The 54763-nt window shown below is 68.8% G+C and carries 54 protein-coding genes, 1 tRNA gene and 1 rRNA gene (1 of these 56 cut by a window edge); 25 read left to right on the top strand and 31 right to left on the bottom strand.

What is annotated here, in order from left to right:
• The 4 genes from ACGTNG_RS09440 to prfB form a co-directional block, all read right to left on the bottom strand.
• Nucleotides 1–672: the start of an MFS transporter gene (locus ACGTNG_RS09440; RefSeq protein ID WP_394576770.1), read on the bottom strand. The gene continues 723 nt to the left of window position 1, outside the view; only the first 672 of its 1395 coding nucleotides appear in the window; its start codon is at nt 670–672; its stop codon lies beyond the left edge, outside the window.
• A gap of 94 nt (nt 673–766) precedes the next feature.
• Nucleotides 767–1153 carry a hypothetical protein gene (locus tag ACGTNG_RS09435; RefSeq protein WP_394576769.1) on the bottom strand — a complete coding sequence of 129 codons (387 nt, stop codon included), beginning with the start codon at nt 1151–1153 and terminating at the stop codon, nt 767–769.
• Nucleotides 1154–1451: 298 nt separating this feature from the next.
• A complete protein-coding gene (lysS, locus tag ACGTNG_RS09430) occupies nt 1452–2990 on the bottom strand; it encodes a lysine--tRNA ligase (protein WP_394576768.1) in 1539 nt (512 codons plus the stop codon).
• A gap of 109 nt (nt 2991–3099) precedes the next feature.
• A protein-coding gene (prfB, locus tag ACGTNG_RS09425) for a peptide chain release factor 2 (protein WP_394577257.1) occupies nt 3100–4195 on the bottom strand; the annotation gives its coding sequence in 2 pieces (ribosomal slippage) (nt 3100–4122 and nt 4124–4195; 1095 coding nt in all).
• A 244-nt stretch (nt 4196–4439) separates the two neighbouring features.
• On the opposite strand from prfB, the gene ACGTNG_RS09420 reads away from it, so the two are divergent.
• The 4 genes from ACGTNG_RS09420 (at nt 4440) to ACGTNG_RS09405 (ending at nt 9514) form a co-directional block, all read left to right on the top strand.
• Nucleotides 4440–6017 carry a peptide ABC transporter substrate-binding protein gene (locus ACGTNG_RS09420; protein WP_394576767.1) on the top strand — a complete coding sequence of 526 codons (1578 nt, stop codon included), beginning with the start codon at nt 4440–4442 and terminating at the stop codon, nt 6015–6017.
• Between the two features lie 63 nt (nt 6018–6080).
• Nucleotides 6081–7007 carry an oligopeptide ABC transporter permease OppB gene (gene oppB / locus ACGTNG_RS09415; RefSeq protein WP_394576766.1) on the top strand — a complete coding sequence of 309 codons (927 nt, stop codon included), beginning with the start codon at nt 6081–6083 and terminating at the stop codon, nt 7005–7007.
• Nucleotides 6997–7881, top strand: coding sequence for an ABC transporter permease subunit (locus tag ACGTNG_RS09410; RefSeq protein WP_394576765.1), 885 nt, complete (start codon nt 6997–6999; stop codon nt 7879–7881). Before oppB ends, ACGTNG_RS09410 begins: the two co-directional genes overlap by 11 nt.
• Nucleotides 7882–7900: 19 nt before the next feature.
• On the top strand, nt 7901–9514 hold the full coding sequence (locus ACGTNG_RS09405) for an ABC transporter ATP-binding protein (RefSeq protein ID WP_394576764.1): 1614 nt from the start codon (nt 7901–7903) through the stop codon (nt 9512–9514).
• Nucleotides 9515–9596: 82 nt separating this feature from the next.
• Here ACGTNG_RS09405 and ACGTNG_RS09400 read toward each other — a convergent pair whose 3' ends face one another.
• Complete coding sequence (locus ACGTNG_RS09400; protein ID WP_394576763.1) at nt 9597–10988, bottom strand: OmpP1/FadL family transporter; 1392 nt, start codon at nt 10986–10988, stop codon at nt 9597–9599.
• 269 nt (nt 10989–11257) lie between these two features.
• Between ACGTNG_RS09400 and ACGTNG_RS09395 the strand changes: the two genes are divergently transcribed.
• From ACGTNG_RS09395 to ACGTNG_RS09385, 3 genes are all read left to right on the top strand, one after another.
• Nucleotides 11258–11701 (top strand): MerR family transcriptional regulator, encoded by a 444-nt coding sequence (locus tag ACGTNG_RS09395; protein ID WP_394576762.1) that lies wholly within the window; start codon nt 11258–11260, stop codon nt 11699–11701.
• 248 nt (nt 11702–11949) lie between these two features.
• The gene (locus tag ACGTNG_RS09390) at nt 11950–14532 is read left to right on the top strand and encodes a heavy metal translocating P-type ATPase (protein WP_394577256.1); all 2583 of its coding nucleotides are present in this window, start codon (nt 11950–11952) and stop codon (nt 14530–14532) included.
• Between the two features lie 115 nt (nt 14533–14647).
• Nucleotides 14648–15067, top strand: coding sequence for a VOC family protein (locus ACGTNG_RS09385; RefSeq protein ID WP_394576761.1), 420 nt, complete (start codon nt 14648–14650; stop codon nt 15065–15067).
• A gap of 126 nt (nt 15068–15193) precedes the next feature.
• On the opposite strand, the gene ACGTNG_RS09380 is transcribed toward ACGTNG_RS09385, so the two are convergent.
• From ACGTNG_RS09380 to ffh, 11 genes are all read right to left on the bottom strand, one after another.
• Nucleotides 15194–15811 (bottom strand): YitT family protein, encoded by a 618-nt coding sequence (locus ACGTNG_RS09380; protein WP_394576760.1) that lies wholly within the window; start codon nt 15809–15811, stop codon nt 15194–15196.
• 14 nt (nt 15812–15825) lie between these two features.
• Nucleotides 15826–17619 carry a single-stranded-DNA-specific exonuclease RecJ gene (locus ACGTNG_RS09375; protein ID WP_394577254.1) on the bottom strand — a complete coding sequence of 598 codons (1794 nt, stop codon included), beginning with the start codon at nt 17617–17619 and terminating at the stop codon, nt 15826–15828.
• 260 nt (nt 17620–17879) lie between these two features.
• Nucleotides 17880–19268, bottom strand: a complete 1389-nt coding sequence (thrC, locus tag ACGTNG_RS09370) for a threonine synthase (protein WP_394576759.1) — start codon at nt 19266–19268, stop codon at nt 17880–17882.
• 3 nt (nt 19269–19271) lie between these two features.
• On the bottom strand, nt 19272–20588 hold the full coding sequence (locus ACGTNG_RS09365) for a homoserine dehydrogenase (protein WP_394576758.1): 1317 nt from the start codon (nt 20586–20588) through the stop codon (nt 19272–19274).
• A gap of 96 nt (nt 20589–20684) precedes the next feature.
• On the bottom strand, nt 20685–21425 hold the full coding sequence (locus ACGTNG_RS09360) for a DsbC family protein (RefSeq protein WP_394576757.1): 741 nt from the start codon (nt 21423–21425) through the stop codon (nt 20685–20687).
• Nucleotides 21426–21428: 3 nt separating this feature from the next.
• On the bottom strand, nt 21429–22331 hold the full coding sequence (xerD, locus tag ACGTNG_RS09355; RefSeq protein WP_394576756.1) for a site-specific tyrosine recombinase XerD: 903 nt from the start codon (nt 22329–22331) through the stop codon (nt 21429–21431).
• 118 nt (nt 22332–22449) lie between these two features.
• The gene (gene rplS, locus ACGTNG_RS09350; protein ID WP_108447385.1) at nt 22450–22806 is read right to left on the bottom strand and encodes a 50S ribosomal protein L19; all 357 of its coding nucleotides are present in this window, start codon (nt 22804–22806) and stop codon (nt 22450–22452) included.
• A gap of 166 nt (nt 22807–22972) precedes the next feature.
• Nucleotides 22973–23746, bottom strand: coding sequence for a tRNA (guanosine(37)-N1)-methyltransferase TrmD (trmD, locus tag ACGTNG_RS09345; protein WP_394577253.1), 774 nt, complete (start codon nt 23744–23746; stop codon nt 22973–22975).
• A 26-nt stretch (nt 23747–23772) separates the two neighbouring features.
• Nucleotides 23773–24321: a ribosome maturation factor RimM gene (rimM, locus tag ACGTNG_RS09340; protein ID WP_394576755.1), complete on the bottom strand. Its 549-nt coding sequence runs from the start codon at nt 24319–24321 to the stop codon at nt 23773–23775.
• A gap of 37 nt (nt 24322–24358) precedes the next feature.
• Nucleotides 24359–24607 carry a 30S ribosomal protein S16 gene (rpsP, locus tag ACGTNG_RS09335; RefSeq protein WP_071944078.1) on the bottom strand — a complete coding sequence of 83 codons (249 nt, stop codon included), beginning with the start codon at nt 24605–24607 and terminating at the stop codon, nt 24359–24361.
• Between the two features lie 227 nt (nt 24608–24834).
• A complete protein-coding gene (gene ffh, locus ACGTNG_RS09330) occupies nt 24835–26235 on the bottom strand; it encodes a signal recognition particle protein (protein ID WP_394576754.1) in 1401 nt (466 codons plus the stop codon).
• Nucleotides 26236–26458: 223 nt separating this feature from the next.
• On the opposite strand from ffh, the gene ACGTNG_RS09325 reads away from it, so the two are divergent.
• The gene (locus ACGTNG_RS09325; protein ID WP_394576753.1) at nt 26459–27259 is read left to right on the top strand and encodes a cytochrome C assembly family protein; all 801 of its coding nucleotides are present in this window, start codon (nt 26459–26461) and stop codon (nt 27257–27259) included.
• A 75-nt stretch (nt 27260–27334) separates the two neighbouring features.
• Nucleotides 27335–28618, top strand: a complete 1284-nt coding sequence (locus tag ACGTNG_RS09320) for an HlyC/CorC family transporter (protein ID WP_394576752.1) — start codon at nt 27335–27337, stop codon at nt 28616–28618.
• 6 nt (nt 28619–28624) lie between these two features.
• On the opposite strand, the gene ACGTNG_RS09315 is transcribed toward ACGTNG_RS09320, so the two are convergent.
• On the bottom strand, nt 28625–29407 hold the full coding sequence (locus ACGTNG_RS09315) for a 1-acyl-sn-glycerol-3-phosphate acyltransferase (RefSeq protein WP_394576751.1): 783 nt from the start codon (nt 29405–29407) through the stop codon (nt 28625–28627).
• Nucleotides 29407–30024: a TetR/AcrR family transcriptional regulator gene (locus tag ACGTNG_RS09310; RefSeq protein ID WP_394576750.1), complete on the bottom strand. Its 618-nt coding sequence runs from the start codon at nt 30022–30024 to the stop codon at nt 29407–29409. Before ACGTNG_RS09310 ends, ACGTNG_RS09315 begins: the two co-directional genes overlap by 1 nt.
• 188 nt (nt 30025–30212) lie before the next feature.
• On the opposite strand from ACGTNG_RS09310, the gene ACGTNG_RS09305 reads away from it, so the two are divergent.
• Together ACGTNG_RS09305 and ACGTNG_RS09300 are read left to right on the top strand one after the other, a co-directional pair.
• Complete coding sequence (locus ACGTNG_RS09305; protein ID WP_394576749.1) at nt 30213–30899, top strand: SOS response-associated peptidase; 687 nt, start codon at nt 30213–30215, stop codon at nt 30897–30899.
• On the top strand, nt 30899–33736 hold the full coding sequence (locus ACGTNG_RS09300; protein WP_394576748.1) for an insulinase family protein: 2838 nt from the start codon (nt 30899–30901) through the stop codon (nt 33734–33736). The genes ACGTNG_RS09305 and ACGTNG_RS09300 overlap by 1 nt, the downstream gene beginning before the upstream one ends.
• Nucleotides 33737–33814: 78 nt before the next feature.
• On the opposite strand, the gene sbcB is transcribed toward ACGTNG_RS09300, so the two are convergent.
• The 4 genes from sbcB to minC all read right to left on the bottom strand — a co-directional run bounded on the left by sbcB (nt 33815) and on the right by minC (nt 37363).
• Nucleotides 33815–35305 (bottom strand): exodeoxyribonuclease I, encoded by a 1491-nt coding sequence (gene sbcB, locus ACGTNG_RS09295; RefSeq protein WP_394576747.1) that lies wholly within the window; start codon nt 35303–35305, stop codon nt 33815–33817.
• A gap of 146 nt (nt 35306–35451) precedes the next feature.
• Nucleotides 35452–35703, bottom strand: coding sequence for a cell division topological specificity factor MinE (gene minE / locus ACGTNG_RS09290; protein WP_071944062.1), 252 nt, complete (start codon nt 35701–35703; stop codon nt 35452–35454).
• Nucleotides 35700–36518 carry a septum site-determining protein MinD gene (gene minD / locus ACGTNG_RS09285; RefSeq protein WP_394576746.1) on the bottom strand — a complete coding sequence of 273 codons (819 nt, stop codon included), beginning with the start codon at nt 36516–36518 and terminating at the stop codon, nt 35700–35702. The genes minE and minD overlap by 4 nt, the downstream gene beginning before the upstream one ends.
• Nucleotides 36519–36589: 71 nt before the next feature.
• Nucleotides 36590–37363 (bottom strand): septum site-determining protein MinC, encoded by a 774-nt coding sequence (gene minC, locus ACGTNG_RS09280; RefSeq protein ID WP_394576745.1) that lies wholly within the window; start codon nt 37361–37363, stop codon nt 36590–36592.
• Between the two features lie 255 nt (nt 37364–37618).
• Here minC and ACGTNG_RS09275 point away from each other — a divergent pair, with 255 nt between their 5' ends.
• Nucleotides 37619–40399, top strand: a complete 2781-nt coding sequence (locus tag ACGTNG_RS09275) for a DUF349 domain-containing protein (RefSeq protein WP_394576744.1) — start codon at nt 37619–37621, stop codon at nt 40397–40399.
• Nucleotides 40400–40515: 116 nt separating this feature from the next.
• On the opposite strand, the gene phbB is transcribed toward ACGTNG_RS09275, so the two are convergent.
• The gene (phbB, locus tag ACGTNG_RS09270; RefSeq protein ID WP_394576743.1) at nt 40516–41262 is read right to left on the bottom strand and encodes an acetoacetyl-CoA reductase; all 747 of its coding nucleotides are present in this window, start codon (nt 41260–41262) and stop codon (nt 40516–40518) included.
• A gap of 195 nt (nt 41263–41457) precedes the next feature.
• Between phbB and ACGTNG_RS09265 the strand changes: the two genes are divergently transcribed.
• Both ACGTNG_RS09265 and ACGTNG_RS09260 read left to right on the top strand, forming a co-directional pair.
• A tRNA-Met gene (locus tag ACGTNG_RS09265) sits at nt 41458–41534 on the top strand.
• A 201-nt stretch (nt 41535–41735) separates the two neighbouring features.
• The gene (locus ACGTNG_RS09260) at nt 41736–42254 is read left to right on the top strand and encodes an HdeD family acid-resistance protein (RefSeq protein WP_394577252.1); all 519 of its coding nucleotides are present in this window, start codon (nt 41736–41738) and stop codon (nt 42252–42254) included.
• A 147-nt stretch (nt 42255–42401) separates the two neighbouring features.
• On the opposite strand, the gene ACGTNG_RS09255 is transcribed toward ACGTNG_RS09260, so the two are convergent.
• A complete protein-coding gene (locus tag ACGTNG_RS09255; RefSeq protein ID WP_394576742.1) occupies nt 42402–43631 on the bottom strand; it encodes a ligand-gated ion channel in 1230 nt (409 codons plus the stop codon).
• 40 nt (nt 43632–43671) lie between these two features.
• Between ACGTNG_RS09255 and ACGTNG_RS09250 the strand changes: the two genes are divergently transcribed.
• On the top strand, nt 43672–44607 hold the full coding sequence (locus ACGTNG_RS09250) for a co-chaperone YbbN (RefSeq protein WP_394576741.1): 936 nt from the start codon (nt 43672–43674) through the stop codon (nt 44605–44607).
• A gap of 88 nt (nt 44608–44695) precedes the next feature.
• Here the strand turns inward: ACGTNG_RS09250 and ACGTNG_RS09245 are convergent, their stop codons facing one another.
• The gene (locus tag ACGTNG_RS09245) at nt 44696–45874 is read right to left on the bottom strand and encodes a MalY/PatB family protein (protein WP_394576740.1); all 1179 of its coding nucleotides are present in this window, start codon (nt 45872–45874) and stop codon (nt 44696–44698) included.
• Between the two features lie 43 nt (nt 45875–45917).
• Between ACGTNG_RS09245 and ACGTNG_RS09240 the strand changes: the two genes are divergently transcribed.
• On the top strand, nt 45918–46349 hold the full coding sequence (locus ACGTNG_RS09240) for a hypothetical protein (protein ID WP_394576739.1): 432 nt from the start codon (nt 45918–45920) through the stop codon (nt 46347–46349).
• Between the two features lie 13 nt (nt 46350–46362).
• Here ACGTNG_RS09240 and ACGTNG_RS09235 read toward each other — a convergent pair whose 3' ends face one another.
• Nucleotides 46363–46704: a hypothetical protein gene (locus ACGTNG_RS09235; protein WP_394576738.1), complete on the bottom strand. Its 342-nt coding sequence runs from the start codon at nt 46702–46704 to the stop codon at nt 46363–46365.
• A gap of 54 nt (nt 46705–46758) precedes the next feature.
• Between ACGTNG_RS09235 and ACGTNG_RS09230 the strand changes: the two genes are divergently transcribed.
• The 7 genes from ACGTNG_RS09230 (at nt 46759) to ACGTNG_RS09200 (ending at nt 50282) form a co-directional block, all read left to right on the top strand.
• Nucleotides 46759–47583: a hypothetical protein gene (locus ACGTNG_RS09230; protein WP_394576737.1), complete on the top strand. Its 825-nt coding sequence runs from the start codon at nt 46759–46761 to the stop codon at nt 47581–47583.
• 58 nt (nt 47584–47641) lie between these two features.
• Complete coding sequence (locus ACGTNG_RS09225; protein WP_394576736.1) at nt 47642–48049, top strand: acyl-CoA thioesterase; 408 nt, start codon at nt 47642–47644, stop codon at nt 48047–48049.
• A complete protein-coding gene (gene ybaK, locus ACGTNG_RS09220; protein ID WP_394576735.1) occupies nt 48046–48516 on the top strand; it encodes a Cys-tRNA(Pro) deacylase in 471 nt (156 codons plus the stop codon). The genes ACGTNG_RS09225 and ybaK overlap by 4 nt, the downstream gene beginning before the upstream one ends.
• Before the next feature lie 73 nt (nt 48517–48589).
• On the top strand, nt 48590–48919 hold the full coding sequence (locus ACGTNG_RS09215) for a hypothetical protein (protein ID WP_394576734.1): 330 nt from the start codon (nt 48590–48592) through the stop codon (nt 48917–48919).
• Nucleotides 48888–49409: a DUF501 domain-containing protein gene (locus ACGTNG_RS09210; protein ID WP_394576733.1), complete on the top strand. Its 522-nt coding sequence runs from the start codon at nt 48888–48890 to the stop codon at nt 49407–49409. Before ACGTNG_RS09215 ends, ACGTNG_RS09210 begins: the two co-directional genes overlap by 32 nt.
• Before the next feature lie 79 nt (nt 49410–49488).
• A complete protein-coding gene (locus ACGTNG_RS09205) occupies nt 49489–49611 on the top strand; it encodes a hypothetical protein (RefSeq protein WP_394576732.1) in 123 nt (40 codons plus the stop codon).
• Between the two features lie 116 nt (nt 49612–49727).
• The gene (locus tag ACGTNG_RS09200; protein ID WP_394576731.1) at nt 49728–50282 is read left to right on the top strand and encodes an LOG family protein; all 555 of its coding nucleotides are present in this window, start codon (nt 49728–49730) and stop codon (nt 50280–50282) included.
• A 124-nt stretch (nt 50283–50406) separates the two neighbouring features.
• Here ACGTNG_RS09200 and ACGTNG_RS09195 read toward each other — a convergent pair whose 3' ends face one another.
• Both ACGTNG_RS09195 and ACGTNG_RS09190 read right to left on the bottom strand, forming a co-directional pair.
• Nucleotides 50407–50907: a hypothetical protein gene (locus tag ACGTNG_RS09195; protein ID WP_394576730.1), complete on the bottom strand. Its 501-nt coding sequence runs from the start codon at nt 50905–50907 to the stop codon at nt 50407–50409.
• A gap of 49 nt (nt 50908–50956) precedes the next feature.
• Nucleotides 50957–51517 (bottom strand): tetratricopeptide repeat protein, encoded by a 561-nt coding sequence (locus tag ACGTNG_RS09190; protein ID WP_394576729.1) that lies wholly within the window; start codon nt 51515–51517, stop codon nt 50957–50959.
• Between the two features lie 297 nt (nt 51518–51814).
• Between ACGTNG_RS09190 and yaaA the strand changes: the two genes are divergently transcribed.
• The gene (gene yaaA / locus ACGTNG_RS09185) at nt 51815–52594 is read left to right on the top strand and encodes a peroxide stress protein YaaA (RefSeq protein ID WP_394576728.1); all 780 of its coding nucleotides are present in this window, start codon (nt 51815–51817) and stop codon (nt 52592–52594) included.
• 18 nt (nt 52595–52612) lie between these two features.
• On the opposite strand, the gene ACGTNG_RS09180 is transcribed toward yaaA, so the two are convergent.
• A complete protein-coding gene (locus ACGTNG_RS09180) occupies nt 52613–53188 on the bottom strand; it encodes an isochorismatase family protein (protein ID WP_394576727.1) in 576 nt (191 codons plus the stop codon).
• A 121-nt stretch (nt 53189–53309) separates the two neighbouring features.
• Here ACGTNG_RS09180 and ACGTNG_RS09175 point away from each other — a divergent pair, with 121 nt between their 5' ends.
• Nucleotides 53310–54116 (top strand): Tim44 domain-containing protein, encoded by an 807-nt coding sequence (locus tag ACGTNG_RS09175; protein WP_394576726.1) that lies wholly within the window; start codon nt 53310–53312, stop codon nt 54114–54116.
• A gap of 74 nt (nt 54117–54190) precedes the next feature.
• Here ACGTNG_RS09175 and ACGTNG_RS09170 read toward each other — a convergent pair whose 3' ends face one another.
• Nucleotides 54191–54391, bottom strand: a complete 201-nt coding sequence (locus ACGTNG_RS09170; protein WP_394576725.1) for a hypothetical protein — start codon at nt 54389–54391, stop codon at nt 54191–54193.
• Between the two features lie 294 nt (nt 54392–54685).
• Nucleotides 54686–54763, bottom strand: a 5S ribosomal RNA gene (rrf, locus tag ACGTNG_RS18120); the annotation flags it as partial.

Here is a 54763-nt window from a genome sequence, read left to right as displayed (position 1 = left end):
GCCCAGGAAGAGCCCGGCCATCATGGCCACCGCGAACAGCGCCCCGCGCCAGTCGAAGTCCTCCCGGCGACCCGGCTCACGCGGCAGGGCCCGCCAGGCCAGGCTGGCGGCGCAGAGCCCCAGCGGCACGTGCAGGGCGAAGAGCCACGGCCAGTGAGCCACCGAGAGCACCAGCCCGCCGATCGTCGGCCCCGCCGCATAACCGCCGGCCACCACTAGGGCGGAGAGCCCCAGGGCGCTGCCGAGCAGCCGCGAGGGGAATATCGAGCGATAGAGCGACGGCCCAATGGAGAGCGTCGCCGCCGCGCCGAGCCCCTGCAGGCCGCGGAACAGCAGCAGGGTCGTGAGGTCGCGGGACAGGGCGCTGCCGAGTGCGGCCAGGGTGAAGAGCGCCACCCCGGCGGTGTAGAGGCGATAGCGCCCGACCCGTTCGCTGAGCGCGGCGAAGACCAGCAGGAAGGCGGCACAGACCACCTGGAAGAGGTTGGTGACCCACACCACCCGGGAGGGCGAGGCCGCGAGGTCGGCGGCGATGGTGGGCAGGGCGATGTTGACCATGGTGGTGTCCACCACCGCCATCAGGGTCCCGAGGATCAGGGCCAGCACCGCCAGGCGCCGCTCCGGGCCCGGCAGGCCGTCGTCGCCGGGACGGGTCGCGAAGAGTCGACTCATCCTGTTTCCGTCGCTAGGAGTTCCATAAAACGAAAACCGGCCGAAGCCGGTTTCTCGAGGCCGCCGTCATCAATATGACGGCTCGACCGACGCCTCAGTCCTGGTCGGTCTCCAGCAGCAGGGCGTCGTCGACCTCGGAGATCTCCAGCGCCGCCTCGTTGTCCAGGTCGATGGCCAGGTAGCTGTGCTCGACCTGCAGGAAGCGCTGGAAGAGCGCCCAGTCCAGGGCCTCGGGCCACTGGCGCTCGTCCTCTTCCCAGGCGCGCAGCTCGGTCTCGAGGATCTCGAGGAAGCGCTCGCGTACGAAGCCCTCCAAAGCCTCGGGTGTGTCCATCTCCGGGATCAGGTAGACGGTGCTTTCGCGTTCGACGTCGGCCAGGGTCAGGTCGTCCCCGTCCATGGTGGGTTCGAGCGCATTGATCCAGTCCACGAAGTGCCGGGTCGGCCTGACGCTCAGGGCGGAGCGGTTGAGCAGTTTCATCACGGTCTCCTCGACGTCGAAACGACGGTCATTATGGGCGCTTGGGGCGCCCCTTACCAACACTTCCGGTCAGCGACCTACTCGAGCCAGGCTGGTCCGGAGGCAGGTCTACGAGGAGGCGCTGCAAACCCTTCCCTGGGCGCTACCGACGCCCTGCGTCGCTCTCGCGTCCTGCTCCGCTTGCAGGGCCGGTGCTGGCCATCCATGGCCAGCCCGTTCGAAGCCATGCTTCTCACCCCTGGCGTAGGACCTCCTCTTCGACCTACCTCCGTCCCCGTTCAACTCAACGCCTCGCCCGTTAATCGACTTCCGGACGCATGGCGGGGAACAGCAGGACGTCGCGGATCGAGGCGCTGTCGGTGAACAGCATCACCAGCCGATCGATGCCGATGCCCTCGCCGGCGGTCGGCGGCAGGCCGATTTCCAGGGCGCGCACGTAGTCGGCGTCGTAGTACATCGCCTCCAGGTCGCCGGCCTCCTTCTCCGCGGCCTGGGCGGCGAAGCGCTCGGCCTGGTCCTCGGCGTCGTTGAGCTCCGAGAAGCCGTTGGCGATTTCGCGGCCGCCGACGAAGAACTCGAAGCGCTCGGTGACGAAGGGGTCGCTGTCCTTGCGGCGCGCCAGCGGGCTCACCTCGGTGGGGTACTCGGTGATGAAGGTCGGCTGCTGGAGGCGGTGCTCGACGGTCTTCTCGAAGATCTCGATCTGGATCTTGCCCAGCCCCCAGCCGTCCTTGACGTCGATGTCCAGGCGCTCGGCGATCTGGCGGGCGGCCGCCTCGTCGGCCAGGGCCTCGGCGTGGATGTCCGGATTGAACTCGAGGATGGCGTCGAACACGGTGATGCGGCGCAGCGGCTGGCCGAAGTCGTACTCGAAGGTCTCCAGCACCTCGCCCTCGGCGTTGCGCACGGTGTTGACCACCGTGGTGGTCCCCAGCACCTTCCGGGCCACGCTGCGCAGCATCTCCTCGGTGAGGTCCATCAGGTCATGATGATTGGCATGGGCCTGGTAGAACTCGATCATCGTGAACTCGGGGTTGTGCCGGGTCGACAGCCCCTCGTTGCGGAAGTTGCGGTTGATCTCGAAGACCTTCTCGAAGCCCCCCACCACCAGGCGCTTGAGGTAGAGCTCCGGGGCGATGCGCAGGTACATGTCGATGTCCAGCGCGTTGTGGTGGGTGACGAAGGGCCGGGCCGTGGCGCCGCCGGGGATCGGCTGCAGCATCGGCGTCTCGACCTCCATGAAGCCACGATCCTCGAAGAAGCGGCGCATGGCGCTGATCACCCCGGCGCGGGCCTCGAAGACCCGGCGCGAATCGGGGTTCACGATCAGGTCGACGTAGCGCTGGCGATAGCGCGCCTCCAGGTCGGTCAGGCCGTGGAACTTGTCGGGCAGCGGGCGCAGGCTCTTGGTGAGCAGCTTGGCCTCGACCATCATCACGTAGAGATCGCCCTTGCCCGACTTGTGCACCGGACCGCGGGCGGCCACGATGTCGCCGATGTCCCAGCCCTTGACGTCCTCGAGCACCTCGGCCGGCAGCCCCTTCTTGTCGACGTAGAGCTGGATCGTGCCGGAGGGGTCCTGGATGACCAGGAAGGGCCCGCGCTTGCGCATGATGCGCCCGGCCACGGCGGCCTGGCGACCCAGGGTCTCCAGCTCGGCCTTGTCCTGGTCGCCGAGCTCGGCGTCGAGCTCGGCCGCCAGGCTGTCGCGGCGGAAATCGTTGGGGAAGGCGCTCGCGCCGGTGTCGGCGGCCAGTGCGCGGCGCGCGGCCAGCTTGGCACGGCGCTCGGCGATCAGGCGGTTCTCGTCGTTCTGCGGGGAGTCCGGGTGGGCCATGTCGCTACCTGTGGCGTCGCGGCCTCACCAGAGGCCGCTACGGTGAAAAAGAGTGGTCGTCGCACCGCGCACCGCACGAGCATCGCCCGGTGCGCGGCAGGGCAAGGGCTCAGAGCCCCTGTTTCAGGCTGGCTTCGATGAACTGATCCAGATCGCCGTCCAGCACCTTGTCGCAGCTGCTCGACTGCACGCCGGTGCGCAGGTCCTTGATGCGCTGGTCGTCCAGCACGTAGGAGCGGATCTGGCTGCCCCAGCCGATGTCGGCCTTGGAGTCCTCGGCCTCCTGCTTGGCCGCATTGCGCTTCTGCATCTCGTGTTCCCACAGCTTCGCCTTGAGCTGCTTCATGGCGAAGTCGCGGTTGGCGTGCTGGCTGCGCTGGCTCTGGCAGGCCACCACGATGCCGGTGGGCTCGTGGGTGATGCGCACGGCGGAGTCGGTGGTGTTGACGTGCTGACCGCCGGCGCCGCTGGAGCGGTAGGTGTCGGTGCGCAGGTCCGAGGGATTGATCTCGACCTCGAAGCTGTCGTCCACCTCCGGGGAGAGGAACACCGAGGCGAACGAGGTGTGGCGGCGACCGCCGGAGTCGAAGGGACTCTTGCGCACCAGGCGGTGCACCCCGGTCTCGGTGCGCAGCCAGCCGAAGGCGTAATCGCCCTGGATATGCACCGAGGCCGACTTGATGCCCGCCACGTCGCCGGCCGAGACCTCGATGATCTCCGCCTTGAAGCCGTGATGCTCGGCCCAGCGCAGGTACATGCGCAGCAGGATATTGGCCCAGTCCTGGGCCTCGGTGCCGCCGGAGCCCGCCTGGATGTCGAGGTAGGCGTTGTTCTCGTCCATCTCGCCGGAGAACATGCGCCGGAACTCGAGCTTGGCGAGGCTCGCCTGCAGGCCGTCAAGCTCCTTCTGGACCTCGGCGACGGTGCCCTCGTCCTCCTCCATCTCGGCCAGCTCCAGCAGGTCCCGGCTATCGCCCAGGCCCTGGTCGAGTTCGTCGATGGTGGCGACGATGGTCTCCAGCGTCGCCCGCTCCTTGCCGAGCTTCTGGGCGTAGTCGGGGTCGCTCCAGACGTTGGGGTCCTCGAGCTCGCGGGTGACTTCCTCTAGCCGATCCTTCTTCTCGGCATAGTCAAAGATACCCCCTCAGGACGTCTGTCCGCTCAGACAGGTCCTTGATGAGGTTGTGGATGGCATTGGTTTCCAGCATGGGCTCGCTCGCCTGAATCTGCAGTGGAAAGACGGCCGCCACGGCGGCGCGGAAAAGGGGGCTATTGTAGCGAAACCGGGCCGCAGCGACCATCCTCCCGGGCCCTCGACACGAGGCGGTATCGAATTCATGGATGAGATCATGCGCAATTTCGAATAGACCGCGACCGCCGGCTTGGACATGGTGAGGCCATGGCCCAAACGGCCGGAACTCCACACAATCACAAGCAACGGAGTGCATCATGATCACGCCCCGCCTCGCCGCCGGCTCTCTGCTGCTGGCCGCCACCTGCCTCGCCCTGCCCGCCAGCGCCGAGACCCTGCGCCTCGCCATCATGGGCGAGCCCGCCTCCCTGGATCCGCACAAGATCAGCGGCACCTGGGAGAACGACGTGGTCGGCGACCTCTTCGAGGGGCTGGTCACCGAGGCCGCCGATGGCGCACGCATTCCCGGCGTCGCCGAGTCCTGGGAGATCGCCGAGGACGGCACCACCTACACCTTCACGCTGCGCGAGGATGCCGCCTGGTCGGACGGCACCCCGGTGACCGCCGATGACTTCGTCTTCGCCTTCCGCCGCATCCTCGATCCCGCCACCGCCGCCAGCTACGCCTACCTGCTCTATCCGGTGAAGAATGCCGAGGCGGTCTACGGCGGCGAGGCCGAGCCGAGCGCGCTGGGCATCGAGGCGCTCGACCCGCACACCCTGCGTATCACCCTGGAGCGCTCCACCCCCTACTTCCTCGACCAGTTGGCCCACTACACCGCCTACCCGGTGCCCCGGCACGCGGTAGAGGAGCACGGCGACGACTGGTCCAGCCCCGAGCACATGGTCTCCAACGGCGCCTTCGCCCTGCAGGAATGGCAGTCCCAGACCCGCATCGAGGCCACGCGCAATCCGCACTTCCACGACGCCGAGAACGTCGCCCTGGACGAGGTGATCTACTTCCCCATCGAGGAGCGCAACACCGCCCTGAACCGCTTCCGCGCCGGCGAGATCGACATCGCCCGGGAATTCCCGACCCAGCAGTACGCCTGGCTCCAGGAGAACCTGCCGGAGGCCGTGCAGGTGGCCCCCTACCTCGGCATCTACTACTACGCCTTCAATACCCGGGACGGCCGCGCCACCGCCGACCCGCGGGTGCGCGAGGCGCTGAGTCTGGCGGCGCGCCGCGAGGTGATCACCGACCAGATACTGGGCACCGGCGAGCAGCCCGCCTACGGCTTCGTGCCGCCCAACGTGGCCCATTACGAGGGGGCGGAGCTCGACTTCGCCGAGTTGAGCCAGGAGGAGCGCCTCACCCGCGCCCGCGCGCTGATGGCAGAGGCCGGCTACGGCCCGGACAACCCGCTCGAGCTACAGCTTCGCTACAACACCAGCGAGGACCATCGCAAGGTCGCCATCGCCCTGGCCGCCATGTGGAAGCCGCTGGGCGTCGAGGTGGAGCTCTACAACGCCGAGGTGGCGGTCCACTATGCCGACATCCGCCAGGGCGACTTCGACGTGGCCCGGGCCGGCTGGATCGGCGACTACAACGACGCCCAGAACTTCCTGAGCCTGCTGGAGGGCGGCGTCGCCAACAACTACGGCGCCTACCAGAACGACGCGTTCGACGCCCTGATGGACCGGGCCGCCGAGACCCAGGACACCGACGCCCGCGCCGAGCTGATGGCCGAGGCCGAGGCGCTGGCGCTGGCCGACAACGCCACCCTGCCCCTCTACTACTACGTCTCGCGCAACCTGGTGAGTCCCGCGCTGAGCGGCTGGCAGACCAACATCGAGGACATCCACCGCTCGCGCTGGATCGACATCGAGGACTGACCCGCCCCTCCCCACCGTTGCGACCTTTCCCGGGGCATGAGTCCCGGGAAGCGAGGCCCCGTCATGCTCCGCTATACCCTGACTCGCCTGCTGCAGGCGATTCCGACGCTGTGGATCGTCATCACCCTGTCGTTCTTCCTGATGCACCTGGCCCCGGGCGGCCCCTTCGACGGCGAGCGCCAGCTCCCGCCGGAGATCGAGGCCAACCTGCTGGCCACCTATCACCTGGACGAGCCGGTATGGCAGCAGTACCTGATCTACATGGGTAACCTGCTGCAGGGCGATCTCGGCCCCTCCTTCAAGTACAAGGACTTCACCGTCACCGAGCTGGTCACCCAGGGCTTTCCGGTGAGCCTCGAGCTCGGCCTTTGGGCCATCGGCCTGGCGCTGCTGATCGGCCTGCCGCTGGGGGTGATCGCCGCGCTCAAGCGCAACTCCACCGTCGACTACCTGGTGATGGGGACCGCCCTTGCCGGCGTGGCGGTCCCCAATTTCGTGATCGCCCCGCTGCTCGCGCTGGTGTTCGGCGTCTTCCTCGGCTGGCTTCCGGTGGGCGGCTGGAACGACGGCGCCTGGCCCAACCTGGTGCTGCCGGTGGTGGCGCTGTCGATCCAGCAGATCGCCTACATCGCACGCATGATGCGCGCCAGCATGATCGAGATCCTCGGCAGCCACTTCATCCGCACCGCCCGCGCCAAGGGGCTGACGGAGACCGAGGTGATCCTGCGACACGCCCTGCGCCCGGCGATGCTGCCGGTGGTCTCCTACCTGGGCCCCGCTATCGCCGGCATCATCACCGGCTCCGTGGTGATCGAGCAGATCTTCGGCATCCCGGGCATCGGCCGCTACTTCGTGCAGGCCGCCCTCAACCGCGACTACACCCTGGTGATGGGCACGGTGGTGTTCTACGGCGCGCTGATCGTGCTCCTCAACCTGCTCGTCGACCTGCTCTACTCGGCCCTGGACCCGCAGATCCGCTATGACGACTGATACCGCTCTCTCGACCCCCGACATCGCCGGCGACAGCCTGGCCCGAGAGGCCTGGCGCCGGCTCCGGCAGAATCGCGCCGCCACCGCCAGCCTGGCGCTGCTGGCCCTGGTCGCCCTGGCCTGCATCGCCGGCCCCTGGCTGACGCCCTGGGCGCTGGACGAAGTAGACTGGAACGCCTTCCTCACCGCCCCGAACGTCGAAGACGGCCACTACGCCGGCACCGACGCCAACGGCCGCGACCTGCTCACCCGGGTGCTCCACGGCGGGCGCGTGTCGCTCTCCGTGGCGCTGGTGGCGACCTTCGTCTCGCTGGTGATCGGCGTGCTCTACGGCGCCGTCGCCGGCTACCTGGGCGGACGCGTCGACACCCTGATGATGCGCTTCGTTGACATCATGTACTCGCTGCCCTTCATGTTCCTGGTGATCCTGCTGATGGTGGTGTTCGGCCGCAACATCCTGCTGATCTACGCCGCCATCGGCGCCGTGGAGTGGCTCGACATGTCGCGCATCGTGCGGGGCCAGGTGCTGGCGCTGAAGCGCCGAGAGTTCGTCGAGGCCGCCCAGGCGCTGGGCGTTCGCCGCCACACCATCGTCACCCGCCACCTGATCCCCAACGCCCTCGGCCCGGTGATCGTCTACGTCACCCTCACCGTGCCCAAGGTGATCCTGCTGGAGAGCTTCCTCTCCTTCCTGGGGCTCGGCGTGCAGGAGCCGCTGACCAGCTGGGGCGTGCTGATCAGCGAGGGCAAGGACATGATGGAGACGGCGCCCTGGATGCTGCTGGTGCCCTCCGCCTTCCTGGCGACGACCCTGTTGTGCCTCAACTTCCTGGGCGACGGCCTGCGCGATGCCCTCGACCCCAAGACCCGTTAACGACCCGCAAGGAGGCTCCATGTCACAGCCACTGCTCGAGACCGATCGCCTGCGGGTCGACTTCGACCTGCCCGGCGGCAGCGTCGCCGCCGTCAAGGACCTCAGTTTCACCGTGCGCGAAGGCGAGACCCTGGCACTCGTCGGCGAGTCCGGCTCCGGCAAGTCGGTCTCCTCCACCGCCGCCCTGGGCCTGCTGCCGGCGCTCGCCCGGCCCTCCGGCGCCATCCGCTGGCACGGCGGGGCGGGCGACGAGGACCTGCTGCGGGTGCCGCCCAAGCGCCTGCGCCAGATCCGCGGCAACGAGATCTCGATGATCTTCCAGGAGCCCATGACCTCGCTGAACCCGCTGCACCGAGTGGGCCGCCAGATCATCGAGGTGCTCGCCAAGCACACTGCGCTGCGTGGCCGTGCCGCCCGGGCGCGCGCCCTCGACCTGCTCGAGCAGGTGGGTCTCCCCGAGCCCGAGCGGCGCCTGGCGAGCTACCCCCACGAGCTCTCCGGCGGCCAGCGCCAGCGGGTGATGATCGCCATGGCGCTGGCCTGCGAGCCGAAGCTCTTGATCGCCGACGAGCCGACCACGGCACTGGACGTCACCGTCCAGGCGCAGATCCTGACCCTGCTCAAGGACCTGCAGCGCCGCTACGGCATGGCGATACTCTTCATCACCCATGATCTGGGCATCGTGCGCCACTTCGCCGATCGGGTCTGCGTGATGCGCCGCGGCGAGCGGGTGGAGAGCGGCGAGACCGCCGTCCTCTTTGCCGAACCGCAGCACGCCTATACGCGCATGCTGATCGACGCCGAGCCCCACGGGCGCAAGGCGCCGGTGCCGACCGACGCCCCGCTGCTGCTCGAGGCCCGGGACGTGCGGGTGCGCTTCCCCCTCAAGAGGCACCTCTTTCGGCCAGCCGAATACTTCGAGGCGGTGCGCGGCATCGATCTGGCGATCCGCCGGGGGCAGACGGTAGGCATCGTCGGGGAATCCGGCTCCGGCAAGTCGACCCTGGGCCGTGCCCTGCTGCGCCTGCTCGAGAGCCGAGGCGAGATCCGCTTCGGCGACACCGCCCTCGAGGGCCTGGACAGCGGCGGCATGCGCCCGCTGCGTTCGCGGATGCAGGTGGTCTTCCAGGACCCGTTCGGCTCGCTGTCGCCGCGCATGACGGTGGGCGAGATCGTCGGCGAGGGCCTGCGGGTGCACGCCCCGGAACTCGGTCGCCGCGAACGGGACGCCCGCGTCCAGGAGGCGCTCGACGATGTCGCCCTCGACCCGACGATGCGCCACCGCTACCCCCACGAGTTCTCGGGCGGCCAGCGCCAGCGCATCGCCATCGCCCGCGCCCTGGTGCTCAAGCCGGAGTTCCTGCTGCTCGACGAGCCCACCTCGGCGCTGGACCGCTCGGTGCAGGCCACGGTGATCGCTCTGCTGCGCGACCTGCAGGAGCGGCACGGCCTCACCTACCTGTTCATCAGCCACGATCTCGCCGTGGTGCGGGCCCTGGCCGACAACGTGCTGGTGATGAAGGACGGCGCGGTGGTCGAGCAGGGCGATACCGAGGCGCTGTTCCAGGCGCCCCGCGAGGCCTACACCCGGGAGCTGATGCGGGCGGCCTTCCTCGAGGAGGCGGCCGCCTGAGCCCTGCCCGAACGCGAAGCCCCCGGCCAGTGGCCGGGGGCTTAAGGGTCATACCAGAAGGGTCATGCAGGAGAGGCAGCGCTCAGAAGCGGTAGTCCACCGAGAGGGCGAAGACGTCCGCCTCCACCTCGTAGTCACCGGAGAGGTTGCCCTTGGATTCGTTCTCGTTACCGATAGCTGCGCGCTGATCGATGCCGCCATCATCGGCGAAGACGTGCATGTAGCCGGCGGTGATGCCGAGCTCGGGGCTGGGCATCCAGGTAGTGCCGAAGGTCGCCCACTGGCGATCGGCGTCCGGCACCCGAGGGGTGCGGAACTCGGCGCTCGGCACCGGGCTCTCGTCGATGCCCAGGCCGGCACGCAGCAGCCACTGCTGGTTCAAGGCGTAGTTGGCGCCCACCGAGAAAGCCCAGGTGTCGTCCCAGTTCTCCGTGGTGGTGCTGTTCGTTCCGTCCTCGAATTCGACCACCAGCTCGTCGAAGCTGCTCCACTCGGTCCACTCGGCGTTGGCCATCAGCGCCAGCCGATCGGTCAGCTGGTGATAGACGCCCAGGTTCAAGTTGGCCGGGGTGGTCAGATCGGCGGTGCCACCACCATCCCGCAGGCGCCCCTGGGCCTGCGCGCCCTCAAGCACCTGCTGGCCGGTAGCATTGTCCGAACTGTAAGCGACCTCGCCATCCAGCGTCAGGTCGATCTCGGAACGGTAGCTCGCGCCGATGCGCGTCTTGTCGGTGACCTGGAAGAGCGCCCCCAGGGTGTAGCCGTAGCCCCAGTCGTCGCCGGTGACCTCGGCAAAGCCATCAGCACGCCCGGCCTGGGAACTCAACGCTTGGGCTTGGGCCAAATTCCCCTGTTCCTGTGCAGTTCTTGCTCCGAGGGAGGCAAGGTCCAAGGAATTGGAGAGCGTCGCATCTGCATACTGCGCCCTCAAGCCAACGGCCAGGTTGAGCCGCTCCGAGGCCCGATAGTTAAGCGTCGGCTGGAAATCGATGGTCTTCAGTTCGGTCTCCACGGCATGGTAGCGGCCGATCCAGTCCTCGTCGTACTTGGTGGAGAGGCCGTAGGGCGCATAGATGGCCAGGCCCAGGTCGAACTGCTCGTTGAGCTGCGTCTTGGCAGCGAAGCTCGGCACCACGGCCGACTCGCCACCTTGGCGTGAACCACCCAGATCATAATCGGCACCCCCGAGGCTGGTCGCCTCGGCATCCTGAAGTTCGAAGCTGGCATCGATATAGGCCACCCCGCCGGCGACCTGGCTGCCGTCGATGTTGCCGATAGCGGCCGGGTTGTAGGCCATGAAGCTGACGTCCTCGGCACCGGCGGTGGCGTTGGACAGGGCATTGGCGAGGGTCTTGGCGCTCTGTTCACGCACCTGGAAGCCGGAGGCGGCCGCCTGGCCGGCGATCAGCGCCGTGGAGGCGAGGGCGATGGCAATGGTCAGCCGATTGACGTGATGGGGCATATGGCGAGGCATCCCTTTTCCGATGGATCGTTGTTGTCGTTTTGCCGCAGGGCGGTCACGTGCCGTCAGTGTTCGCGCATCTGCTGCCGGGGATCAAGCCCAAACGGTCGTTTTAAAGCAAAATCTGCTAATACTTTGGTAGAACGATCGTTTTAACTCTATATCTTTCATTAACTTACTATCTGGCCGCCCGCCACGGCCTGAGGGGTACCGCTGATCCTTGACCTATGGGTAACCCAAAGGTTTTACACTTCCCCCACGATATTCACTGGAGAACCTCGATGAAGGTCAGCGAGATCGCTCGTCAGGCCGGCGTCACCGCCGAGACCGTGCGCCACTACACCCGCGAGGGGCTGCTGACCCCCGAGCGCCATCCCGAGAACGGCTATCAGCTGTTCGATCAGCGGGATCTGGAGCGACTGCGCTTCATTCAGCGCGCCCGTACCCTGGGCTTCGGCGTGGCCGAGATCCGCGACATCCTCGAGCATGCCGACCACGGTGACTCACCCTGTCCGATGGTGCGTGACCTGCTGGCCAGTCGACTGCCCCAGATCCGCGAGCGCATCGCCGAGCTGGAGGCGCTGGCCGCGCGCATGGAGCAGGCCCTGGCGGCCTGGGAGGAGATGCCCGACGGCACGCCGGACGGCCACAGCCTGTGCCGGCTGATCGAGAGCTTTCCCGAACCGCTCAATGCCGGCCAGGAGGCCGACGAGGAGACGCGATGAACGCCCGACATACCCTCGAGCGCCGGGTACCCGGCATGAACTGCCAGGGCTGCGTGGCCACGATGCGCCGCGCCATCCAGGCCCGGGACGCCGAGGCCGAGATCACCGGCACCCCCGCCGAGAAGCGCCTCGAGGTCGCCACCCGGCTGACCGATGACGCTCTGGATGAAGCGCTGATCGAGGCCGGTTACCCGCCGGCCGCCGGGGGGCCGGCCGAGCGTCAGCATCATGAGCGCCGCGTTCCCGGCATGAGCTGCCAGGGCTGCGTCGGCCGGATGCGCAGGGCAATACAGTCACGAGATCCCGAGGCCGAGGTGGCCGGCACCCCGGCCGAGCAGCGCCTCGAGGTCACCACCGCGCTTGCGGCGAGCGAGCTGGACGAGACCCTGAAGGATGCCGGCTACCCGCCGGATAACGGTGAAGACGAGACTACCGCCGATTCGCACGCCACCGGCGAGGCCGAGGCACTGGGAGCCAACGAATCTGAGGCGCCCCACTCCCCGGCCTCCGACGACGCGCCGAGTCACCAGCCAGGTGCCGAGCAGCGACCCACGACCCGGCGCTTCTCGATCAGCGGCATGACCTGCGCCAGCTGCGTGAAGAGCGTCCAGCAGGCCATCGAGCAGACCCCGGGGGTGATCAGCGCGGAGGTGAACTTCGGCACCCATACCGCCCAGGTGCGCGGCAGCGCCAACCCGGATGCGCTGATCCACGCCGTGGAGGACGTGGGCTACGGTGCCGAGCCCATCGTCGACATGCGCGAGGCCGAGGCGGCCCGGGCACGCAAGGACGAGCAGACCTATCGCCAGCGCCTCAGGGGCAGCCTGCTGTCGCTGGCGCTCGCCGTGCCGCTGATGGCCAGCATGTTCGTCTATCACCCCCAGCCGGAGGGCGGCGGCCGCCTCTACTGGCTGGTGATCGGCCTGCTGACCCTCGGCGTGATGGCCTATCCGGGCCGCCACTTCTTCGTCAACGCCTGGAAGAACTTCCGCCACCACCAGGCCAACATGGACACCCTGATCACCATGGGCACCGGCACCGCCTGGCTCTACTCCATGGCGGTGGTGGCCGCCGGCCCCTGGCTGCCGGAGGTGGCCCGGGGCATCTACTTCGAGGCCTCGGCGATGGTCATCGGCCTGGTGCTGCTGGGCAACGCCCTGGAGTTGCGCGCTCGCGGGCGCACCAGCGAGGCCCTGAAGCGCCTGCTCGACCTGCAGAGCCGCACCGCGCGGGTGATCCGCGACGGCGAGGAGCGCGAGGTCGACATCGACGAGGTGCGCCAGGGCGACCATATCCGTGTGCGCCCCGGCGAGCGCCTGCCGGTGGACGGCGAGGTGAGCGAGGGCTCGAGCCACATCGACGAGTCGATGCTGACCGGCGAGCCGGTGCCCGTGGCCAAGGGCGAAGGCGACGAGGTCAGCGCCGGCACCGTCAACGGCAAGGGCGGCCTGGTCTACCGGGCCACCCGGGTCGGGGCGAACACGCGCCTCGGCCAGATCACCGAGCAGGTGGCCAGCGCCCAGAACTCCCGCCCGCCCATCGGCCAGCTGGCCGACAAGGTGTCGAGCATCTTCGTGCCTTCGGTGATGATCATCGCCGTCCTCACCGCGCTCGCCTGGTTCAACGTCGGTGCCGAGCCGCGGGTGATTCACATGCTGGTCACCGCCACCACGGTGCTGATCATCGCCTGTCCCTGTGCGCTGGGTCTCGCCACGCCGATCTCCACCATGATCGGGGTCGGCAAGGCCGCCGAGCACGGCGTGCTGGTCCGCAATGGCGACGCCCTGCAGACCGCCACCAGGCTCTCTACCCTGGTGGTGGACAAGACCGGCACCCTCACCGAGGGCAAGCCCCGGGTCACCGAGGCCCACGTTTTTTCCGACACGGGCCTCGACGGCGACGAGCAGACGGTACTGGGCCTGGTCGCGGCCCTGGAGCGTGGCTCAGAACACCCCCTGGCCGAGGCGCTGATGGCCCACGCCGAGGCGCAAGGCGCCGAACCCGGCGAGATCACCGGCTTCGACACCGTCACCGGTGGGGGCATCACGGCGAGCACCGCCGACAACCGGCCGCTGCTGCTGGGCAATGCCCGGCTGCTGGAGGAGGCCGGCGTCGTGCTGGACGATGCCCGCGAGATCGCCGGCGGGCTCGAGGAGAAGGCGCGCACCGTGGTCTACCTCGCCGTGGACGGCCGGCTGACCGCGGTCTTCGGCATCAGCGATCCCCTGCGCCACGACACCCGCGAGGCGGTGAAGCGCCTGCAGGCCGACGGCCTGAGGGTGGTGATGCTGACCGGCGATAATGAGCACACCGCCGCCGCCATCGCCCGGGAGGTCGGGATCGACGACTTCCGCGCCGGCCTGCTGCCCGAGGACAAGCTCGACGAGATCGAGCGGCTGCAGGGTGAAGGCGAGGTGGTCGGCATGGTCGGCGACGGCATCAACGACGCCCCGGCACTGGCCCGCGCCGATGTCGGCTTCGCCATCGGCCAGGGCACCGACGTGGCCATCGAGAGCGCTGGCATCACCCTGGTGCGCGGCTCGCTGCACGGCGTGGCCGCCGCCATCGAGATCAGCCGGGCGACGCTCACCAACATCAAGCAGAACCTGGTGGGCGCCTTCGGCTACAACGTGCTCGGCATCCCCATCGCCGCCGGGGTGCTCTACCCCTTCACCGGCACCCTGCTCTCGCCGATGATCGCCGGCGCCGCCATGTCGCTCTCCTCGATCACCGTGGTGAGCAACGCCAACCGGCTGCGCCTGTTCCGCCCCGCCGCCGAGGCGCGGAGCGAGGCCCAGAACAGCGATGCGACACAGGAGGACGCACGATGAGCTGGATCGTCAATCTCGCGGGCCTGGCGCTGATCGCCCTGATCGCCTGGTGGTTCTGGGGGAGCCGGAATTGACCCTTGCTAGACTGAAGGAGAGATCGGGAACGGAGATGACCATGCCCAGACTCGACGGCGTACTGGAAACCGCGCTCTACGTGGCGGACATGGCCCGCGCCCGGGCCTTCTTCGAGGAGGTGATGGGGCTTGCGCCCTTCAACGCCGATCACCGTTTCACCGCCTACGATGCCGGGGCCAGCACGGTGCTGCTGCTGTTCCGGCACGGCGAGACGCAGGAGACCGTGGTGCTGCCCGACGACATGGGCACCATCCCGCCCCACGACGGCGCCGGCCGGGTGCACCTGGCCTTCGCCATCGCCGCCGAGTCACTCGCCGACTGGGAAGCGCAACTGGCGCATCACGAGATTCCGATCGAGGGGCGCACCCACTGGCCGCGCGGAGGCGAGAGCCTCTACTTCCGTGACCCCGACGACCACCTGCTGGAGCTGGCCACCCCCGGGGTCTGGCCGACCTACTGAGAACGCTCCTGCGGGAGAGCCTGCCTTTCTATCCGGCCGAGCCCCCGACGACCACCTGCTGGGGCTCGCCACCCCCGGCGTCTGGCCGACCTACTAATGCACCGACTCTGGCGTGCCGTCGGCTCGTCAGCTGACGCCCATGTAGCGCCCCGGCTTGTGGTTCAGGGCGATGATCAGGTTGAGCGCCACGGCGCCCAGCACCGAGAGCCCGACCCGCTCCAGGGGCAGCATCGACAGCGCGATCAGCATGATCCCGCCGTCGATGCCCAGCTGCACGTAGCCGGCCCGCCAGCCGTAGCGGTCCTGCAGGTAGAGCGAGAGGATGTTGATGCCGCCGAGGCTGGTGCGGTGACGAAACAGCACCAGCATGCCGATGCCGATCAGGCTGCCGCCCATCAGGGCGGCGTAGAGGGGCTGGATCGACTGGAAGCTCACCCAGCCGGCAGTGAGCTCCGAGAACACCGAGACCAGGGCGATGGCCACGAAGGTGCGCAGGGTGAAGCTCCAGCCCATACGCCGGATCGCCAGCCAGTAGAACGGCAGGTTGATCAGGAAGAAGCCGACCCCGAAGCGCCAGCCGGTGGCGTACTGCAACAGGAAGGCCAGGCCCGCGGTGCTGCCGGTGAGCAGCATCGCCTGGGTGTAGAAACTCACGCCGAGCGCAACGAAGAGCGTGCCGACCAGCATCGCCATCACGTCCTCGTGGAGGCGATGGGGGTCGGTGGGCAGTTCCTGAGGGTCCATGTGGCGTTCCTTGCTTAGCGGGGCTCGGCGTGCTCGACCATCAGCTGCAGGGACTCGCGCCCCCGCCAGCGGTTGCGATTGAGCTTGAAGGCGCAGTGCAGCGTGGCGCCGACGCCGAAGGCCGGCACCTCGCCGGGCGTGAGGGCGCGGAACCAGATCGCCTTGAGGCTCGTGGTCCCGGCGGAGAGTTCGAGCATCAGGTGGCTGCCATCGGCGCCCACCGGGCGCAGCGCCTCGACCAGGAACGTGCCCTCGAAGAGCGGCGCATCGAACTCGCGGCCGAAGGGCGCGAGCCGCTCGAGCTCGTCCAGGGTGGCGAGGCCAAGCTGGTCGGGCGCGAGCTCGCCATCGGTGAGGATGCGCGGGCGCAGCTCGGCGTCGCCCAGCTGCTCGCCGACGGCGATGAGGAAGGCCTCGCGGAAGGCGTCCAGCCGCTCGGCCGGCACCCCCACCCCGGCGGCGCCACGGTGGCCGCCGAAGCGTGGCAGCGTCTCGGGCGCCAGCTCGAAGGTGCGCTGCAGCGCTTCGCGCAGGTGCAGCCCCTCGATGGAGCGCCCGGAACCGGTCAGCATGCCCGGCGCCGCCGCCGGCGTCAGCACCAGGGCCGGCCGGCCGAAGGCCTGCACCAGCCGGGAGGCGACGATGCCCTGCACCCCTGGGTGCCCCTCCTCCAGATAGATCACGATGGCGGGCGCGTCGGCGGCGAGCGCCGGCAGGGCCAGCGTCTTGGCCTGCTGGGCCATCTCCGCCTCGATCGCCTTGCGGGACTGGTTGTCCTGGTCGAGGGTCTCGAGGTGGCGATGGGCCACCGCCTCATCGGCGGCGAGCATGAATTGCAGCGCGGCGTAGGGGTCGTCGAGCCGCGAGCGGGCGTTGATCCGCGGGCCCATCTGGAAGGCCAGGGTCTCGGCGTCGAAGGGCACGCTATCGGCCCCCAGCCGGTCCGCCATGGCGCGCCAGCAGGCGGCCTCCATGCGGTTGATCAGGGTCAGGCCGTGGTGGACCACGGCGCGGTTGGCCGCGCTGCCGCCCAGCGACACGCAGTCGGCCACGGTGCCCAGCGCCACGTAGGAGAGCCAGGGCGAGAGCTTGGGGGTGGCCGGCGCCAGCACGCCCCACTCGACCAGCACCCGACGGGCCAGCGACATCACGAGCCACGCCACCATGCAGCCGGCGATGGTCGGGTCCGGGTAGTCGCAGTCCTCGCGGGTCGGGTTCACGGTGGCATAGGCCGAGGCCGGCGGCCCCTCCAGCGGCAGGGCGTGGTGGTCGCTGACCACCACCTCGACGCCGGCGGCCTTGAGCCGCGCGATGCGCGGCTCATCACTGCTGCCGCAGTCGGCGGTGATCACCAGGCTCGGCCGCGGCGAGAGCGAAAGCGTGCGCTCCACCAGCGGCAGGCTGATGCCGTAGCCGTCGTGGATGCGATGCCCGATCAGGCTGTGCAGCTTCGCTTCGGGCACCCCGAACAGCTCCACCAGAGTGCGCCGGATCACCACGTGGGAGGTGATGCCGTCCACGTCGTAGTCGGTGAGGATGCCGATGTGCTCGCCGTCGACCACCGCCTGGGCGATACGCTCGGCCGCGCGGCGGGCATCCGCGAGCTTCTCGGGGTGAGCCAGGTGGCGCAGGCTCGGCGAGACCAGCGGCGCCAGCTCGCCCTCATAGCCGGCAAGCCGCCCGGCCAGCACCCGGGCCTGCAACTCGGTGAGCCCCTCCGCGCGGGCACGGGCATAGAGCGCCTCGTCTCGGGGGCGCGGTTCGATGCGCGGCTGGAGGCGTTCATGCAGGTCGTGGGGATCGGTCACGGCGTCCACGCCAGGCTCCTCTGAAGTTCAGGGTTGAACCCGAGAGGCAGGGGAAGACCTCCAGGCTGAGCGAGGGGCATCGTGAGAAGGGCTCAGGACTTGGTGATGCCGGAGACCCCCGCTCGGGGCTGATCCGGCGATGGGCCTGTTCGGGGGCGCTGTTAACCCCTCCCTGGGCGCTACCGATGCCATCCATGGCATCGGACCCCCTCCAGGCCTATCCCCGGAGCCCCTCGCTGCTTTACTTTCAGCTGCTCGCTTTAGCGGCGGTTCTCGGCCACGAACGCCTGCACGGCGGAGAGCTCCGCCGGCAGCACGGTGTAGCGCTCCTCGCGCTCCAGCAGGTCATCCATGTGCGGCGGCAGCGGCACGCCCGGGAAGCCGGCCTTGACCACCGCCTCGGCGAACTTGGCCGGATGGGCCGTGGCCAGGGTGATCATCGGGGTCGTCGCATCGGCGCGCGCCCGCTCGGCCGCCCGGTAGCCGGTGGCGGTGTGCGGGTCGAGGATCTCCTGGGTGCGATGGTGCGCCTCGCGGATCACCTCGAGGATGGTAGCGTCGTCGACGCTGTGGCTGGCGAAGCTCTCGCGAAGCGTGGCCAGCGGCGCCTCGGCCAGCGCCGTGGGCTCACTCTGGAAGCGCTCGAGCAGGGCCCGCACCGCCTCGCCGTCGCGGCCGTAGGCCTCGAACAGCAGCCGCTCGAAGTTGGACGACACCACGATGTCCATGGAGGGCGCCAGGGTCGCCTTGAGCGCCTGCTTGGAGAAGTCGTTGTCGCACAGCGTGCGGTGCAGGATGTCGTTGGCGTTGGTGGCGATGATGAACTGCTCAACCGGCAGCCCCATGCGCTTGGCGATGTAGCCGGCGAAGACGTTGCCGAAGTTGGCCGAGGGCACGCAGAAGCTCACCGCCCGATGCGGGGCGCCCAGCGCCACGGCGGAGGCCACGTAGTAGACGACCTGGGCCATGATGCGCGCCCAGTTGATGGAGTTCACCGCCACCAGCCGGGTGCCCTCGAGGAAGCCCTGGTCGGCGAAGCTCGCCTTGACCATCGCCTGGGCGTCGTCGAAGTTGCCCTCGATGGCGACGTTGAAGACGTTGTCGGCCAGCACCGAGGTCATCTGGCGGCGCTGCACCTCCGAGACCCGGTTGTGGGGATGCAGGATGAAGATGTCGAGGTTGTCGCAGTGGCGGCAGCCCTCGATGGCGGCGGAACCGGTGTCGCCGGAGGTGGCGCCCATGATCACCGCCCGCTCGCCGCGCTTCTTCAGGAAGTGATCGAGGATGCGGCCGAGCAGCTGCAGCGCCACGTCCTTGAAGGCCAGCGTCGGGCCGTGGAACAGCTCGAGCAGGAAGTGGTTGGCATCGAGCTGGTTGAGCGGCACCACGGCGTCGTGGCTGAAGGTGGCGTAGGCCTCCTCGACGATGCCGCGGAAGGTATCGTCGTCGATCTCTCCGTTGACGTAGGGCTGCATGACCCGGAAGGCGATCTCGGCGTAGGAGAGCCCGGCCATGGCGGCCAGCTCCTCATGGCCGAGGGCGGGGATCGTCTCGGGGACGTAGAGCCCGCCGTCGCTGGCCATGCCGGTGAGCACGACTTCCTCGAAGGAGAGCGCGGGCGCCTGCCCGCGGGTGCTGATGTAGCGCATGCCTTACTCCTGCTCGTCCAGCGACTCGACGCGGATCCGCATCAGCGGGCCGGCGACGTCGGCCAGCGATTCGATCAGGCGGATGGCCTCGTTCATCTGCTTCTCGCGGGTGCGGTGGGTCAGCAGGATGATCGGCACCAGCTCGCCCTCGGTGGCCTCCTTCTGGATCAGCGCCTCGATGGAGATGCCCTGCTCGGAGAGGATGGTCGCCACCCGGGCCAGCACGCCGGGGCGATCCACCGCCAAGAGCCGCAGGTAGTAGGCGGTGGTGATGTCCTCCATGGGCATGATCGGCAGCTGGCTGACGTCCTCGTCGATGCCGCTGAAGGCCAAGTAGGGCACGCGATAGTGGTGATCGGTGGAGATATCGCGGGCCACGTCCAGCAGGTCGGCGACCACCGCGGAGGCGGTGGGCTCCGCACCGGCACCGGCGCCGTAGTAGAGGGTCGGCCCCACGGCGTCGCCCATCACGGCGATGGCGTTCTTGACGCCGTGCACATTGGCCAGCAGCCGCTCCTTGGGGATCAGGGTCGGGTGCACGCGCAGCTCGAGCCCAGACTCGGTGCGCTTGGAGATCCCCAGGTGCTTGATGATGTAGCCCAGGTTGTCGGCCTGCTCCACGTCCTCGGCGGTGATCCGCGAGATGCCCTCGGTGTAGGCCTTGTCGAACTGCAGCGGCACACCGTAGGCGATGGAGGCGAGGATGGTCAGCTTGTGCGCGGCGTCGATACCCTCGACGTCGAAGGTCGGATCGGACTCGGCATAGCCCAGCGCCTGGGCCTCGGCCAGCACGTCCTCGAAGGCGCGGCCCTCGTCGCGCATATGGGTGAGGATGTAGTTGCCGGTGCCGTTGATGATGCCGGCGACCCACTCGATACGGTTGGCGCCGAGGCCCTCGCGCAGCGACTTGATCACCGGGATGCCGCCGGCCACGGCGGCCTCGAAGGCGACGATCACGCCCTTCTCGTGGGCGGCCTTGAAGATCTCGTTGCCGTGCACGGCGATCAGCGCCTTGTTGGCGGTGACCACATGCTTGCCGTGCTCGATGGCGGTCAGCACCAGTTCGCGGGCCACATCGTAACCGCCGATCAGCTCGACCAGCACATCGACCTCGGGATTGGTGGCCACCTCGAAGACGTCGGAGGTGGTGCGAATGCCGGTGGTGTCACACTCGGGATTGAGGCTTCGGAAGGCGACCTGCTCGATGACGATCGGGCGCCCCGCCCGCCGCGCGATGTCGTCGGCGTTGCGTGTCAGCACGTTGAAGGTTCCGCCACCGACGGTCCCCAGGCCACAGATTCCCACTCTCACCGGTTTCAATGTCTTTCCCCTTGTTCTGGCGTGTGTCTCAGCGTGAAGGGGGCCCAGCCGGGCCCCTCGTGCCGACGCTCGTCGGCGTCGGTCATCACTCGGCCATCATTCACTCAGGCCGAGCATGGCGGCCAGACGCTCCGCCGGCACATAGCCGGGCACCAGGCGGCCGTCGGGCAGCACAATTGCCGGCGTGCCCTGCACGCCGAGCTGCATGCCCAGATGATACTGCTCCTCGACCGGATTGTCGCAGTCCGCGGCACCGCTCAGCGCTTCTTCGCGCTTGGCCGCCGACATCGCCTCGGTCGGGTTGTCGGCGCACCACACCTGCTGCAGCTCCCGCCCGCCCGGCGAGCCCAGCCCGCTGCGCGGAAAGGCCAGGTAGTGCACCTCGATGCCCATCTCGTTGAGCCGCGGCACCTCCTCGTGGAGCTGACGGCAGTAGGGGCAGGTGGTGTCGGTGAAGACCACCAGCTCGGCGCGACTCTGGCCGGTGCCGCGGTAGATCACCCGCTCGCTCTCCGGCACCGCGGCGAGCCGCGCGCTGCGCTCGGCATTGCGCCCCTGCTCGGTCAGGTTGACCAGGCCGTGCTCGGCATTCTCGTAGAGGTCGCCGACCAGGAAGTGGCTGCCCTCGGCGTTGCTGTAGAAGGTCTCGCCGCTCTCCAGCGTCACCTCATAGAAGCCCTCCAGCGGCGTCTCGCGCACGCGCTCCACCGGCATGGACTGGCCGTTGACCGACAGGGTCTCGGCCAGCTGCCGGGCCGGATCGGCCTGGGCGACGGGCAGCAGGGCCAGGGAGGCGGCCAGCAGGCCAGAGCCGATGGTAAGGGTCGATAATCTCATGGTTCAGCCTCGAGGATGATGGTTGGCATGCAGGTCTTCGAGTCGCACCTGCGCCACATGGGTATAGATCTGCGTGGTCGAGAGATCGCTGTGACCCAGCAGCAGCTGTACGACACGCAGATTGGCGCCATGATTCAACAGATGGGTGGCGAAGGCGTGACGCAGGGTGTGGGGCGACAGCGGCCGGTCGATACCGGCGACCCGCGCATGGGCCTTGATCCGGTACCAGAAGGCCTGGCGGGTCAGGCAACGGTCGTCGCGGCCGGGAAACAGGGCCGGTCGGGTGATATCGGCCATCAGCGCGCCGCGGGCCGCGCGCAGGTAGCGCTCGAGCCAGGCCACGGCCTCCTCGCCCAACGGCACCAGGCGGTCCTTGTCGCCCTTGCCGCGCACCCTGACCACGCCCTGGCGCAGGTTGACCGCATCGGTGGTCAGCCCCACCAGCTCGGTGACCCGCAGCCCGGCGCCATAGAGCACCTCCAGCATGGCCCGGTCGCGCACGCCGAGATCGGTGGTGAGGTCCGGCGCCGCGAGCAGGCGCTCCACCTCGTCCTCCTCCAGGGTGTCGGGGAGCGAAGGGCGCACCCGGGGCAGGCGCACATCGACCAGCGGGTCATGATCGACCAGCCCCTCGCCCAGGGCCCAGCGGTAGAAGCGCCGCAGGCTCGACAGCAGCCTGGCGTTGCTGCGCAGGCTGTACCCCGCCTCGCGCCGCTCGTCGAGCCAGGCCGGCAGCGTCGCGCTCGCCGGCGACAGCAGCGGCTCGTCGGCCGCTGCCAGGCGGGCCTGCCAGCGGGTCAGGTCGTGGCGGTAGGCACTCAGCGTGTTGTCGCTGGCGCCCTGCTCCAGCCACAGCCCATCGAGGAAGGCATCGATCAGCGCTGCGGCCTGCGTGGTGGTTCCCATACGGCTCCCGAAGACGCCCCATCAGAACGAAACCCCGCCCCGCGGCAGCGGTGACGGGGTTCCGACAGTGGAGACGGGGCCAGAGCCCCGACGCCACACGCGGGCAGAGGCTCTCGCCTCAGGCCAGCTTTTCCTTGATGCGGGCGGACTTGCCGCTGCGCTCGCGGAGGTAGTACAGCTTGGCCTGGCGCACGTCACCACGACGCTTGACCTCGATGGAGTCGACCAGCGGGCTGTAGGTCTGGAAGGTACGCTCGACGCCGACACCGTGGGAGATCTTGCGCACGGTGAAGGCGGAGTTCAGGCCGCGGTTACGCTTGCCGATGACCACGCCTTCGAAGGCCTGGAGGCGCTCGCGGGTGCCTTCCTTGACCTTGACCTGGACGATCACGGTATCGCCGGGGGCGAAGGCCGGGACTTCCTTGCTCATCTGCTCGGTCTCGAGCGCCTGGATCACCTTGTTCTTGCTACTCATGACAATAACTCCTCAATAAACTTCGTGACGCGCCGGATGCGGTTCGTCGCCGGCGTGTCGTGATCCCGGCGCCCGAGACGACTCGAGAGCGCGGGAATGCTGTTGGTGACACAGGTCCGCCGTCCTGGGACGCGTCCTGCACCTCCGCCCTGATCCCTCGACCGGCCTACTGCTCGGCCTGTCGAGAGGACAGCGCGTAGTCCTCGATGAACTCCTCGAGCAGCACACGCTGCTCGTCGCTCAACGTCCTGCCTTCCAGCAGGTCGGGGCGCCTGAGCCAGGTCCGCCCCAGTGACTGCTTCAGCCGCCAGCGCCGGATGGCGCCATGGTGGCCGCTGAGCAGGACCTCCGGCACTCGCCGCCCGTCGACGTCCTCGGGGCGCGTGTAGTGCGGGCAGTCCAGCAGCCCGTCGTTGAAGGAGTCCTCGACCGCGGAATCCTGATGGCCCAGCACCCCGGGCACCAGCCTTGCCGCGGCATCGATCAGCACCATGGCCGGCAGCTCGCCGCCACTGAGCACATAGTCGCCGATCGACCACTCCTCATCGATGTCGGCTTCCACCACCCGCTCATCGATGCCTTCATAGCGCCCGGCCACCACCACAAGGGGTGGGCCCGAGGCCAGTTCCTGCACGCCCTGCTGATCCAGCCGCCGCCCCTGGGGGGAGAGGTAGATGACCCTGGCCCGCTGGCCGGTGGCGGCCTCAGCGCGCTCGCGGGAGGCGTGAATGGCCGAGCGCAGGGTGTCGACCTTCATCAGCATCCCCGGGCCGCCGCCGTAGGGGCGGTCGTCCACGGTGCGATGCCGGTCGGTGGCGTAGTCCCGGGGATTCCAGAACTCGAGCGCGATGCGCCCCTTCTCCACCGCCCTGCCCGTGACGCCGTGACGAGTGATCGCCTCGAACATCTCGGGAAACAGCGACACCACGCCGACCCACATGGCCGGCGCCGGGATCGAATCGGAACTCAAAATTCCGGATCCCAGTCGACGGTCATCACGCCGGCCTCGAGATCGACCTCCAGCACGACCTCGCCGGGCAGGAACGGCAGCAGACGCTCGCGCGCCTCGATGCGCTCATCGGCCGCGCCCTTCACGACCATGACGTCGTTGGCGCCGGTCTCGAAGAGGTGGTCGATGCGCCCCAGCGCGAGACCCTCGCGGGTCACCACGGCGAGCCCCTCGAGCTGATACCAGTAGTAGTCATCGGTATCGAGCTCGGGCAGTTCGGCCTTGGGCAGCAGGATCTCTGCGCCCGCCAGGGCCTCGGCCGCCTCGCGGCTGTCGATGCCCTCGAGCCTCGCCACCAGGCCCTTGCCCTGACGCCGCCCCTGCAGCAGGCGCGCGCGGGTCAGGCGGCTCCCCTGGCGCAGCACCCAGGCCTCGTAGTCGAGGATGCCGTCCATGGGACTGGTGTACGAATACACCTTCAGCCAGCCCTTCACGCCGTAGGGGCTGGTCAACTTGCCCAGCACCACGTGATCGTCGGCTGGCTGCGCTTGCGCATGTTCGCTCATCGACGACCCCAGGTCCGTTGCAGCAGACGCATCAGGCTCAGGCCTGCTTGCGGGCTTCCTTGACCAGCTCGGCGACGCGGTCGGAGAGCTGTGCACCCTGGCTCTGCCAGTGGGTGATGCGCTCCAGGTCGACGCGCAGGCGCTCTTCCTGACCACGGGCGACGGGGTTGAAGAAACCCAGGCGCTCGATGAAGCGACCGTCACGGGACTTGCGAGAATCGGTCACGGTGAGGTGGTAGAAGGGACGCTTCTTGGCGCCACCACGTGCCAGACGAATGGTAACCATGCGTTGATTATCCTTCGGTTGAAGTTACGGATGTTTCGGCCGAGGTGCCGATACCTGCTGACCCTCGACAATCTGCTTCGGGAAGCGGGCCGACGGCCCGGCTTCGGGTCATTCGGTCACGACGACGACCGCGTCGATCGCGGTCCTGCCTGTGAAGACGCGATATTCTACGGAAAACCGCTCGACTTGGAAACCTTTTTGCGCTCGACGCCGCGCCATGCGCCGGCTCAGCGCCAGGGCATCCCGCCGGGACCACCCATGCCGCCGGGCCCGCCCGGGCCGCCGCCGCCCATCATGCCGGACATGCCGCGCATCATCTTCTGCATGCCGCCCTTCTGCCCCGCCTTCTTCATCATCTTCTGCATCTGCTTGTGCTGCTTGAGCAGGCGATTGAGATCGGGGACCTGCAGGCCGGCACCGGCGGCGATGCGACGCTTGCGCGAGCCGTTGATGATCTCGGGCTTGCGACGCTCCTGGGGCGTCATCGAGTTGATCAGCGCCTCGAGCTTGCCCATCTCCTTCTCGGGACCGGGGCCCTGGGCCATCTCGGCCATCTGCCCCATGCCCGGCAGCTTGCCCATCAGGCCGCCCATGCCGCCCATCTTCTTGAGCTGCTGGAGCTGGTCGCGGAAGTCCTCGAGATCGAAGCCCTGGCCCTTCTTGACCTTCTTGGCGAGCTGGTCGGCCTTCTTCTTGTCGACGGTGCGCTCGGCCTCCTCGATCAGCGAGAGCACGTCGCCCATGCCGAGGATCCGCGAGGCCACCCGGTCCGGGTGGAAGGGCTCCAGGGCATCGACCTTCTCGCCCACGCCCATGAACTTGATCGGCTTGCCGGTGACGTGGCGCACCGAGAGCGCCGCACCGCCGCGGGCGTCGCCGTCGGCCTTGGTGAGGATCACCCCGGTCAGCGGCAGCGCCTCGTGGAAGGCCTTGGCCGTGTTGGCGGCGTCCTGGCCGGTCATGGCATCGACGACGAACAGCGTCTCGTCGGGCACCACCGCCTTATGCAGCGTCTGGATCTCGGCCATCATCGCCTCGTCGATGGCCAGGCGACCGGCGGTATCGACCAGCACCACGTCGTGGAACTGGATCTTGGCGTGCTTGATCGCCGCCTCGGCGATGGCCACCGGCTGCTGGTCGCTGCGCGACGGGAAGAAGTCGACCTCGACCTCGCGGGCCAGGGTCTCGAGCTGGTCGATGGCCGCCGGACGATAGACGTCGGCAGAGACCACCAGCACCTTCTTCTTCTCCCGCTCGCGCAGGTAGCGCGCCAGCTTGGCCACCGAGGTGGTCTTGCCCGCGCCCTGCAGGCCGGCCATCAGCACCACCGCCGGCGAGCCCTTGAGGGCCAGCCCCTCGTTGGCCTCGCCCATGATCGCCTCGAGCTCCTGCTGGACGATCTTGACGAACTGCTGCCCCGGGGAAAGGCTCTGGGAGACTTCCTGACCCACGGCGCGCTCGCGCACCCGGTCGATGAATTCCTTGACCACCGGCAGCGCGACGTCCGCCTCGAGCAGGGCTCGGCGCACCTCGCGCAGCGTGTCCTTGACGTTGTCCTCGGTCAGGCGGGCCTGACCCTTGATGGACTTGAGCGTCTGGGAAAGACGCTCGCTGAGATTCTGGAACATGGGCCTCTCCAATCACGATGGCCGGGGAAACCGATCCGACATCGGCCGGGGCTCCCTGCAATGGTCGAAAATTATACGCGCCCTGGCCGGCAGTCTCCATGCATGACCGGCATTCGCTGCGCCGAGGGGCGCCACCGTGCTGTGCGCCGCCCCGGGGATTCGGTATAGTAGCAACACCATTTCATAAGCTCAGGCGCTGGCGAAGGCGCACGGACAGCGATCGATGCAGCCGCTATCACTTGCCGTCATGGCCTTCCTCTTCTACGTGGGGGCCGCCTCCTGGCAGGGCCTCGCCCTGGCCCGACGAGTACCGCCGCGCGACATGCTGGTGCGCGCCCTGGCCCTGTTCGGCCTGCTCTGCCACCTGCCCCTGGCCGCCACGCTGCTGGCCCGAGGCGACTCCCTCCTGCCCGGCCTCTCCACCAGCGCGGTGCTGGTCGGCGCGCTGGCCGTGCTGCTGCTGCTGCTGGCCAGCCTCTTCAAGCCGGTGCTCAACATCGCCACCGGCCTGCTGCCGCTGGCCGGCCTGAGTCTGCTGCTGGCAGTCGGGCTGCCGAGCCCCGAACGCGCCACCGGCATGACCCCGGGCATCGCCCTGCACGCCCTGAGCAGCGCCCTGGCCTTCGCGCTGCTGGCAATCGCCGCCGTCCAGGCGGTGCTGCTGGGCATCCAGAACCAGGCGCTGCGCCACCACCACATCCGTGGCGTGGTCCAGTCGCTACCCCCGTTGACCACCATGGAACGGATCCTCTTCGAGCTGATCTGGGCCGGCATGATCCTGCTGACCCTGTCGATCGTCAGCGGCTTCCTGTTCGTCGACGACATGTTCGCCCAGCACCTGGCCCACAAGTCGATCCTCTCGCTGGCCGCCTGGGTAATCTTCGCCACCCTGCTGTTCAGCCACCACCGGCTGGGCTGGCGCGGCATGCGCGCGGTGCGCTGGACCCTGGGCGGCTGCCTGGTGCTGCTGCTGGCCTACTTCGGCAGCAAGTTCGTGCTGGAGATCGTGCTTGACCGCGGCTGAGAGCGTCCCGCCTTGACACCCGCCGGCCGAGTCCCTACAACTCGAGCCTGATACGCCTTTGAGGATCCTTCGACATTGAGTGACGACTTCCCGCTGGGACTGCTGTTCGGCCTGCTGTTCCTGCTCGTCTGCCTGTCCGCCTTCTTCTCCAGTTCCGAGACCGGGATGATGTCGATCAACCGCTACCGCCTGAGCCACCAGGCGAGCAGCGGCGAGACGCGCGCCCAGCGGGTCATGCGCCTGCTGTCGCGGCCGGACCGGCTGATCGGCGTGATCCTGATCGGCAACAACTTCGTCAACAACCTGGCGGCCTCCATCGCCACCATCATCGCCATCCACTTCTTCGGCGAGGTCACGGGCCCGGCCGTCGCCACGGCGCTGTTGACCATCACCATCCTGATCTTCGCCGAGGTCACGCCCAAGACCTACGCGGCGATCAAGCCCGAGCGCATCGCTTACCCCGCCTCGCTGGCCCTGGAGCCGCTGCTCAAGCTGCTCTATCCGCTGGTGTGGCTGGTCAACGCGATCTCCAACGGCCTGCTGCGCCTGATGGGCGTGAAGAGCATCGACGGCGGCGCCGATCACCTGACCCGCGACGAGCTGCGCACCGTGGTGCACGAGGCCGGCACGCTGATCCCCCGCCGCCACCAATCGATGCTGCTGTCGATCCTCGACCTCGAGAACGTCACCGTGAACGACATCATGGTGCCACGCCACGAGGTGATGGGCCTCGACCTGGACGACGACCTGGAGGAGATCCTGGCCCAGATCCGCACCAGCCAGCACACCCGGGTGCCGGTCTACAAGGGCGACATCAACAACATCATCGGCATGCTCCACCTGCGCAACGCGGCGCGCTTCCTCTCCCGCGGCGACGTGACCAAGGCGGCCATCGTCCAGGAGGCGCGGGAGCCCTACTTCATCCCCGAGTCCACGCCGCTGCATACCCAGCTGCTCAACTTCCAGAAGCAGAAGCGGCGCATCGGGATCGTGGTGGACGAGTACGGCGACGTGGAGGGCCTGGTGACCCTGGAGGACATCCTCGAGGAGATCGTCGGCGAGTTCACCACCGACGTGGCGGGCCTGGACCAGGAGATTCACCCGCAGGACGACGGCAGCCACCTGATCGACGGCACCGCCAACATCCGCGACATCAACAAGGCGCTGGGCTGGCAGCTGCCGACGGACGGGCCCAAGACCCTCAACGGCGTGATCCTCGAGCACCTGGAGTCCTTCCCCGACGGGCCGGTCTGCCTGCAGATCGGCAACGTGCGCATGGAGATCCTCGAGGTGCGCGACAACCTGATCACCGCGGCCCGCTGCTGGCAGCCGGTGCGTCGCGCCGCGCGGGTCGCCTGAGGCCCGTCATCCGGACCGGTCAGCGCCCCTTCCGTCGGCCTCATCTTCCGAACAACGCCTCCTTCGCCCCGGTGCCGCCCCGTCGCGGCGCCTGACGGGCTCGGCCCAGGCGTCGGCCTCGGCCTTGAGGGCGCACACCCGCTCGGTGATCCGCTGCCGGCTCGCCTCGCCGGGCGACATGGCCTCGCCGAAGTAGAGCGCCACCCGGGCGCGAAAACGCCGCGGCGGCCGGGTCAGCGCCTTGCCGCCCTGGTGCGAGGTCCAGGAACCCCAGAGGCCGGCCAGGCCCGCGGGGATCACCGGCACCGCATCGCGGGCCAGGATCAGCTCGAGGCCGCGGCGAAAGGGCTGGATCTCCCCGTCCGGGGTCAGGCGCCCCTCGGGAAACACCATCACCACCTCCCCCTGACGCAGCGCCCGGCTGACCTCGGCCAGCGCCTGACGCACGCTGCCCGGATCGCGCCGATCGGCGTCCACGGGAATGGCGCCCACCCGGCGGAACAGCCAGTTGAGCCAGGGCGAATCATAGATCGGCTTGTCCATCAGGAAGCGCAGCGGCCTGGGGCTGGCCACGCCCACCACCAGGGCGTCCATGAAGCTGACGTGGTTGCAGACGACGATGGCCGGGCCGCTCGCGGGAATGCCCCCGCGACCGCGAAAGCGCAGCCGATAGGCCAGGTGGAGCAGCAGGGTGAGCGTACGCCGCAGCAAGGGCCGCGGGGCGCTGGCCAGTCGCCAGCCCCCCGCGGCCATCACCAGCCCCGTCGCCCCCCACAGCAGGGGGGTCATCACGGCGCGTCCGGCGCGCGCCTGAGGCCGGCCAGGATGGTCGAGAGCAGCTGGTCGAGCAGATCGCCCACCTCCAGCGGCTCGCCCTGCCAGCGGCCGAGGCGCTCGTTGAGGCCCAGCTGGACCAGGCCGTGCACGCTGCCCCAGAGCGTGCGGCTCAGCCGCCAGGCCTCCAGGTCATCCAGCGCCGGCTGGTACTCCTTGAGGGTCGCCTCCACGCGCAGGAACAGCCCCTCGATCATCTCGTTCTGACGCTGATCCAGCTCGCCCTCCTGGGCCAGGGGGTAGTCGAAGAGCAGCTGCCAGCGATGGGGGTCCTGGCGGGCGAACTGCCAGTAGGCCCGCGCCAGGGCCTTGAGACGCCGTTCGGGCTCGGCATCGGTGAGCAGCGGCTCGATCACCTCGCGCAGCCGCGCCAGACTCTCGACATTGACGTGCTGCAGCAGGTTGCTGAAGCTGCCGTAGAGCTTGAGCAGCGTGCTCGGTGCACAGCCGACCTCACGCGCGAGCGCCCGCAGCGACAGCGTGTGGACCGGATGCTGCCTGAGCCAGGCATCGCAGGCGTCCATGACGTGGGCATGGAGCGCCTCGGGGGCATGCTGTCTGGGACGAGCCATCGGGATCCTCACGGAGTGGTGGCGCGCAGCGCGCGTCGGACGACAAGGATACTCTCATCGAACACTGTTTTCGATAGCATATCCGAGCCCTTTCGCGATGCAAACCACCGGCCGGATCGCGCCGCGTTCGCGGCTTTTCTCCACCGATGGACTTGGTTACCCTGACGCTCCATCCACTCGGAGTCCCCATGGCCGGCCGACTGCACATCGCCCCGCTCGACCTCGAGCGCCTGCTGCCCGACCTGGTCGCCGAGGCCGCCCTGATCACCGGTCCCAATCTGGCGCCGCGCCGCCCCCTGTCGATGATCCGCCAGGACGCCGGACGACCGCGCCTGACGACGGCCTTCTGGGGACTGACGCCGCCCTGGCTCAAGGTGCTCGATCATGCGCCGCACTGCGCCCGGGCCGAGGCCCTGCAGACGCGTCCCATGTTTCGCGAGGCCTTCGCCGCCCGGCGTTGCCTGGTGCCGGTCAGCGGCGTCTACGCCTGGAAGCCCCAGCCGCGCTTCAAGCAGCCCTTCCTGGTCACCCGCGTGGATCGCGGTCCCTTGCTGCTCGCCGGGATCTGGTGTCGCTTTCACACCAGCCTCAGCCAGCACCACGATTCCATGGCGCTGATCACGGTGCCGACCAACGCCCTGCTGGCACCGATCACCGACCGCCTGCCGGCGGTGATCGAGCCCGGACAGGCCGCACGCTGGCTCGATCCGCAGACCTCGCCGGAGGAGGCCCAGGCCCTGCTCGAACCCGCCCCGGCGGAACTTCTGGGCGCTTTCATGGTATCTAGAAAGGTCAACGACCCCGCCTGCCAGGAGCCGAGCTGCGCCCATCCCATCGGCCCCATGCTGCGCCATCTTGTTTCACAGGAGCGATGATGCCCCACGTCTTGCCTGCCTCTTGCCGTCAACCGGGCCGCCTGCTCGCCTGGCTGGCCGTTGCCGCGGCCCTGCTGACGGGCCTGACCGCCCGTGCCGACGCCGTTCAGGCGACCGTCTCGCCCAAGGTCAGCCCCCACGACGATCGCGACTACCGCGCCCTGACCCTCGACAACGGGCTGAGCGTACTCCTGGTCAGCGACCCGGAGGCCGACAAGGCCGCCGCCTCGCTGAACGTGGACGTGGGCAGCGCCCAGGATCCCGAGGATCTCGCCGGCCTGGCCCACTATCTCGAGCACATGCTGTTCCTCGGCACCGATGCCTATCCCGAGCCCGACGCCTACCAGGGCTACCTGAGCCGCCACGGCGGCAGCCACAACGCCTTCACCGCGCCTCACGACACCAACTACTTCTTCGATATCGAGCCCGACGCCCTGGCCGGCGCCCTGGACCGTTTCAGTCGTTTCTTCGTATCGCCGCTGTTCAACGCCGAACGCCTGGAGAGCGAGCGCAACGTGGTGCACTCCGAGTACCAGGCGCGGCTGCGCGACGACGGCCGCCGCGCCCAGGACGTGCTCGACCAGCTGCTCAACCCCGCCCACCCCACCACCGGCTTCTCGGTGGGCAGTCGCGAGACCCTGGCCGACCGGCCGGCGGGGGAACCCAGCCTGCGCGAGCGCGTGATCGACTTCTACGAGGCGTACTACGACGCCAACGTCATGCACCTGGCCGTGGTCGCGCCCCAGCCCCTCGACGACCTCGAGGCCCTGGTCACCGAGCGCTTCGCCGACGTGCCCGACCGTGGCCTCGCCCGGCCGACCATCGAGGCACCGCTGGTCGAGACGCAGCGCCTGCCGCGCGCCGTGCGCCTCGCGTCGGTACGCGATAGCCAGCGGGTCAGCTTCCTGTTCCCGGTGCCCGACCCCGAGACCGCCTATCGCCACAAGCCGGCCGACTACCTGGCTCACCTGCTCGGCCACGAGGGTGAGGGCAGCCTGCTCGCCGCGCTGCGCGAGGCGGGCTGGGCCGACGGCCTCTCCGCCGGCGTGACCCGCGGCGATGGCCGCCACGCGCTGTTCGCCGTGGACATCAGCCTGACCCCGGAAGGCGCCGAGGCGTTGCCCCGCGTCCAGGCGAGCCTGTTCGCGGCCATCGAGCGCATCCGCGAGAGCGGCCTCGAGGCGTGGCGTTACGAGGAGCAGGCGCGCCTGGCCGATCAACAGTTTCGCTTCCAGCAGCACGGCGCGCCCCAGGGCGATGCCATGCGGCTGGCCATGAACCTGTCGCGCTATCCGCTGGAGGACGTCAACGTCGCGCCCTACCGCTACGATGGCTTCGATCGCGAGCTGATCGAGCAGTGGCTCGACGGCCTGCGTCCCGACCGGCTGCTGCGCCTCTACAGCGGGCCGGAGGTCGAGGGCGACGCCGTCTCGCCCTGGTTCGACACCCCCTGGCGCGAGGTCGCGATGGACGACGCGGGCGAGCCACTGCCCGGCATCGCCCTGCCCGAGCCCAACCCCTACATCGCCTCGGACCTCGCGCTGCTCGAGGAACAGGACGAGACCCCGAGTCTGGCCATCGACGAGGCGGGGTTCGACTTCTGGCACATGGCGGACGCCACCTTCGACACTCCCCAGGTGGAGTGGCGCATCAGCCTCCAGCACCCCGCCGCCAGCCGCGAGGCCCGCGAGGCGGCACTCTCCCGGCTGCTCGCCGGCTGGCTCGTCGACAGCCTCAACGAGACCCTCTATCCGGCGCGCCTGGCCGGCCAACGCTTCGAGGCCTATGCCCACGCCCGCGGCATCACCCTGTCGTTCTCCGGCTGGCGGGATCGCCAGGACCGCCTGATCGAGCGCGTCATCGCCCAGCTCGAGGATGCGACCATCGACGAGGCGACCTTCGAGCGGGTGCGCTACCGCCTCCAGCGCGAGTGGCGCAACGCCCCGCAGGATGCGCTCTACCGCCAGGCTCACCGCACCCTGTCCGAGGCGCTGGTGCGCCCGCAGTGGCCCACCGAGTCACTGCTTCAGGCGATCGGCGACCTCGAGGCCGCCGATCTGCGCGACTTCCGCCGGCGTTTCCTCGCCGAGCTGCACCTGGAAGCGATGGCGGTAGGTAACCTGACGCGCGAGCTCGCCAGCCGCGAGGCACGGCAGGTGGCCGAGGCGCTCGCCCCGACCCTGTCTACCGAGGCCATTCCCGACCTCACCCCGCTGCAGGCGGAGGACCTGCCCGAACTCACCCCGACCACCACCCGGGAGGACTCGCTGGTGCTGCGCTATCTGCAGGGGCCGGATCGCTCGCTGCAGAGCCAGGCACGCATGGCGGTGCTCGGCCAGCTGCTGGAGACCCCGTTCTATCAGCGCCTGCGCACCGAACAGCAGCTGGGCTATGTGGTCAATGCCGGCTACTCCCCCATGCTCGATGCCCCCGGCATCAGCCTGCTGGTGCAGTCCCCCGACACCGACAGCGAGGCGATCCAGGGACATATCGACGCCTTCCTGGGCGACTTCGCCGCGCGGCTCGAGGCGCTCGAGGACGAGGCGCTGGCACCCTATCGGCAGGCGGTCCACGATGCGCTGATGCAGCGCGATACCAGTCTCACCGGGCGCACCAATCGCCTGTGGCGGGCGCTGGCCAACGATGACACCGACTTCGACCGCCACCGGCGCCTCGCCGAGCGAGTCCTGACGGTGACGGCCGACGAGCTGCGCCAGGCCTGGCCGGCGCTCAGCGACAGCGCCGTCGCGCGGGTCAGCTTCGATCCGGGCGACGAACCCAGCGACGTGCTGGCCCTGAGCCGGCACCTGGCACCGCTGCCCGAAGACGCCGACTGACGCGTCACGCACCGCAGACGACAGCGCCCGGCCAGATGGCCGGGCGCTGTCGTTGGTGGCCTCCAGGCGCGAGCGTCGTCAGCCGAAGGCCTGGGGCGGCATCATCGACTCGACGTGCATCACCAGCTCCTCGAGGATCTGCCGGTCGCGATCGGCGAGCGGCTCGCCGTTGAGCCGGTCGATCTCCCGGGCGAAGGCCTTGAGGGTCAGGCTCGAGACGGCCGGATCGTTCATCCGCTCCCAGCGAAAGGCCTCCCAGCGCGCCTGCTCTTCACTCTCCAGGGTGTCGGGATAGCTGCGGGCCCGGTAGCGAAACAGCATCTCCTCGAGACGCGGATCCTGGAAGGCGAAGCGCGCCCCGACCAGGTCCCAGGGATCGGTCTCGCGAACCCGCTGCATCTGCTGGCGATCCGTCGGCGAGAAGAAGCCGCCGGCGTAGAGCATCAGGTCGGGATCGTGGGGCGGCTCGGGATGGGGCGCGGCGAACACCTCGGCGACCCGTGCCGCGACCTCGGGGCGGGCGGCGAGTCGCTTCCAGTGCTCGCGGCAGGCGGCCAGGTCGAGTCCCAGGCGCTCGACGATCTGGCCGTACTCGCCCTTACGAGGCCCCGAGGTGTCCTTGAGCGCACTGGCGGGGAAGAGCACCGGGCACTTGTTGATATGGATGACCTTGAGCGGAATGCGCTCGGCGCCTTCCGCGAGGTCGTCGTTGCTGACGAAGACCCGCTCGCGGATCTGCTCGGGCGAGAGCTCCAGCAGCGGAGTCGGATCCATCGAGAGGTCGAAGACGATCACCCCGTTGGGGTTGGTGGGATGCTCGGCCAGCGGCATCACCAGGGCGCTGCAGCCGCGACTGGCCGGATAGCGTCGCGAGATGTGCAGCACCGGCTTGCGGCTGGGCAGGTCGAGCTGCCGGGAGACGGCACGCTTGCCGCGCAGGCCGAGCAGGTAGTCGAACAGCCGGGCGTTGCGCTCGCGCAGGAGCTTCGCCAGGGCGATGGTGGCGCGGACGTCCGCCAGGGCATCGTGGGCGCCCACATGGGCGATGCCATTGGCGGCGGTCAGGTCCTCGAGCTTGAAGCTCGGCGCGCCGTCATCGCGGGTCGGCCACTCGATACCCTCGGGGCGCAGGGCGTGGAAGGCGCGCACGACGTCGATCAGGTCCCAACGCGAGTTGCCGTTCTGCCACTCCCGGGCATAGGGATCGAGCAGGTTGCGATAGAAAAGGTGACGACTCACCTCGTCGTCGAAACGCAGGCTGTTGTAGCCCAGTGCACAGGTGCCCGGCTCGCTCATGGCCGCCTCGACGCGGCCGGCGAACTCGGCCTCCGGCAGCCCCCGGCGACGTGCCTGCTGCGGCGTGATGCCGGTGATCAGGCAGGCCTGTGGATGGGGCAGGAAGTCGTCGGCGGGCTTGCAGAAGAGCTCGAGCGGCTCGCCGATCTCGTTGAACTCGGCATCGGTGCGGATGGCCGCGAACTGCGAGGGACGATCGCGGCGCGGGTCGGCACCGAAGGTCTCGTAGTCGTGCCACAGGAAGGTCTGCGGGGCGGCTTTCGACTGCGCCATGGGCGAGCTCTCCGAAGGCATGGATTCAGCGGCCCAGCCTACCACAGCGCCCCGGGCGGCTCAGCCGCCGGCCCGGGTTCGAGGAGGGTACTCGCCCTGGCTCGGGCCCATCTCTTCGCGCTGCCCAGGATCTGCCAGGCCCCTGCTCAGGCCTTGGGCAGGGTCACGTTGAGCTCCAGCACCGAGCAGTTGTCCTCGCTGTCGAGGGTGATGTTGACCGCGTCGTCATCGATCTGCACGTAGCGTCGAATCACCTCCAAAAGCTCCTTCTCCAGCAGCGGCATGTAGTCGGGCTGCCCGCGCTGAGTGCGCTGATGGGCCACGATGATCTGCAGCCGCTCCTTGGCGACCGACGCGGACTTCTTGCGCTCTCGCTTGAGGAAATCGAGCAACTTCACCGGCGGGTTCCTCCAAACATGCGGCTCAACAGGCTCTTCTTCTGGTACTCGTGGAAGCGCAGTGGCACCTCCTCCCCGAGCAGCCGGGCCACCGTGTCGGCATAGGCCTGGCCGGCATCGCTGTTGTCGTCGTGGGTCACTGGCACCCCCTGGTTGGAGGCCCGCAGCACCGCCTCGGACTCGGGGATCAGGCCCAGCAGGTCGATGGCCAGGATCTCGCGGATGTCGTCCAGGTTCAGCATGTCCCCCAGGTCGACGCGGCCGGGGTTGTAGCGGGTGATCAGCAGGTGTTCCCGGATGGCGTCGTCGCCCCGCTCGGCGCGCCGAGTCTTGGATGCGAGCAGGCCCAGGATGCGATCGGAGTCGCGCACCGAGGAGACCTCGGGGTTGGTGACCACGATCGCCTCGTCGGCGTAGTACATGGCGAGCTGGGCGCCCCGCTCGATACCCGCCGGGGAGTCGCAGATGATGAAATCGAAATCCTTGCCCAGGGTGTCGAGCACCTTCTCGACGCCCTCCTGGGTCAGGGCATCCTTGTCGCGGGTCTGGGAGGCCGGGAGGATATGCAGGTTATCGACCCGTTTGTCGCGAATCAGGGCCTGATTGAGCCCCGCCTCGCCCTGGATCACGTTGACCAGGTCATAGACCACGCGGCGCTCGCACCCCATGATCAGGTCGAGGTTACGCAGCCCCACGTCGAAGTCGATGACTACGGTCTTCTTGCCACGCAGCGCCAGCCCGGTGGCGATGGCGGCTGCGCTAGTCGTCTTGCCGACCCCTCCCTTGCCGGAGGTCACAACGATGATCTTGGCCAAATGTCACATCCTGTCTTGTCATGAGGAAAAGAAACGCGGGCGCGAGCCTGACGCCTCGCGCTTGGCCGACATCAGTCCAGCGGCTTGATGCTCAGCTGGCCGTCGAACAGTTGAACCTGGACGGTGGTGCCCAGCAGGCGCGGGTCGATGTCCTCGAGGCGCTTGTAGTTGCCGGCCACCGAGAGCAGCTCGGCATGCAGTTCGCGGCAGAAGATACCGGCCTTGACGTCACCATGGATGCCGGCCAGGGCCCGCCCCCGCAGGGCGCCGTAGACGTGCACGTTGCCGGCCGCGAGCACCTCGGCCCCGGCGTTGACCGCACCGACCACCACCAGGTCGCCCTCGGGGGCGGTCACCTGCTGGCCGGAGCGCACCGTGCCGCGGTAGATACGCCCCCTGGCGGCAGCGCCAGGCAGGGCCTCGGGCGCGAGCTCGGGGGGAGCCTCCACCGGCTCGTCGAGCTCGGCCTCGTCGGCCGGCGCGGCGTCGGCGACGCTCTCCAGGGCGCGCGGGCGCGAGGCTTCCTGGGGAGGAAACCAGCCCAGCCCCAGGGCCCAGGCCGACTGCTTGACCGGATCCGGGCCGCCGCGCACCGCCACCGGCAGCAGCTTGTGGGCACGACAGACCGCGCAGATGCGCTCGAGGGCCAGGTGCGGCTCATCGAGCTTCTCCACATTGAGGACGACCGGGGTGTGCTGGAAGAAGGCCGGTGACTGGCTGAGCTTGCCCGCAAGCTGCTCGCGAATGCGCTCGGGGTCGGCACTGGTCAGTTCCATGACCGTCATCGGCAGCATCCCCCCCTTGAAGGTGAAGGCCATACGGTCCCTGTCCATATTGAGACTCATTGCCGAACTCCACGTCGGGTGATGGTCGGGGTACCACTCAAAGCTAAGCGAGTGACCGCAACCCTGCAACCGATCATAAGGACATAGGAGCGCATTGTCAGTGTCTCCAGGCGGCCACACCTCGCCAGGGTCGAGCCTTTTCTGCCGCCACGTCACGTGCTTAGATAAAGTGGACTCAAGTTTTGCCACGTTTTCACCGATAACAACGATCATCTCGCGCCCCGTTCGGGAGCGCTCTCCTCGTCAGGATGCCCCATGCCAGGACTCCTTCGCCGCCTGTTCTCCCCGCGCTGGAAGCACCCGGACCCCGAGGTTCGTCGCCAGGCGGTGTCGCGCCTCGATCCGTCCAACGGTGACCAGCGCCGCACCCTCGAGCGGCTGGTCCTGGATCCCGATCCCGGCGTGCGCCTGGCCGCCCTGGAAACGATCGACGATCCTGAGCGCCTGCTGACGCTATGCGGACAGCCGGACGCCTCGCCCGAGCTCAGGCAGCATCTGGTCGCTCTGCTCGCCGGGCGGCGCGGCCATCACGACCTGCCGGCGCGCATCGCCCTGGTGGAACGGCTCGAGGATCGCACGCTGCTCAACGAGCTGGCCCTGCAGGGCGATAACCAGCAGCTGCGCCTGGCCGCGCTGGCCCGCCTCGACGCGGAAGAAGACCTGGTCCGTCAGGCCTGCGACAACGGCATCGCCGCCGTGCGCCATGCCGCCGCCGCACGGGTCGAGAGCGAGGCGGGCCTCGCCCGGCTGGCCCACGAGGCCCGGCGTGATCGCCAGGTGGCCCGCCAGGCCCGCGAACGCCTCAATCGCCTGCGCGCCGATGCCGCCTCCCTGACGGCGGCGCGCGCCGAGCGTGAGGCTCTGCTCGAGAAGCTCGAACGCCACGCCCAGGGTCCCTGGGAGCCGCTCTATGCCGGCCGCCTGCGCCACCTGATGCGCGAGTGGGCGAAGCTTCGCGACCTGGCGGATGCGCGCCAGGAGCGCCGCTATCAGGACGCCTGCCAGCGCTGTCGCAAGATCCTCGGCGACCACGAGGCCCAGGAACATGCCCGCCATGCCGACCACCGCCGGCGCGAGGATGCCGACCAGGCCCGGGAGTCGCTCGTCGAGGCCCTGGAAGAAAGCCTCGAGGGCCTGCATCAGGGCGAGCAGCTTACCGATCAGGACATCGCCAGCCTGCGCGCCCAGAAACGCCTGATGGCCAGCCGCTGGCAGGCGCTCTCCGACCATCACCTGGCCGACGAGGCGCTGCGCCATCGCTACGACGAGGCACTCGCCGAGTACGAGCGGATCGTTCAGGCCCGGGTGCGCCTGGACGAACGCGCCGACGCCATCGAGCAGGCGCTGGCGGAAGGCGATGATGACCGCCTGCGCGCCCTGGTCGAAGCCTGCGGCTGGCCGGCGCGGCTGGCGCCGACGCCGCTGCTGGCCCGCGCCCGAGAGCGCCTGACCCGTAAGCCCCAGGACGGCGGTGGCGAGCCGGACGCCTCGCTCGCCCACTTCACCGAGGAGCTGGACCAGCTGGAAGGCCTGCTGGAGCGCGGCGCCTTCAAGGGCGCCAGCCGACTCCACCAGCGCCTGCGCCAGCAGGCCGAGCGGCTGCCCAGGCCCCTGCCGCCCGCGGACCAGGCACGGCTCAAGCGCCTGGCGGCGAGGCTGGCCGAGCTTCGCGACTGGCGGGGCTTCGTCGCCGGCCCCAAGCGCGACCAGCTGTGCCAGACCATCGAGGCGCTGACCGAGCAGAGCGAGATGACCGAGGCCGAGCTCGACCGTCGCCATCGCCAGCTGGTCAAGGAGTGGAAGGCGCTGGGCGACGCCGCTGCCAACCGCGAGCTGTCCGCCCGCTTCCGCACCGCCTCCGATCGCATCAAGGAACGCCTCGCCCCCTGGCGAGAGCGCCAGCAGGCCGAGCGACAGCGCCATCTGGAGGCCCGCCAGGCGCTGTGCGAGCAGCTCGAGACGCTGCTCGAGCAGCCCGCCCATGAGGCCGATCCCGACGGGCTGCGCGAGATTCGCGACCGCGCCCGTGAGCAGTGGCGCCGCCTCGCCCCGGTGCCCCGCGAGCAGGCCGAGCCGACCGGTCGACGCTTTGGACGCATCCTCCATGAGCTGCAGGCCCTGATCGATCGGCGCGCGCGGGAGATCGCCGAGGCCAAGCGGGCCCTGATCCACGAGACGCGCGAACTGCTGGCACGCGACCTGCCGCCCGGCCAACGGGCCGACCAGGCCAAGGCCCTGCAACGTCGCTGGCGCAGCCTGGGGCGAGCACCGAAGGGGGAGGAGCAGGCCCTGTGGCGGGAGTTTCGCGGACTGTGCGACGAGATCTTCGCCAGCCGAGAAGCCGCCCGCGATGACCAGGCTCAGCGCCAACGCGCCCGACTGGAGGCCATGCAGGCGCTGATCGACCGCATGGATGCCTGGCACCCCACGCAGAGCCGTGAGACCGACATGCTGGACGAGGCCATCCGCGAGGCTTCGGCGCTGGAGCCCCTGCCTTCCGGTCGGCGCACCGAGGGCATGCGTCGCCGCTGGAGCGGCATCGTGCGGGCGCGCCGCGAGCGCCTGGACCGCCTGGCCCTGGCCGAGGAGGCCAACCGCTGGCAGGCCATTCGCCCGCTGCTCACGGCGCACCTGCAGGCCGATGCCCGGCACCTGGCCGGCGGTCCTGCCGAAGAGGTAGCCCTGCCCCACGACCTCGACCTGCCGCCCGAACTGCGTCGCGCCCACGAGGCGCGCAATACCGCCCGCCGGGCCGGCACCACCGCCGAGGCCCAGGAGAAGCTCGCCCGCCTGCGCGCCCACCTCTCCCTGCTGGCCGGCGGTCGCGTCCAGCATCGCGACGACCCGCTACGCCTGGCGATCCAGGTGGAACGGCTCAACGAGAACATGGGCCAGGCGATTTCCCGTGCCGACGAGCTCCACCAGCTGCTCGGGGAACTGCTCGCCAACGGCCCGATGCCCGAGCAAGCCTGGGAGCATGAGGTCGGCGAGCTCGACCGGATGCTCGAGATCCTGGCCGAGCGGCCGCCCCCCTGAATCGGCAAACTCCGCCCCTACCACCCGTCCAGACACAAGAACGCGAGGCCTCAGCCTCGCGTTCTGCCATCTGCCGCCGGGGTCACCGGCGGCAGGTATGCTGCGGCGGCCGGGGATCAGCCCATGAACTGCCCGCCGTTGATGTCGATGTTCGCCCCGGTGATGAAGCCCTGCTCCTTGTCGGCCAGGAAGGTGACCAGGCGGCCGATCTCCTCGGGGGTACCGTAGCGCTTGACCGGAATGGTCTCACGGATGGCCTCGCGCACCTTCTCGGGAATGTTCATGATCATGTCGGTGGCGATATAGCCCGGCGACACCGTATTGACGGTGATGCCCTTGGTGGCGGTCTCCTGGGCCAGTGACATGGTCAGGCCGTGCATCCCTGCCTTGGCCGCCGCATAGTTCACCTGGCCGAACTGCCCCTTGCGGCCGTTGATGGAGGAGATGTTGATGATGCGACCGTAGCCCTGTTCCAGCATGTCCTCGATCACGCTGCGGCAGGTGTTGAAGACGCTATTGAGGTTGGTGTCGATCACCTCGTTCCACTGATCCGGCGACATCTTCTTCATGGTGCCGTCGCGGGTGATGCCGGCACAGTTGACCAGCACGCTGACCGGACCATGCGCCTCACGGATCTCCTTCACCCCGGCCACGCAGGAGTCGTAGCTGGTGAGGTCGATGCCGGACAGGGCGATGTTGTCGTAGCCCTCGGCCTTCTGGGTCTCCAGCCAGGCCTTCGCCTTCTCCGGGTTGTGATATCCCGCGACCACCATGTAGCCCTGTGAGGCCAGTTCGCGGCAGATGGCGCTGCCGATACCGCCGGTACCACCGGTGACCCAGGCGACGGGTGCTTGCTTTGTCATTGGCTATCTCCCTGATATGAATGACATCGTCATGGGGTGACCGGGCGGGCCACCACCAGCATGACCATTATGAGTTGTTGGACAGTCATTTTTGTGACGCCCATCAAGTATGGACCAGGGACCGGCCCTGGGACGAGCGTTGGACATCCCTCCTTGACTAAAGGCGAACTCCGTGTAGAATACGCCTCACGTTGATGCGGGGTGGAGCAGTCTGGTAGCTCGTCGGGCTCATAACCCGAAGGTCATCGGTTCAAATCCGGTCCCCGCTACCAAATTTAAGAAGGCGTATCGTCCACGGACGATACGCCTTCTTTCGTTGTGCTGTCGTTATCTTCATTCACCGCTGACACCCCGTTCACGCCCTCGCTCGATGAGCGAATGCCGCTGGTCATCCCCGCCTGAGTGCTACACTCAAGTCCCAAAGGTCATGCGCAAACTAAGCGAGGTTTGACATGAAAGCATGGGTCAAGTAGCTGATTTTAGGGGTTCTGTCCGTGGGCTTCGGGCTCTTGGTGCTGGCCAACCCGGTGGCCGCCTCGCTGGCCGTCACCACCCTGGCCGGGATCCTGTTCGCCGTTTCCGGCGGCTTTCAGATCTTCGCCGGCTTCGGGGAGAGCAAGCTGGTCGGCAAGGTGCTCGGCATGGCGCTGGGCGCCGTGATGCTGCTGCTGGGCCTGTCGCTGTTGTTTCGCCCGCTCGAGGGAATCATCTCGCTGGCGGCCCTCGTCACCATCCTCTTTGCGGCCAGCGGCGTAGCCCGAGTGGTCACCTCCTTCCAGATGCGCCACACCAGCTTCTTCTGGCCGATGCTGGTCTCGGGGGCACTGTCCGTGCTGCTCGCCATCTTCATCGTCGCCAACTTCTTCCAGATCGCTCCCAACCTGCTGGGCATCCTGCTGGGCATCGAACTGCTGTTCAACGGCGCCGGACTCATCGCGCTCTCCTTTTTCCTGCGCGCTGGTCTCTCCGCCGAAAGGCACACGACCGCTTGATATCGACGGGGCAGGATCCGATCGCCCCGCTTCTCACCGGACCGGCAGAAGGCCTTCGAGCGAACGCCGGTCTGGCCGATCTCCGGGGCATGATGACGCCCGCTCACTGAACGATCATGCCCTGCGCCCGCCTCGATGTCCCGCCCGCTAGAGCATCGCAACGCTCCAGCCGACCACCAGCAGCAGCGGAAAGATCCAGCGGCATAGCCTGTCGAGCCGGGTTGCCGTCGCTTCACGCCCCGAGTTCACCAGTACGCCGGTGGCGACGGCGTTGAAGATCGCCAGGAACACCAGGACCGTGGCCCAGGCGATGAGTTGATCCGCGATGGTGAAATAGCCGAGGCGGGGCAGATAGGTGGACATCGAGAGCTGAAAGGCAATCAGCGTCAGCATCGAGGTGGCGCCGAGGCCGATCTGGAACTCGTAGCGATGCGCGGGCACCCAGAAGACCGCCCAAGACATGACCACGATGAGGCACATCGGCAACATGATCTTGAAGACATAGTAGGTCGCCACGCGCTCGGCCCCGAGCCTGGCGGTGAAGATACTGCGATCCTCGTTGAGGGCGGGAATGGCCTCGATGGCCGCCGCCGTTTCCAGGCCGGTGATCCGCCAGCCCTCGATATTGAGGCGTCGAGCGATAAAGGTCCGCTCCGGCATGGGCGCCAGCAGTATCTGGTCCGGGGAGCTCTCCACCGACCCGATCCTGAATTCGAACGCCTGCTTGTCGAACGGGAAATCCTGCAGGGGGTGGTAGGTGGAAATGGTGCCCTTGTAGCGTTGCTGGTAGATCACTCGCCCGCCGTCATCGATCGCCACCTGATCGAGCAGGTTGGTCTTCCGCGCCGTCAACGAGAAGGAGTTGAACAGCGTCACCTCCGGCACCCAGACCCTACTGCGCTGGAAGCGGCACCCCTCCAGCCCGTCGAGGCGTGGGTCGATCCACGAGAAGGTGATGAGGAAGTCGCCCTCGATCTGCTGGTTGATGTCATCGATATCGAGGACGTCGATGACCCCCCACCCCACCTGCACCTCGGTGGCCGGCCCGTCGGCAAGCGGGCGCTCGTTGGTCTGCTGGACGGGCAGGTCACAGACGCGGGCCTGGGCAGAGAGACTCACCAGCCATAACAACAGCGCCAGCAGCCAGAGGGTGGCGCGCCTGTCGATCAGGGCTCGATGCAGCGGCAGCATTGGCATTCCCGTGTCTCCGTTGGCAAACCCCGGCAGTGGCACGCACCCATGGCGCGAGGGGCAGATCTCGCTCCCTTCTAATGCAGCATAGATCGCTCCTACCATCCGCGCCGGTACCGGGCCGAGAGACAGAGTGCCTGAGCCGCCCATCGCTCGCCCCTTGAAGTCGCCGCCGGCGGCCCGCATCTAGTGGACAAACTCACCCTGGATCAAGGCTACCGTCACCATGCCCATCGTCGACCCCCGTACCGGTGAGCCGCTCACCACCGACACCTCCTCAGGCGAGAGCCACGCCGGGCCCGCCAACGACCAGCAGGCCGATGTCGTCCTCGACGTCGATCGCAGCAACATCCAACAGCTGCTCGAGACCTCCATGCAGGTCCCGGTCCTGCTCGACTGCGGCAGCCGCAACGAGGCGGCGAGCCAGCAGCTGAGCCAGGTGCTGGAAAAGCTGGCCCGGGAATACCAGGGCGCCTTCCTGCTGGGTCGTCTGGATATCGATCAGGAGCCGGAGATCGCCGCCCAGCTGGGCGTGCAGAGCGCGCCCGACGTCAAGCTGATCAGCCAGGGCGGCCTGGTCGACCACTTCCAGGGCGCCCTGCCGGAGAAGCAGATCCGCGAGTGGCTGGGCCGCTACTTCCCGGCCCCGGAGGAGGCCCCGCAGACGCCCGAGGACCAGGCCGCCGAGGCCTTGGCCGCCGGCGATGCCGCCACCGCCCGGAGCATCTATCAGGAGCTCATCCAGCAGTATCCCCAGCACACGCCCTACCAGGTGGAGCTGGCCCGCGCCCTGGTGGCCGACGGCGAGGCCGAGCAGGCCCGCGAGCTGCTCGACAACCTGCCGCCGGAGGAGCGCGATGCCGCCCCCGCGCGCGGCGTGCGCGCCAGCATCGCCTTCGGCGAGCAGGCGCCCTCCGCCGAGGAGCTGGCCGCCCTGGGCGAGCGCGACGACAGCGAAGCGCAATTCAAGCGCGCCCTGCGCCAGCTGGCCGATGGCCAGTACGAGGCCGGCCTGGAGGCCCTGCTCGCCCTGATGAAGCGTGACCGGGCCTACGGCGAGGATGCCGCCCGCCGCACCCTGCTGCAGGCCTTCGACGCCCTGGGCGCCGATCACCCGCTGACGGTCACCTATCGCCGCAAGCTCTTCGCCCTGCTCTACTGATCCGCCGATCGACCGAGCACGCTCGCGACAACGGCCGCCCCATGGGGCGGCCGTTGCCGTCGGACCCCTGGCGCCGGTGCGCGGCGATTCAGCCCTTCAGCACGCCATCGAGCCGCGTCAGGGCCGCCTCCAGCTGGATCGCCGTGGTCCCGAAGTTGAGCCGCACGAAGCCCGGCCAGCCGAAGTCGGCGCCGTCGGAGAGCGCGACACCCGCGCGCTCCAGCAGCAGGCGCTGGGGGGAGTCATCCATCCCCTGCAGGCAAGGCGCCTCGCGCAGGTCCAGCCAGGCCAGGTAGGTGGACTCGGGCGCGCTCATGCTCACCCCCGGCCAGTGCGCCACTCGCTCGTCCAGCCGCCGACGCTGCTCGCGCAGCGTCTCGAGCAGCGCCTGGCGCCAGGCGTCGCCCTGCCGGTAGGCCGCCTCGGCGGCCACCAGCCCGAGCACGTTGCCGTCCGGCTGCAGGCCCTTGGCCGCCGCGGCGAAGCGCCGCCGCAGGCCGGCATCGGGAATCACCGCGCAGGCCGTGGTGAGCCCCGCCAGGTTGAAGGTCTTGGAGGGCGCCCAGAGGGTCAGGATGCGCGAGGCGAGCGCGGGAAAGGCAGCGGCCAGGGGCGTGTGGCGGGCCCCCTCGTCGAGCAGCAGGTCGCAGTGCAGCTCGTCGGAGACCACCAGCAGGTCATGGCACTCGACCAGCTCGGCGAGCCCTTCCAGCTCCTCTCGCCTCCAGATGCGCCCGGTGGGATTATGGGGCTGGCACCACAGCAGCAGCCGGGTCTCGGGGGTGATCGCCGCCTCCAGCGCCTCGAGGTCGAGTCGCCAGGGCTCTCCGGGGGCCGCTGGCGCCCGCAGCGCCGCCTGCTGGGGCAAGCGCCCGGTCCGCTCGGCGACGTGCAGGAAGGGCGGATAGATGGGCGTGACGGTGAGCACCCCGTCCCCCGGCGCGGTGAGCGCCAGGCTCGCCAGGTGCAGGGCCGGCACCGCGCCCGGCAGCCACAGCTGCCACTCCGGCTCGATGGCCCAGCCATAGTGCTCGGCGCTCCAGTCGCAGACCGCCTGCCGGAGGCTGTCGGGCACCTGGCCGTAGCCGAAGACGCCGTGGGCGACCCGCGCCTGCAGCGCCTCGATGACCGCCGGCGGCGAGGCGAAGTCCATGTCGGCGACCCACAGCGGCAGCACGTCCTCGCCGTAGCGGTGCCACTTCTGCGAGGGCCAGTCACCCTTCGATGGGTGGCGACGCTCGACGGGCGTGGCAAAATCGAATTCCATGTGCAGTTCCCGCTCCCAGAAGGCCAACAAGATGACAACGACCATGCCCCAAGACGGCTTCTATGCCAAGGTGCGCCGCGGCCTGCCCGACCTGGTCGCCCAGTGGCTGACCCTGGGCCAGGGCGATGCCGATCGCCTGGCGCTGCTGCTCGCCGAGACCGCCCGGGTGACGCGGATCGGCCTGCCGGAGGAAACCCCGAGCGGCGAGATGCTCGCCACCTGGAGCCGTGCCGACGGCGAGGAGCCACCGCTGTGGGCGGCGCGCACCGCCACCTTCCTGCTGGTGCAGATGCCCGCCCGCCCCGTGCCGGCCAGCGACGACGAGGCCTGTGCCTGGGCCTACTGCTGGCTGCGCAATCGCGATGTCGAGAGCCTCGAGGCGGCCGAACAGGCGCTGCCCGAGCACCTGCGTGAACCGCTGGCCGCCGCGCTCCGCGCCGCCTGGACCGACCTCAAGGGGCTGCGCCTGGTCTGAGCTCGCTGCCCCGCTAGCCGCGGCGGGCGGCCCGCTTCTTGGGCCGAAACCCCGCCGGCTTGGTGGAGAGCCAGGCCACGAAGGCCTGGATCTGCGGATGGGCCAGCAGGGCCTCGCGTCTGCGATAATGCTCGGCCAGCTCGCGCTCGCCGAGCACCGCATGGATGTGCCGGTGGCAGGCGTGGCAGACCCAGAGGATGGCGGTGAGCCGCTCGGTCCGGTCGAAGCGGCGCCGGTAGCGCGCCTTGCCGTGCAGGGCCCGCGGGATCAAGTGATGCTTGGTCAGCGGTGCCGCCCGCGCACAGAGCTCGCAGGCCTCGGGCCGCGGCGGGGGCGAGAGTTCATGACCGGCCATGGCGCGTCTCCTCGACGACTCGTCTTACCCTGATGATAAGGACCCACCTACGATATGGACGTTCCCCTCACCTGGCAGCTGGCCAAGCTCGCGGTCTCCATCGGCGTGGTACTCGGCCTCTCGATGATCGCCGAGCGCGTCAGCACCCGCGTGGCCGGCCTGCTCTCCGGCTACCCGCTGGGCACCGCCATCGCGCTGTTCTTCATCGGCCTGGAGATCTCGCCGGCCTTCGCCACCCAGAGCGCCGTGCACACCCTGGCCGGCTTCAGTGCCACCCTGGCGCTGGGCGGCGGCTATCTGCTGTGCGCCAGGCGCGATGGCCTGCCCGGGGTACTGGCCGGCAGCGCGGGTGGCTTCATCGCCTGGCTGGCGGTGAGCCTGCTGCTGACCCAGGTGGAGTTCACGCGCCTGACCGGCACCCTCACCACCCTGGCGGCGATCGTGCTGTTCATCCGGCTCTATCGGCGGGTCCCCGATACCGCGGCCGGCCCCCGGGGCGGCTTCAGCTGGGCGGCACTCGGCCTGCGGGCCGCCCTGGCCGCCGGCATCATCTTCCTGATCACCGGCCTCGCTCATGTGATGCCGGCCGCCTGGGCCGGGGTCATGGCCGCCTTCCCGGTGACCATGTACCCCTTCCTGGTGATCCTGCACCTGACCCACGGCGCGGCGCCGGTGGCCACGGTGATCAAGCACTACCCGGCCGGGCTCGGCTCGCTGCTCTGCTACGCGCTCTGCGTTTCGCTCACCTACGAGCGCTTCGGGCTGCTCGTCGGCACCCTGGCTGGCTTCGTCGTCGCCACCGCCTGGCTGCTGGCCTGGACCCGCCTGCAGGCCTGGTTCGCCGCGCGCCGGACCCGATCGCCCAGCACCAGCACTTGACCGAGCGCTTGCTCGGGGCAAAGCTGTCTCTCCCGAGACGCTCACGAGGAAAACGCCGATGTTCGTTCGCACCGTGGAACCCGCCTTCTACGACACCGATGCCCTGGGTCACGTCAACAACACCCGCCTGCCGGCCTGGTTCGAGCTGGCGCGCAACGACCTCTTCCGACTCTTCACGCCGGATCTGGACCCGCGCAAGTGGCGGCTGATCATGGCGCGCATGGAGGTCGACTACCGGGCCGAGCTGCAGTACGGCCGCGAGATCGAGATCCGCACCTACGTCTCGCGGCTCGGCAACAGCTCCTTCACGGTGAGCCAGGAGGCGCGCCAGGAGGGCCAGCTGACCAACCTCGGCCACACCGTGATGGTGCATTTCGATCACGCGACCAAGCAGGCCGTGCCCATCGAGGGGGAACTGCGCGAGGCCCTGGAGGCCCATCGCCAGGAGGAGCCGGCAGACGCATGACCCCGGCCGTGAAGATGCTGGAGAAGGCCGGCGTGGCCTTCCAGCTCGACAGTTACGAGCACGACCCCCGCACCCCCGCCTACGGCGAGGAGGCCGCCCGGGCGCTGGACCTGCCGGCCGAGGAGGTGTTCAAGACCCTGCTCGCCCGCCTCGACGACGGCCGCTTGGCGGTGGCCATCGTGCCGGTGCCCTGTCAGCTCGACCTCAAGGCCCTGGCCCGCGCCGCCGGGGCGCGCAAGGCGAGCCTCGCCGACCCCGCCGAGGCCGAGCGGGCCACCGGCTACGTGGTGGGCGGCATCAGTCCACTGGGCCAGCGCAAGCGCCTGCCCACCTTCCTCGACGAGAGCGCCAGGGCCCTCGAGGCGATCCACGTCAGCGGCGGCCGGCGGGGGCTAGAGATCCGCCTCGCCCCCGGCGATCTGGCGCGCCTCACCGGCGCCCGCGAGGCTCCGCTGGCCCGGCGCTGAGCCGAGCGCCGCCGGAGCCAAACTCGGACCGTCGCTGTCATATCCCCACCGCCCTCCACCGACGGGAGCCCCCATGGCCATCCGCTACACCCTCTGGCTGGACCCGGACGACACCCCGCGCCACCGCGCCGTCGAGGCCGACCTGAAGCGCTACTTCATCGAGCGCTTTGCCGACTATCCGCACATCCGCTTGTTCGGCGCCGACCCTTACGATTATGATGCGCCGTTCAATCGCCTCTACGACGTGCTGATGGCAAGGGCCGGCGAGTACTGCGAGCGGGAATGGCGCTACGTGCCCACCCCCGAGCAGCTCAACCGCGCCTTCTTCCTGGCCGTGGGGCACTCGAACAAGTTTGTACGGGACAACGACGATGGTGATCCGAACCGATCAGGCCCCCGATGAGCGCCAACTGGCCATCATCGCCGAGCAGCTCGGCCGCGCGCCCCGCGGCATCGAGGCCCTGGCCGCCACCGACGGCGAGGGCACGCCGCTGGTGCTGCGCATGGCGCCCATCGTCGATGGCAAGCCCTTCCCGACGCTCTACTGGCTCTGCTCGGAGCGTCTCAAGATCGAGATCTCGCACATCGAGGCCGCCGGGGTGATCAAGCAGCTGGAGACCCGCCTGCAGGAGGACCCCGACTTCCTGGCCGCCTACCACCGCAGCCACGACGCCTACGTGGCGGCGCGCTGGGACTACATGAGCGAGGCCCAGAAGGCGGAGGTCTTCTGCCTCGGGTATGATGGTGTGCTGACCGCGCGCGGCATCGGCGGGATCGCCAACCGCGACCAGGTCCGCTGCCTGCATACCCAGTATGCACACCACCTGTGCGGCGAGAACGTCATCGGCCAGTGGCTCGACGAGCATTACGCCGTCGCCGACTGCCTGCCGTGACGCCGGCCCCCGGCCGACCGCATCACCCCGCGACACCGTCCCCGACGACACCATTCCGATAACATAAGGAGAACCCCGGATGTACCTGGATACCCATGTGATTGCCAGTCTCGCGCTGATCGCCAGCCTGATCGTCATCAGCGGCGTGGGCATCAAGCTGCTGCGCCAGGCCATGAAGCGCGACGCCTCGGGCGCTCGCTGAGCCGGCCATCACGACCGCGAAGGGCGCCTTGAGGGCGCCCTTCGCGTTTGCGGACCGGGCACTTCCGGTGCCGTGGCCGGAACCGCTAGCATGATGGCCCTGCCAAGGAGGAGAGCATGTCGAGATTCTGCGTTTACCTGGGGTCCCGGGAGGGCCGCGACCCGCAACACCTCGAGGCCGCCGAGCGGCTCGGCGAGGCGATCGCCCGGCGCGGCCACGGCCTGGTCTACGGCGGCGCCCGCGTCGGCCTGATGGGCCGCCTGGCCGATGCCGTGATGGCCGCCGGCGGCGAGGTGATCGGGGTGATGCCCGACCACCTGGTCGAACGCGAGCAGGCCCACCACGGCCTGACCGAGCTGGTCAGGGTGCGCAACATGCACGAGCGCAAGGCCAGCATGGCGGCCCACGCCGATGCCTTCATCGCGCTGCCGGGCGGCATCGGCACCCTGGAGGAGTTCTTCGAGGCCTGGACCTGGCACTACCTGGGCCTGCACGACAAGCCCATCGGCGTTCTCGACACCGCCGGCTTCTACGCGCCGCTGCTGACCTTCCTCGACAGCACGGTGGAACAGGGCTTCCTGAACGGCCGGACCCGGGCCGAGCTGATCGATGCCGCCGACCCCATCGAGCTGCTGGACGCCCTGGAGGCCCGGCTGGCCCGGGACGCCTGAGCGAGGGTTCACGAGGCGTCTCGTCCTCGCCATCGGCAAAGCGTGTTCATGCTGGGGGCGTGCGCCTGCCCCCGAGGGGGGTCGGAGCGGGCGAGCAGAGGCGAGGGTTACACCGCCTGTCGGCTCAGGCGTCGGCGACGAGCTCGAGGGTGCGCTGGTAGGTGAGCTGCAGCAGGCGGGCGTCTTCCCCGGCGCGATGGCGATGGATGTCCCGCTCGAGGATGAGGGCTTCCTTGGTGCGGCTCCACAGCGCCTGCTGCGATTCGCTCAGCAGGATGCGCAGCGCCTCCAGACGGAAGGCCGGCAGCATGCCGGCATGATGGAAGAGCAGCGACAGCCAGGTGTTGTCGTAGCCCCAGCTGTCGCTGTAGGCGATGCCGACCTCGCCCAGCTCGTCGTTGAGCCAGCGCGCCACCTGACGCACCGGATAGCCCTCACGCTGCAGCCGACCGCGGCTGATGCCGTGCAGCAGCTCGGCCTTGGGATCCCAGTGCGTCCACTCCTCCTGGGGCTGGACGAGGAAGGCGCAGGTGCTGCCATCGCCGCGGGCGAGGCCGACCTCGATGGGGTAGCTGCCGCGCCCGAAGCCGGACGCCTCGATATCCAGCAGTGTGGGTAGCGTCACGGGCGGGAGAGTCCTTGGTCGAAGTGGCCGGTGCCGTCGCGGCAAAGGCCTAGTGTCGCGTCTCGCCTCCGGCCTTGTCCACTGCTGCGGCGCCCAGGGCACTCGCCGGCGAGGCGCCGTCCTCCTGCAACTCGTCGAAGCCGGCCAGGCGATCGGCCAGGGCCTGCCAGTGCCCGGCCTTCTCGGCATCCACCGGCAGGGCCAGCTCGCCATGGCGATAGGCCCGGGCGAGGCGGGTCGCCGCCAGGGGATGGCCCGCCTCACCGGCGCGCGCGTACCAGGTCACGGCGTGGTCGTCGCGCCGCGGATACTGGGCACAGCCGTGCTCGTGGATCTGCCCCGCCTGATACTGGGCCTTGGCATCCCCGGCCTGGGCCGCCTCGAGCACATAGCGCGCCCCGCGGGCCTTGTCCTGGGGACTGACGCCACGATGGAAGAGCATGTGCCCGTACTGCGCCAGCGCCGCCGGATGCCCGGCATCGGCACAGCGCTGGAAGAGGTGCATGGTCAGGCGCTGCGTTCGCGGCGAACGGGGCAGCCAGCGAATATGAAAGAGCTGCTGCGCAAGCCGGTATTCGAGCCGGGTGAACAGTGAGGATGCCTCTGGCATGGCAACTACCCTGCGTCCAGTGAAGCGGAGGGAAGCCGGCCACGCCCTGTGTCCGGCACCCCTCCTGGCAATAAACGATGGCCTTCCGGGCTCCGCCGGGGCTTTGGGAGGGCAAGCATACGCTCGCCCCGTCGGTGACTCAACCCTGGCAAGATGTCGCGCCGCCGGGGGCCTGCGCCCGCGCCCAGAAAGGCGCGGCGAGGGGAGGCTATCTCCCCGATAGCCCATCGCTTGCGAGCGACTTGATATACTGGGCGCCACCGCCATCCGGCCACCCTTTCGCGACAGGAGCCCCCCATGCTGAGCGTGATCTCGCCCGCCAAGACGCTGGACTTCGAGACCCCCGCCACCACGAACCGGCACACCCAGCCGGACCACCTCGACCGGAGTCGGGAACTCATCGAGATCCTGCGGGACTACTCGCCCCAGCGGCTCAGCGAGCTGATGGGCATCAGCGACAAGCTCGCCGGGCTCAACGCCGCGCGCTTCGCCGAGTGGCACACGCCGTTCACCCCGGAGAACGCCAAGCCCGCCGCCCAGGCCTTCCAGGGCGACGTCTACGTGGGCCTAGAGGCCGACGGCTTTGATGACGGCGACAACGCCTTCGCCCAGGAGCACCTGCGCATCCTCTCCGGGCTCTACGGCCTGCTGCGCCCGCTGGACCTGATCCAGCCCTATCGCCTGGAGATGGGCACCCGGCTCGAGAATCCCGCGGGCAAGGATCTCTATGCCTTCTGGAAGGCGACGCTGACCGCCGAGCTCGATCGCGCCGTGGCCGCCAGCGGCAGCCCGGTGCTGGTCAATCTGGCCTCCAACGAGTACTTCAAGGCGATCGACACCAAGCGGCTCGCCTCACGGGTGATCACCCCGGTCTTCAAGGACGAGAAGAACGGCAAGCTGAAGATCATCAGCTTCTATGCCAAGAAGGCCCGCGGCCTGATGGCCGCCTGGATGATCCACCAGCGCCTCGACGACCCCGAGGGGCTGAAGGACTTCGACGTGGCCGGCTACGCCTTCAATGCCGCCCTCTCAGAGGGCGATACCCTGGTCTTCACCCGCGCCGAGGGCGCCGCCTGAGGCCGCTCATCCAGACGCTCAGTTGAACGTCAGCGGGCGCGCCGAGCGCCCCTTGAGGAAGCGGCGGTGGGCCTGCTTGAACCGCTCATCGTCGCAGCGCTCGAGCCACTCGTAGGCCACCATGTCGGCACTCACCGCCACCGCGCCGGCCCGGGTCATCCGCTCCCTCGCCAGGCGTGCCTCACCAGCTCGTCGGCTGGCGGTCGCCTCGACCAGCCAATAGACCTCGTAGCCCGCCTCGAGCAGGCCAAGCCCGGTCTGCATCACGCAGATATGCGCCTCGGTACCGCACAGCACCACCTGGCGCTTGCCGCTCTCGGCCAGGGCCTCGGCGAAGGCCGGCTCGTCATGGGCGCCGAAATGCAGCTTCTGCCAGAGACGATGATCCGGCAGCGCCTCCAGCAGGCGAGGCTCGCTGCCCCCCAGCCCCTGGGGATACTGCTCGGTGACCCAGACCGGCACCTCCAGCGAGCCGGCCAGCGCTCCCAGCCAGGCCGCCTCCGTGACCGCCTGCTCGCCATGTTCGATCACCGGCAGCAGGCCGGCCTGCAGGTCGACGATCAACAGCAGGCTCTTCTCTCGTGACAGGCGCATGGTCGGGCTCCTTGGTGCGTGAGGGTGGCGCGGATAGTGGTCGTGGCCGACCAGCATAGCCGCTAGAATGGAAACTTCCGATTTTTCCCGCCCCCCCCTTCCTCGATGGAGATTCCCCCCGATGCGTCACCTTCTCGTCATGCTCATGGTCGGCGTGCTGGGCTTCGGCCTCGCCGTGGACCATGCCGATGCCCGCCGCCTGGGTGGCGGCAAGAGCTTCGGCAGCCAGTCGCGCAGCGTGCAGCAGCCCGCCGCCACCACCAGCCGAGACACTGCCGGCAACCGCACCACCCAGACTCGTCCGAAATCCCGCATGGGCGGGATGCTAGGCGGCATGCTGGCCGGTGGCCTGCTCGCCGCACTGTTCTTCGGAGGTGCCTTCGACGAGCTTCGCCTGATGGACATCCTGCTGGTCGCCGGCGTGGCCTTCCTGCTCTTCCGGCTGTTCGCCAGCCGTCGGCGGACCGCCACGGCGGGCGGACCGAACCCACAGGAGACGGCGGCGCGTCCCCAGGCCTTCCAGGCCGCGAGTGCGCCGATGGGCGGCGGGCTGGCCTCGGAGCCCGAGTGGTTCGACCGCGAGCGCTTCCTGGGCGGTGCCAAGGAGCACTTCATGACCCTGCAGCGCGCCTGGGACAACAACGACTTCGCCGGCATCCAGGAGTATGTGACACCGGAGCTCTACAACCTGCTGCGCGAGGAGCGCGACCGTCAGCCGGCCAACAACCGCACCGAGATCGTGCGCCTGTTCGCCGAGCTGGGCGATATCCGCGAGGTCGGCCAGCAGGCCGAGGCCACGGTGATCTTCCACGGCATCATCGCCGAGAACGGGGAGGAGTCCGAGTTCAACGAGACCTGGCACCTGACTCGCCAGCTTCGTGACGGTGCCCCCTGGTACCTCCAGGGCATCGAGCAGAATCCGAGCTGATCGCTCGCTGCACCTCGAACCGAAACGCAAAAGGCCGGGCAATGCCCGGCCTTTTTCGTGTCACGATGCTGAAATCAGTTCTGCGCGTCTTCCGCCGCCTGTTCCAGGTTCTCGCCCATCTCTTCGACGCCTTCACCCATCTCTTCCACGGACTCGTCGATGTTCTCGCCCGCCTGCTCGGCAGGTCCTTCCTCCTCACAGGCGGCCAGGCCGGCCCCCAGCATGGCAATCAGCAGGGCCAGGCCAAGCTTGCGCAGCATGTTGCTCTTTTTCATGATCATCTCCTCCTGAGATATCGGAATCCATTGCACGCGTACCGACGTACACCCTAGTCGCTCACGCATGATCTGGCTACCCCGCCCCTGCCCCGTTCCCGGCGCCCCAAATTAAAACGCTCCCGCCTCATTCGAGACGGGGGCGTTGCGGTTGGGGCAGCGCATGACAGCAGGGGTGAACGACGCATCATCCCGACATGGGGCGGACCGCCCTCCTCGGCCCGATCAAAAATTCCTGAGCCCAACATGAAAAAACCCCGAGCTCGTTGAGCTCGGGGTTTTCTCGGAATAGGTGCCTGACGATGACCTACTCTCGCATGGGGAGGCCCCACACTACCATCGGCGCTGATCGGTTTCACTGCTGAGTTCGGC

Source organism: Halomonas sp. B23F22_3 (genome assembly GCF_043496965.1).
In the GTDB taxonomy this organism is placed as follows: domain Bacteria; phylum Pseudomonadota; class Gammaproteobacteria; order Pseudomonadales; family Halomonadaceae; genus Halomonas.
The sequence above is the reverse complement of the archived record's forward strand: the minus strand, read 5'-3'. Positions and strand labels throughout refer to the sequence as shown.

Excerpts from the sequence above, each read along its gene's own strand:
- ACGTNG_RS09435 (WP_394576769.1), bottom strand. The coding sequence starts at position 1,153 with ATGAAACTGCTCAACCGCTCCGCCCTGAGCGTCAGGCCGACCCGGCAC.
- lysS (WP_394576768.1), bottom strand. The coding sequence starts at position 2,990 with ATGGCCCACCCGGACTCCCCGCAGAACGACGAGAACCGCCTGATCGCC.
- ACGTNG_RS09420 (WP_394576767.1), top strand. The coding sequence starts at position 4,440 with ATGATCACGCCCCGCCTCGCCGCCGGCTCTCTGCTGCTGGCCGCCACC.
- oppB (WP_394576766.1), top strand. The coding sequence starts at position 6,081 with ATGCTCCGCTATACCCTGACTCGCCTGCTGCAGGCGATTCCGACGCTG.
- ACGTNG_RS09410 (WP_394576765.1), top strand. The coding sequence starts at position 6,997 with ATGACGACTGATACCGCTCTCTCGACCCCCGACATCGCCGGCGACAGC.
- ACGTNG_RS09405 (WP_394576764.1), top strand. The coding sequence starts at position 7,901 with ATGTCACAGCCACTGCTCGAGACCGATCGCCTGCGGGTCGACTTCGAC.
- ACGTNG_RS09400 (WP_394576763.1), bottom strand. The coding sequence starts at position 10,988 with ATGCCTCGCCATATGCCCCATCACGTCAATCGGCTGACCATTGCCATC.
- ACGTNG_RS09395 (WP_394576762.1), top strand. The coding sequence starts at position 11,258 with ATGAAGGTCAGCGAGATCGCTCGTCAGGCCGGCGTCACCGCCGAGACC.
- ACGTNG_RS09390 (WP_394577256.1), top strand. The coding sequence starts at position 11,950 with ATGAGCTGCCAGGGCTGCGTCGGCCGGATGCGCAGGGCAATACAGTCA.
- ACGTNG_RS09385 (WP_394576761.1), top strand. The coding sequence starts at position 14,648 with ATGCCCAGACTCGACGGCGTACTGGAAACCGCGCTCTACGTGGCGGAC.
- ACGTNG_RS09380 (WP_394576760.1), bottom strand. The coding sequence starts at position 15,811 with ATGGACCCTCAGGAACTGCCCACCGACCCCCATCGCCTCCACGAGGAC.
- thrC (WP_394576759.1), bottom strand. The coding sequence starts at position 19,268 with ATGCGCTACATCAGCACCCGCGGGCAGGCGCCCGCGCTCTCCTTCGAG.
- ACGTNG_RS09360 (WP_394576757.1), bottom strand. The coding sequence starts at position 21,425 with ATGAGATTATCGACCCTTACCATCGGCTCTGGCCTGCTGGCCGCCTCC.
- xerD (WP_394576756.1), bottom strand. The coding sequence starts at position 22,331 with ATGGGAACCACCACGCAGGCCGCAGCGCTGATCGATGCCTTCCTCGAT.
- rplS (WP_108447385.1), bottom strand. The coding sequence starts at position 22,806 with ATGAGTAGCAAGAACAAGGTGATCCAGGCGCTCGAGACCGAGCAGATG.
- trmD (WP_394577253.1), bottom strand. The coding sequence starts at position 23,746 with ATGTGGGTCGGCGTGGTGTCGCTGTTTCCCGAGATGTTCGAGGCGATC.
- rimM (WP_394576755.1), bottom strand. The coding sequence starts at position 24,321 with ATGAGCGAACATGCGCAAGCGCAGCCAGCCGACGATCACGTGGTGCTG.
- rpsP (WP_071944078.1), bottom strand. The coding sequence starts at position 24,607 with ATGGTTACCATTCGTCTGGCACGTGGTGGCGCCAAGAAGCGTCCCTTC.
- ffh (WP_394576754.1), bottom strand. The coding sequence starts at position 26,235 with ATGTTCCAGAATCTCAGCGAGCGTCTTTCCCAGACGCTCAAGTCCATC.
- ACGTNG_RS09325 (WP_394576753.1), top strand. The coding sequence starts at position 26,459 with ATGCAGCCGCTATCACTTGCCGTCATGGCCTTCCTCTTCTACGTGGGG.
- ACGTNG_RS09315 (WP_394576751.1), bottom strand. The coding sequence starts at position 29,407 with ATGACCCCCCTGCTGTGGGGGGCGACGGGGCTGGTGATGGCCGCGGGG.
- ACGTNG_RS09310 (WP_394576750.1), bottom strand. The coding sequence starts at position 30,024 with ATGGCTCGTCCCAGACAGCATGCCCCCGAGGCGCTCCATGCCCACGTC.
- ACGTNG_RS09305 (WP_394576749.1), top strand. The coding sequence starts at position 30,213 with ATGGCCGGCCGACTGCACATCGCCCCGCTCGACCTCGAGCGCCTGCTG.
- ACGTNG_RS09300 (WP_394576748.1), top strand. The coding sequence starts at position 30,899 with ATGCCCCACGTCTTGCCTGCCTCTTGCCGTCAACCGGGCCGCCTGCTC.
- sbcB (WP_394576747.1), bottom strand. The coding sequence starts at position 35,305 with ATGGCGCAGTCGAAAGCCGCCCCGCAGACCTTCCTGTGGCACGACTAC.
- minC (WP_394576745.1), bottom strand. The coding sequence starts at position 37,363 with ATGAGTCTCAATATGGACAGGGACCGTATGGCCTTCACCTTCAAGGGG.
- ACGTNG_RS09275 (WP_394576744.1), top strand. The coding sequence starts at position 37,619 with ATGCCAGGACTCCTTCGCCGCCTGTTCTCCCCGCGCTGGAAGCACCCG.
- phbB (WP_394576743.1), bottom strand. The coding sequence starts at position 41,262 with ATGACAAAGCAAGCACCCGTCGCCTGGGTCACCGGTGGTACCGGCGGT.
- ACGTNG_RS09255 (WP_394576742.1), bottom strand. The coding sequence starts at position 43,631 with ATGCGGGCCGCCGGCGGCGACTTCAAGGGGCGAGCGATGGGCGGCTCA.
- ACGTNG_RS09250 (WP_394576741.1), top strand. The coding sequence starts at position 43,672 with ATGCCCATCGTCGACCCCCGTACCGGTGAGCCGCTCACCACCGACACC.
- ACGTNG_RS09245 (WP_394576740.1), bottom strand. The coding sequence starts at position 45,874 with ATGGAATTCGATTTTGCCACGCCCGTCGAGCGTCGCCACCCATCGAAG.
- ACGTNG_RS09240 (WP_394576739.1), top strand. The coding sequence starts at position 45,918 with ATGCCCCAAGACGGCTTCTATGCCAAGGTGCGCCGCGGCCTGCCCGAC.
- ACGTNG_RS09235 (WP_394576738.1), bottom strand. The coding sequence starts at position 46,704 with ATGGCCGGTCATGAACTCTCGCCCCCGCCGCGGCCCGAGGCCTGCGAG.
- ACGTNG_RS09230 (WP_394576737.1), top strand. The coding sequence starts at position 46,759 with ATGGACGTTCCCCTCACCTGGCAGCTGGCCAAGCTCGCGGTCTCCATC.
- ACGTNG_RS09225 (WP_394576736.1), top strand. The coding sequence starts at position 47,642 with ATGTTCGTTCGCACCGTGGAACCCGCCTTCTACGACACCGATGCCCTG.
- ybaK (WP_394576735.1), top strand. The coding sequence starts at position 48,046 with ATGACCCCGGCCGTGAAGATGCTGGAGAAGGCCGGCGTGGCCTTCCAG.
- ACGTNG_RS09215 (WP_394576734.1), top strand. The coding sequence starts at position 48,590 with ATGGCCATCCGCTACACCCTCTGGCTGGACCCGGACGACACCCCGCGC.
- ACGTNG_RS09210 (WP_394576733.1), top strand. The coding sequence starts at position 48,888 with ATGGTGATCCGAACCGATCAGGCCCCCGATGAGCGCCAACTGGCCATC.
- ACGTNG_RS09205 (WP_394576732.1), top strand. The coding sequence starts at position 49,489 with ATGTACCTGGATACCCATGTGATTGCCAGTCTCGCGCTGATCGCCAGC.
- ACGTNG_RS09200 (WP_394576731.1), top strand. The coding sequence starts at position 49,728 with ATGTCGAGATTCTGCGTTTACCTGGGGTCCCGGGAGGGCCGCGACCCG.
- ACGTNG_RS09190 (WP_394576729.1), bottom strand. The coding sequence starts at position 51,517 with ATGCCAGAGGCATCCTCACTGTTCACCCGGCTCGAATACCGGCTTGCG.
- yaaA (WP_394576728.1), top strand. The coding sequence starts at position 51,815 with ATGCTGAGCGTGATCTCGCCCGCCAAGACGCTGGACTTCGAGACCCCC.
- ACGTNG_RS09180 (WP_394576727.1), bottom strand. The coding sequence starts at position 53,188 with ATGCGCCTGTCACGAGAGAAGAGCCTGCTGTTGATCGTCGACCTGCAG.
- ACGTNG_RS09175 (WP_394576726.1), top strand. The coding sequence starts at position 53,310 with ATGCGTCACCTTCTCGTCATGCTCATGGTCGGCGTGCTGGGCTTCGGC.
- ACGTNG_RS09170 (WP_394576725.1), bottom strand. The coding sequence starts at position 54,391 with ATGAAAAAGAGCAACATGCTGCGCAAGCTTGGCCTGGCCCTGCTGATT.